The 57671-nt window shown below is 63.5% G+C and carries 52 protein-coding genes; 16 read left to right on the top strand and 36 right to left on the bottom strand.

The window, feature by feature from the left end:
* Nucleotides 1-75 precede the first annotated feature (75 nt).
* Nucleotides 76-666 (top strand): dihydrofolate reductase family protein, encoded by a 591-nt coding sequence (locus tag ACYP01_RS21850; RefSeq protein ID WP_459682393.1) that lies wholly within the window; start codon nt 76-78, stop codon nt 664-666.
* Nucleotides 667-1112: 446 nt separating this feature from the next.
* Here ACYP01_RS21850 and ACYP01_RS21845 read toward each other — a convergent pair whose 3' ends face one another.
* Complete coding sequence (locus ACYP01_RS21845; protein WP_459682390.1) at nt 1113-1895, bottom strand: alpha/beta hydrolase family protein; 783 nt, start codon at nt 1893-1895, stop codon at nt 1113-1115.
* Nucleotides 1896-2169: 274 nt separating this feature from the next.
* Here ACYP01_RS21845 and ccsB point away from each other — a divergent pair, with 274 nt between their 5' ends.
* The gene (ccsB, locus tag ACYP01_RS21840; protein ID WP_208690591.1) at nt 2170-3129 is read left to right on the top strand and encodes a c-type cytochrome biogenesis protein CcsB; all 960 of its coding nucleotides are present in this window, start codon (nt 2170-2172) and stop codon (nt 3127-3129) included.
* Between the two features lie 13 nt (nt 3130-3142).
* On the opposite strand, the gene ACYP01_RS21835 is transcribed toward ccsB, so the two are convergent.
* From ACYP01_RS21835 to ACYP01_RS21800, 8 genes are all read right to left on the bottom strand, one after another.
* The gene (locus tag ACYP01_RS21835) at nt 3143-3658 is read right to left on the bottom strand and encodes a DUF1990 family protein (RefSeq protein ID WP_003945015.1); all 516 of its coding nucleotides are present in this window, start codon (nt 3656-3658) and stop codon (nt 3143-3145) included.
* Nucleotides 3658-4017, bottom strand: a complete 360-nt coding sequence (locus tag ACYP01_RS21830) for a VOC family protein (RefSeq protein ID WP_047270531.1) — start codon at nt 4015-4017, stop codon at nt 3658-3660. Before ACYP01_RS21830 ends, ACYP01_RS21835 begins: the two co-directional genes overlap by 1 nt.
* Before the next feature lie 9 nt (nt 4018-4026).
* Complete coding sequence (locus ACYP01_RS21825) at nt 4027-4668, bottom strand: ScbR family autoregulator-binding transcription factor (RefSeq protein WP_019748499.1); 642 nt, start codon at nt 4666-4668, stop codon at nt 4027-4029.
* Nucleotides 4669-4827: 159 nt separating this feature from the next.
* On the bottom strand, nt 4828-5727 hold the full coding sequence (locus tag ACYP01_RS21820) for a HAMP domain-containing protein (protein WP_225320034.1): 900 nt from the start codon (nt 5725-5727) through the stop codon (nt 4828-4830).
* A 166-nt stretch (nt 5728-5893) separates the two neighbouring features.
* The gene (locus ACYP01_RS21815; RefSeq protein ID WP_459682384.1) at nt 5894-6640 is read right to left on the bottom strand and encodes a cobalt-precorrin-6A reductase; all 747 of its coding nucleotides are present in this window, start codon (nt 6638-6640) and stop codon (nt 5894-5896) included.
* 23 nt (nt 6641-6663) lie between these two features.
* Nucleotides 6664-7413 carry a precorrin-4 C(11)-methyltransferase gene (gene cobM / locus ACYP01_RS21810; RefSeq protein ID WP_459682381.1) on the bottom strand — a complete coding sequence of 250 codons (750 nt, stop codon included), beginning with the start codon at nt 7411-7413 and terminating at the stop codon, nt 6664-6666.
* Nucleotides 7410-8693 (bottom strand): precorrin-6y C5,15-methyltransferase (decarboxylating) subunit CbiE, encoded by a 1284-nt coding sequence (gene cbiE / locus ACYP01_RS21805; protein ID WP_459682378.1) that lies wholly within the window; start codon nt 8691-8693, stop codon nt 7410-7412. The genes cobM and cbiE overlap by 4 nt, the downstream gene beginning before the upstream one ends.
* Nucleotides 8690-9451, bottom strand: coding sequence for an SDR family NAD(P)-dependent oxidoreductase (locus ACYP01_RS21800; protein WP_459682375.1), 762 nt, complete (start codon nt 9449-9451; stop codon nt 8690-8692). The genes cbiE and ACYP01_RS21800 overlap by 4 nt, the downstream gene beginning before the upstream one ends.
* Nucleotides 9452-9481: 30 nt before the next feature.
* Between ACYP01_RS21800 and ACYP01_RS21795 the strand changes: the two genes are divergently transcribed.
* The gene (locus ACYP01_RS21795; RefSeq protein ID WP_459682373.1) at nt 9482-9907 is read left to right on the top strand and encodes a PPOX class F420-dependent oxidoreductase; all 426 of its coding nucleotides are present in this window, start codon (nt 9482-9484) and stop codon (nt 9905-9907) included.
* Here the strand turns inward: ACYP01_RS21795 and ACYP01_RS21790 are convergent, their stop codons facing one another.
* Nucleotides 9908-11044: a M24 family metallopeptidase gene (locus ACYP01_RS21790; protein WP_373936825.1), complete on the bottom strand. Its 1137-nt coding sequence runs from the start codon at nt 11042-11044 to the stop codon at nt 9908-9910.
* Nucleotides 11045-11081: 37 nt separating this feature from the next.
* Here ACYP01_RS21790 and ACYP01_RS21785 point away from each other — a divergent pair, with 37 nt between their 5' ends.
* Nucleotides 11082-12047, top strand: coding sequence for a 5'-3' exonuclease (locus ACYP01_RS21785; protein ID WP_459682370.1), 966 nt, complete (start codon nt 11082-11084; stop codon nt 12045-12047).
* A gap of 4 nt (nt 12048-12051) precedes the next feature.
* Here the strand turns inward: ACYP01_RS21785 and ACYP01_RS21780 are convergent, their stop codons facing one another.
* From ACYP01_RS21780 to pafA, 7 genes are all read right to left on the bottom strand, one after another.
* Nucleotides 12052-12876, bottom strand: coding sequence for a DUF4333 domain-containing protein (locus ACYP01_RS21780; protein WP_459682367.1), 825 nt, complete (start codon nt 12874-12876; stop codon nt 12052-12054).
* A 52-nt stretch (nt 12877-12928) separates the two neighbouring features.
* A complete protein-coding gene (locus ACYP01_RS21775) occupies nt 12929-15640 on the bottom strand; it encodes a DEAD/DEAH box helicase (protein ID WP_459682364.1) in 2712 nt (903 codons plus the stop codon).
* A 48-nt stretch (nt 15641-15688) separates the two neighbouring features.
* On the bottom strand, nt 15689-16717 hold the full coding sequence (gene tatC / locus ACYP01_RS21770) for a twin-arginine translocase subunit TatC (RefSeq protein WP_459682361.1): 1029 nt from the start codon (nt 16715-16717) through the stop codon (nt 15689-15691).
* 73 nt (nt 16718-16790) lie between these two features.
* Entirely contained in the window at nt 16791-17066 is a 276-nt protein-coding gene (tatA, locus tag ACYP01_RS21765) for a Sec-independent protein translocase subunit TatA (protein ID WP_003944836.1), read from the bottom strand.
* A gap of 134 nt (nt 17067-17200) precedes the next feature.
* Nucleotides 17201-18178 carry a helix-turn-helix transcriptional regulator gene (locus ACYP01_RS21760; RefSeq protein ID WP_459682357.1) on the bottom strand — a complete coding sequence of 326 codons (978 nt, stop codon included), beginning with the start codon at nt 18176-18178 and terminating at the stop codon, nt 17201-17203.
* Complete coding sequence (locus tag ACYP01_RS21755) at nt 18178-19188, bottom strand: helix-turn-helix transcriptional regulator (RefSeq protein WP_003944939.1); 1011 nt, start codon at nt 19186-19188, stop codon at nt 18178-18180. Before ACYP01_RS21755 ends, ACYP01_RS21760 begins: the two co-directional genes overlap by 1 nt.
* A gap of 110 nt (nt 19189-19298) precedes the next feature.
* A complete protein-coding gene (gene pafA, locus ACYP01_RS21750; RefSeq protein ID WP_007729869.1) occupies nt 19299-20657 on the bottom strand; it encodes a Pup--protein ligase in 1359 nt (452 codons plus the stop codon).
* 144 nt (nt 20658-20801) lie between these two features.
* On the opposite strand from pafA, the gene ACYP01_RS21745 reads away from it, so the two are divergent.
* On the top strand, nt 20802-22220 hold the full coding sequence (locus tag ACYP01_RS21745) for a phosphatase PAP2 family protein (protein ID WP_459683043.1): 1419 nt from the start codon (nt 20802-20804) through the stop codon (nt 22218-22220).
* A gap of 37 nt (nt 22221-22257) precedes the next feature.
* Here ACYP01_RS21745 and prcA read toward each other — a convergent pair whose 3' ends face one another.
* The 4 genes from prcA to dop form a co-directional block, all read right to left on the bottom strand.
* Nucleotides 22258-23025 (bottom strand): proteasome subunit alpha, encoded by a 768-nt coding sequence (gene prcA / locus ACYP01_RS21740; RefSeq protein WP_459682353.1) that lies wholly within the window; start codon nt 23023-23025, stop codon nt 22258-22260.
* A complete protein-coding gene (gene prcB / locus ACYP01_RS21735) occupies nt 23022-23900 on the bottom strand; it encodes a proteasome subunit beta (protein WP_459682351.1) in 879 nt (292 codons plus the stop codon). The genes prcA and prcB overlap by 4 nt, the downstream gene beginning before the upstream one ends.
* Nucleotides 23897-24091: a ubiquitin-like protein Pup gene (locus tag ACYP01_RS21730; protein ID WP_003944925.1), complete on the bottom strand. Its 195-nt coding sequence runs from the start codon at nt 24089-24091 to the stop codon at nt 23897-23899. The genes prcB and ACYP01_RS21730 overlap by 4 nt, the downstream gene beginning before the upstream one ends.
* 148 nt (nt 24092-24239) lie before the next feature.
* On the bottom strand, nt 24240-25739 hold the full coding sequence (gene dop / locus ACYP01_RS21725; protein WP_003944852.1) for a depupylase/deamidase Dop: 1500 nt from the start codon (nt 25737-25739) through the stop codon (nt 24240-24242).
* Between the two features lie 58 nt (nt 25740-25797).
* Between dop and ACYP01_RS21720 the strand changes: the two genes are divergently transcribed.
* Nucleotides 25798-26355, top strand: a complete 558-nt coding sequence (locus tag ACYP01_RS21720) for an NUDIX hydrolase (protein ID WP_054828098.1) — start codon at nt 25798-25800, stop codon at nt 26353-26355.
* 35 nt (nt 26356-26390) lie between these two features.
* Here ACYP01_RS21720 and ACYP01_RS21715 read toward each other — a convergent pair whose 3' ends face one another.
* Together ACYP01_RS21715 and arc are read right to left on the bottom strand one after the other, a co-directional pair.
* Nucleotides 26391-27068: a TIGR00266 family protein gene (locus ACYP01_RS21715; RefSeq protein WP_064444616.1), complete on the bottom strand. Its 678-nt coding sequence runs from the start codon at nt 27066-27068 to the stop codon at nt 26391-26393.
* A 118-nt stretch (nt 27069-27186) separates the two neighbouring features.
* On the bottom strand, nt 27187-28962 hold the full coding sequence (gene arc, locus ACYP01_RS21710; RefSeq protein ID WP_003944870.1) for a proteasome ATPase: 1776 nt from the start codon (nt 28960-28962) through the stop codon (nt 27187-27189).
* 195 nt (nt 28963-29157) lie between these two features.
* On the opposite strand from arc, the gene ACYP01_RS21705 reads away from it, so the two are divergent.
* Nucleotides 29158-29682, top strand: coding sequence for a WKL family lipoprotein (locus ACYP01_RS21705; protein WP_003944789.1), 525 nt, complete (start codon nt 29158-29160; stop codon nt 29680-29682).
* A gap of 64 nt (nt 29683-29746) precedes the next feature.
* Here the strand turns inward: ACYP01_RS21705 and ACYP01_RS21700 are convergent, their stop codons facing one another.
* Nucleotides 29747-30721, bottom strand: a complete 975-nt coding sequence (locus ACYP01_RS21700; RefSeq protein ID WP_218960111.1) for a tRNA (adenine-N1)-methyltransferase — start codon at nt 30719-30721, stop codon at nt 29747-29749.
* 87 nt (nt 30722-30808) lie between these two features.
* Between ACYP01_RS21700 and ACYP01_RS21695 the strand changes: the two genes are divergently transcribed.
* The gene (locus tag ACYP01_RS21695; RefSeq protein WP_370852750.1) at nt 30809-31699 is read left to right on the top strand and encodes a RecB family exonuclease; all 891 of its coding nucleotides are present in this window, start codon (nt 30809-30811) and stop codon (nt 31697-31699) included.
* A gap of 1 nt (nt 31700) precedes the next feature.
* A complete protein-coding gene (locus tag ACYP01_RS21690) occupies nt 31701-32510 on the top strand; it encodes a thioesterase family protein (protein WP_003944950.1) in 810 nt (269 codons plus the stop codon).
* A 46-nt stretch (nt 32511-32556) separates the two neighbouring features.
* Here ACYP01_RS21690 and hisG read toward each other — a convergent pair whose 3' ends face one another.
* From hisG to metH, 6 genes are all read right to left on the bottom strand, one after another.
* Nucleotides 32557-33408, bottom strand: coding sequence for an ATP phosphoribosyltransferase (gene hisG, locus ACYP01_RS21685; RefSeq protein WP_003944905.1), 852 nt, complete (start codon nt 33406-33408; stop codon nt 32557-32559).
* 97 nt (nt 33409-33505) lie between these two features.
* Entirely contained in the window at nt 33506-33769 is a 264-nt protein-coding gene (locus ACYP01_RS21680) for a phosphoribosyl-ATP diphosphatase (protein WP_003944933.1), read from the bottom strand.
* Nucleotides 33770-33828: 59 nt separating this feature from the next.
* Nucleotides 33829-34689 (bottom strand): pseudouridine synthase, encoded by an 861-nt coding sequence (locus ACYP01_RS21675; protein ID WP_459683042.1) that lies wholly within the window; start codon nt 34687-34689, stop codon nt 33829-33831.
* A gap of 57 nt (nt 34690-34746) precedes the next feature.
* On the bottom strand, nt 34747-35607 hold the full coding sequence (gene trhO / locus ACYP01_RS21670) for an oxygen-dependent tRNA uridine(34) hydroxylase TrhO (RefSeq protein WP_030536336.1): 861 nt from the start codon (nt 35605-35607) through the stop codon (nt 34747-34749).
* 12 nt (nt 35608-35619) lie between these two features.
* A complete protein-coding gene (locus tag ACYP01_RS21665) occupies nt 35620-36318 on the bottom strand; it encodes an HAD family hydrolase (RefSeq protein WP_007729900.1) in 699 nt (232 codons plus the stop codon).
* Nucleotides 36311-39880: a methionine synthase gene (gene metH, locus ACYP01_RS21660; protein ID WP_047270513.1), complete on the bottom strand. Its 3570-nt coding sequence runs from the start codon at nt 39878-39880 to the stop codon at nt 36311-36313. Before metH ends, ACYP01_RS21665 begins: the two co-directional genes overlap by 8 nt.
* Before the next feature lie 168 nt (nt 39881-40048).
* On the opposite strand from metH, the gene ACYP01_RS21655 reads away from it, so the two are divergent.
* The 6 genes from ACYP01_RS21655 (at nt 40049) to ACYP01_RS21630 (ending at nt 50442) form a co-directional block, all read left to right on the top strand.
* Nucleotides 40049-40903, top strand: a complete 855-nt coding sequence (locus ACYP01_RS21655) for a PAC2 family protein (protein ID WP_459683041.1) — start codon at nt 40049-40051, stop codon at nt 40901-40903.
* Nucleotides 40900-42060, top strand: coding sequence for an MFS transporter (locus tag ACYP01_RS21650; RefSeq protein ID WP_050655280.1), 1161 nt, complete (start codon nt 40900-40902; stop codon nt 42058-42060). Before ACYP01_RS21655 ends, ACYP01_RS21650 begins: the two co-directional genes overlap by 4 nt.
* A 146-nt stretch (nt 42061-42206) precedes the next feature.
* A complete protein-coding gene (locus ACYP01_RS21645) occupies nt 42207-43292 on the top strand; it encodes a helix-turn-helix domain-containing protein (RefSeq protein WP_019748530.1) in 1086 nt (361 codons plus the stop codon).
* Nucleotides 43293-43325: 33 nt separating this feature from the next.
* Nucleotides 43326-44831, top strand: coding sequence for a TIGR02677 family protein (locus ACYP01_RS21640; RefSeq protein ID WP_007733760.1), 1506 nt, complete (start codon nt 43326-43328; stop codon nt 44829-44831).
* Complete coding sequence (locus tag ACYP01_RS21635; protein ID WP_030537537.1) at nt 44828-46270, top strand: TIGR02678 family protein; 1443 nt, start codon at nt 44828-44830, stop codon at nt 46268-46270. The genes ACYP01_RS21640 and ACYP01_RS21635 overlap by 4 nt, the downstream gene beginning before the upstream one ends.
* Nucleotides 46267-50442, top strand: coding sequence for a TIGR02680 family protein (locus tag ACYP01_RS21630; protein WP_459682340.1), 4176 nt, complete (start codon nt 46267-46269; stop codon nt 50440-50442). The genes ACYP01_RS21635 and ACYP01_RS21630 overlap by 4 nt, the downstream gene beginning before the upstream one ends.
* A 57-nt stretch (nt 50443-50499) precedes the next feature.
* Here ACYP01_RS21630 and mshC read toward each other — a convergent pair whose 3' ends face one another.
* Entirely contained in the window at nt 50500-51741 is a 1242-nt protein-coding gene (gene mshC, locus ACYP01_RS21625) for a cysteine--1-D-myo-inosityl 2-amino-2-deoxy-alpha-D-glucopyranoside ligase (RefSeq protein WP_459682337.1), read from the bottom strand.
* A 10-nt stretch (nt 51742-51751) separates the two neighbouring features.
* Nucleotides 51752-53842, bottom strand: coding sequence for an MMPL family transporter (locus ACYP01_RS21620; RefSeq protein WP_459683040.1), 2091 nt, complete (start codon nt 53840-53842; stop codon nt 51752-51754).
* A gap of 127 nt (nt 53843-53969) precedes the next feature.
* Here ACYP01_RS21620 and ACYP01_RS21615 point away from each other — a divergent pair, with 127 nt between their 5' ends.
* Complete coding sequence (locus ACYP01_RS21615) at nt 53970-54431, top strand: MarR family winged helix-turn-helix transcriptional regulator (protein ID WP_003946187.1); 462 nt, start codon at nt 53970-53972, stop codon at nt 54429-54431.
* Here the strand turns inward: ACYP01_RS21615 and ACYP01_RS21610 are convergent.
* Genes ACYP01_RS21610 through ACYP01_RS21595 form a run of 4 tightly spaced genes read right to left on the bottom strand, consistent with a single transcriptional unit; the run spans nt 54428 to nt 57493 of the window.
* Nucleotides 54428-55234 (bottom strand): SCO1664 family protein, encoded by an 807-nt coding sequence (locus ACYP01_RS21610; RefSeq protein WP_459682334.1) that lies wholly within the window; start codon nt 55232-55234, stop codon nt 54428-54430. The genes ACYP01_RS21615 and ACYP01_RS21610 overlap by 4 nt on opposite strands.
* A 4-nt stretch (nt 55235-55238) precedes the next feature.
* On the bottom strand, nt 55239-55838 hold the full coding sequence (locus tag ACYP01_RS21605; protein WP_003946200.1) for a DUF3090 domain-containing protein: 600 nt from the start codon (nt 55836-55838) through the stop codon (nt 55239-55241).
* A 55-nt stretch (nt 55839-55893) separates the two neighbouring features.
* Nucleotides 55894-56589 carry a histidine phosphatase family protein gene (locus ACYP01_RS21600; protein ID WP_003946173.1) on the bottom strand — a complete coding sequence of 232 codons (696 nt, stop codon included), beginning with the start codon at nt 56587-56589 and terminating at the stop codon, nt 55894-55896.
* Nucleotides 56590-56647: 58 nt separating this feature from the next.
* On the bottom strand, nt 56648-57493 hold the full coding sequence (locus ACYP01_RS21595) for an undecaprenyl-diphosphate phosphatase (protein ID WP_030537531.1): 846 nt from the start codon (nt 57491-57493) through the stop codon (nt 56648-56650).
* Between the last annotated feature and the right edge of the window lie 178 nt (nt 57494-57671).

The raw sequence follows: 57671 nt of genomic DNA, 5'->3' as shown, positions 1-57671 counted from the left end.
TACACCGACGGCCCGGCAGTAGTCTGAGTACGGTCCGGTGCTGTCACTCTGCGCCTATCAGGGGAGAACAACGAGATGAGACCACTTCGATACTCGATCAACGTCACACTCGACGGCTGCTGCCATCACGAGGCGGGGCTCCCACCCGACGAGGAGTCGATGCGCTACTGGACCGCTCAGATGGAACGAGCCGATGCCTTGCTGTTCGGCCGGGTGACCTACGAGATGATGGAGTCGGCGTGGCGGAAGCCTGCAACGGGCGCGTGGCCTGACTGGATGGACGAGTGGGAGATCCCGTTCGCCGAGGCAATGGACCGGGCGAAGAAGTACGTCGTGTCGAACACGCTGAGCGGGGTCGATTGGAATGCCGAACTGGTGCTGGACGACTTGGGGCCAGCAGTTCAGCGACTCAAGGAGCAGCCCGGCGAAGGCCTGTGGGTTGGCGGCGTAACACTCCCCCTGGCATTGGCAGACCTGGGACTGATCGACGAGTACGAGTTCCTTGTGCAACCGGTCCTCGCCGGACACGGACCGACGTTGCTCGCCGGTCTGCGCAAGCGCATCCAACTCGAACTCGTCGATCGCCACGAGTTCCAGTCGGGTGTAGTCGCCGTGCGATATCGGCCCACTCAAATACCGCCCCCGGGTCAGGTATCGGACGGGTAGTCGACGCATGGCTGGACATGCGCGGTTGAAAGACATGTCGTCGCCTCAGTTCGGACGCGAGAAGAGTTCCCAGTCTTGTTCGGTGTTCGGTATTGACCGGACACTCGGCACAGCATGAACATTAGCCACCGAAGTCCTCCGGACAACCCTCGACGAGATCGAAGCATCGAACTGGATCACGAACAAGTTCATTCCGCCCGGCGGACCGTAAGGACATATGTCGCCATCGAGCGCCTCAGCAAAAATGGCCAAGCTGGACGGCTACTAGCGAGCGAAGGATCGAAATCGCCACCATCGTGAGCGCCACAAAAATGATCATCTGAAAAGCTTTGGTCAAATTGATGCAGGATACGTTGACGCCACTACTTCGGGTCTTGCTGAGAAACGAAACCTGGTCGAAATCGTATCGGCGTCCGACACAGGCCGGACGCCGATACGTGTTCACGTCAGCTCACAGGAGCGCCACCGCTCCCGCCGAGGTGGCGGGCGAAGAACCGAGCCGAACTGTCTCGCTCGTAGTCGGGCACCGGATAGTGCCTGCCCGAGTAGGCGTGCAGCGTCTTCTCCTTCGAGCCGAAGGCATCGAACAACGCCACCCCTGACGTGCGGTCGTAATCCTTGTCGTCCCAAGGGATCCGGTACTCGACCGGGACCGTGAGCTTTCGCGCTGCCTCGAGGAGGGAGCTGTCCACAAAAACTCCCCCGAAGCTCACGGCAGCGATCCTGGATTCGACCGGGGCCAACATGAGCCCGGTCACGACCCCTAGCGACACGCCGCCGAAGCCGATCGGAGCGTCGGCGTCGACGTCAGGCAGCGTTTGCAGAGCGTCGATGGTCGCCTGCCATTCCGGCACTGCACGCTCCGCCAGCGACCGGTTGTACTCGACGACGATCGGGGCGATCGGCTCGTGAGCCGCCCGGGCCTGGTGGATCGCCTCGACCCAGTGTTCGTCCTGCGCGTTGCGCGGCCGGTCGCCGTGTCCGGGCGCGTCGATCGCGGCGACTGTGAACCCGTGGGAGCTCACACTGTGGAGTGCGCTGGCAACCAGTCCCGGCGCCTTCTTGTGCATGCCGCCGGAGTGCCCGGACAGCAGAAGTGGTGATCCGACGGATCCGGATGGCGGTGACCAGAGCACGCCGGTGATGTCGTCTACAACGAAATGGCGTTCGATGACACCGTTCGACGTTGTCTCGGAGGTGAATTCGATGGTCTGAGAATTGGATTGCATGGTGTTACCTTTCGGGATTGCCTACTCGAGGCGCTCCCGGCGACACCTACGTCGATCGCCGATCCGTGAACACGAGTGGGAGCACCCACATGGTTACAGCGTTCATGGGTCTCACCTCCTGGCGTGTTGTCACGGTCTCGCACAAGCTATCAACCCGAACCGAAGCTCGTCCAATCATTTTCCGGACCACTGATCCGACAGACGGCCCTGCCGGTTCTACGATCGTGTGTAGTAGATTCCAAATGACAACCAACCGGTCGTTATGAGGAGCCTGATGTCGGTCGATCCAGTTCTCGCGCAGTACAGCGACTACGCCTTCGCGTCGTCTTTCGCGATTTACGTTCTCGCCCTGGTTCTTTCCGTCGTCGACTTCTCCAGCGCACCCCTCTCTGCCACAGTGCGACCGGCACTCGCACATGCCGGAAGTGCATCGAATCCTGCATTGCCCGGCCGGATCGCATTGCTGCCGAATCGAACCCGCGCCCATCGTGCGGGTCGCGCTGCCATGTCTCTCATCGTCGTCGCCCTGGTCCTCAACGTCACCGCGCTTGCACTTCGCGGCATCTCGACGCACCGATGGCCTCTCGGAAACCTCTACGAGTACGCGCTTTTCCTCAGCGCTGCATTGGTGGCATGCTGGCTGGTCATTCTGCGGCGGTACCCGATTCGATCGTTGACCATCTTCGTTCTGTCACCCACCGTGGTGCTTCTATTCGTCGCCGCCGCAAGCATGTATGCCGAGGCAGCGCCGGTCGTACCCGCTCTTCGTTCGTACTGGATCGGCGTGCACGTCACGATCATCGTCGCCGCCTCCGGCATCCTTACGTTCGCAAGTGCGGTCAGCGCACTTTTCATGATTGCCGAGGTGGGCCCGCAGTCGAAGAAACGCGCGTTGCGTTGGATTGCGGCACGACTGCCGTCATCCGAATTGCTTGACCGCGTGGCCTACCGAACAACGGTCGTCGGGTTCCCGTTGTTCAGCATCGGGGTGATCTGCGGGGCGATCTGGGCGGAGGCCGCGTGGGGACGTTTCTGGGGCTGGGACCCCAAGGAGACGGTCTCGTTCATCTCCTGGGTTCTCTATGCCGCGTACCTCCATGCGCGCGCTACCGCCGGGTTGAAGAACATGCGTGCGGCATGGATCAATGTTGCTGCGCTCGCCACCATGCTTTTCAACATGTTTGCGATCAACTACGTCGTGTCGGGATTGCATTCGTACGCTGGATTGAATTGACACCTAAAACGGGTCATACCCGCGATCGGGCGACGCTCTCGCGGACGGCACGGATGTAGCGGCGCGTGACAAACGCCTGTACTCGACGTCCGATCGGAGCACCGAGACGCACCCACCACGTTCCGGGCTTGGAGAACGCCACGATCTCGATGCGAACCTCATTGCTGCTCTCGTCGAACTGGACGACAAACAATTCCTCCCCGCATTCGGGGTGGCCCGCGCGGGTTCCGTACGCGAAGCCCTTGCGAGTGGGTTCGTCTACGACATAGACGATCCGAACGGGGATAGTTACCGGACCGAGTCCGAAGGTCGCATCTTGACCCGCCACGGCGGTCGGGGCTGCCGTCCGTACGGCCAGTCCGGCTCCGCGGTGCATTCCCCAATTCGCGACGGTTCGAGCGGCAACCTCGAAATCCTCCCGTCCGGATCCGACCGTCGCGCTCTCGTGAACGTGGTGATAGCCGGCGGGGAGAACGCCTGACGTTGCGCCCACCTCGAGGTACGTCAGCCCGCCCGGGCGGGACGCCATCATTGCTCGCGTCGGTGGCTGAGGATGTTGATCACGTGGCCGTCGGGGTCGGAAGCGAAGAACCTGCGGACCCCCCACGGCTCCTCGGTGACGGGATAGACGATGGTGTCGCCGCGCTGCACCGCGGCCTCGTACGCCGCGTCGAGATCATCCACCTCGACGGAGACGTCCGGTACTACGGGCGCATGAGCGTCGTGTGTCATGACGCTGATCTGCAATGACGGATCCGTCGGCGAAGCCAACGTCACGATCCACCCGTGATCCATGACAACTTCGAGGCCCAGCACTTCGGTGTAGAAGCGCTGCGCGGCCTCGAGCGAACTACTCGACAGATCCGAAACTATCCGCGTGACGGCCATGTCCGCAGGTTACGCCGCCGCCGGAGTCCACCGCGACTTGACGAGGCGCTCGATGTCACCGGAAAGTTCGTCGCTGACGATCCCCGGAAGCAGGATCTGCCACATCTCGTCGACACGATCCGGAAGATCCGAGCGTCGGGTGAGAACGTTCGAAACCAGCTGTACCCCCGTGAATGCCGAGGGCATGAACCTGCCGAACGATTCTGCGCTGACCGATTTTCGGATTTCACCTTCCGCCTGAGCTCTGGCGGTGAGATCGGTGATTGCCGAGATCCATTCGGCGTACGGTTCCACCGGCCCCTCGTACGTGCTCAGTTCCAGCGTGAGGCGAATGCCCGCGCGAACTATCGGCTCGTCGACAATCTGGCGTGCCATTTCGTGCGTGAGCATGATCATCTGTTCCAACGGGTCCTTGCCCGTCGCGGAAATCGCCTGCACCGACTCGATCGAGAGCCGATGCTGTTCGGCAATGATGAATTGCGCGAGCTCGTCCTTCGACGCGAAATGGAAATACAACGCGCCCTTGGTAGTACCGGCCCCCGAGACTATGTCGGCCATGCTGGTGCTGCCGTAACCAGTCTTCTCGAACTGCGCGGCCGCGCCGGCAACGATTTGCTGCCGAGTCAGCTCGGCGCGTGCTTGCTTGACCACTGAATCCCTCTCGTCCTCCAAAGGCCCCCGCCCAGCAAACCCCACGGTTCGCGCCACACTCCAGCTATACCCAAAAACTTCACAATTGCCCCACATTACCAGCGCTCCTTCCATTGCTTCAATTACGAATGCAACAAAGTCGCTGGTCAGACGTCCGATTTAGAGGGAATCTCCTCTCCCCAACGTGCTTTCGTCAACCCGCGCACGGTCCACCAACTCTCCGACGAGGAGCGTCAACTCCATCATCTGGTCGGTGATTTCCTCACGCAACTGCGTTGCATCCGCCTCGGAAATCGCGCCGGACTTGGTATCGAAAGACATCAACAACTCGATATTGGTGCGAAGTGCAGTCAAAGGAGCCAGAAGGTCCTGGCCCGCTTCGGTGATCAGACTTCTCTGGCGTGCCCGCGATTCCGACAACGTCCCGAGCATCCGATTGAAACTGACTGTCAACGACGCCAACTCGTCGTCACCGGTCACCGGGATCGGCGCAAGATCATCCGTTTCGGCGACCCGCCGCGTCGCCGCAGTAAGTCGCGCAATCGGCCGTAATCCTGTGCGTGCCACAGCATCTCCGGCCGCGTAAGCTAGGGCGATTCCGGCCGCCCCGAGTGCCGCCAACACCACTGCCAGTCGCTTGAGTACCGAACGCGTCGGCCCCAGGGATTGCGCGACAACCAAAGTCTGGCCCGCAACCGAGGGCTCGACAAGAATTCGATACGCATCGACGGTCGCGATTGTCTGCGACGAATTGCCGTCTGCGATCGACCTGATGGCGTCTGCGCTCGTGCTGAACGGCGGCAGACCGGGAGTCGCCGTCACCAAGGCGCCGTCGGCAGTGAGAAGCCCCACCGCCTGGATAACCGCTGTATCCGCACCGGCCGTCAATCCCAGAACCGGTGTGACACCGCCGAAATTGACGGTGTCGGTGATCGCGTCACTCGTGCGCTCGAGTTGCCGATCGACGTTGCCTTGCAAATACGCGTTGAACACTATGTACACCGCCGACGCCGACACGATCACCGCGATCGCCACCAGGCCTGCAGTCAGCAATTTCACGCGAGCATGGAGCGTCCGCACGTGAATTCCCGATGGTTTTCGACGGCTCATTCCGGGAACCGACACTCTCATGCGCGGTCCCGCAGTGCGGCGTCGAAAAATCCCAACATCCCTCCAGTATGGTCACGGAACCTTAGACGAACCTGAAGCGAACGCGATGTCGGCCTCACAGCGCCGTTCCACGACCGAAAGCCGTGAGCCAGTCCATCGCCTCGGCTTCGGTATCGAATGCCGGGACGGTCGCCGGGATCGGTGGTCGTTCGACGACGATCACCGGGATCGACAATTGCCTGGCTGCGGCGATCTTTGCGTAAGTCTGCTCGCCGCCACTGTTCTTGGTGATCACGACGTCGATGCTGTGAGTTCGCATCAGATCGACTTCCGCTTCGATGTCGAATGGACCACGTGCGAGCAGCAATTGCGCGTGAGGCGGCAATGTCCCCGAAGGCGGATCGATCGAGCGGACGAGAAACGAGACGCTCTTCACGCGGTCGAACGCCGAAACTCCTTGCCTCCCGATCGTCAGAAAAGCGCGTGAGCCGACCGTCGGCACCAACTCTGCGGCGTGATCGAGATCGTGTGCCGGAAGCCAAGTGTCACCGGGTTGCTCGCGCCAGGGCGGGCGTCGGTACATGGCGTACGGCACGGAATTCGCAAGGCACGCTTCGAACGCATTCTGGGTGATGCGAGCGGCAAACGGATGCGTGGCGTCGAGCACTGCACGAATATCATTGGCCGACAACCACTCCGACAGCCCTTCGGCTCCCCCGAACCCGCCGATACGCACTTCCCCCTCCGGCCATCGAGGATCACGAACCCGGCCGGCCAGCGATGTGACAACCTCGAGGTCGGCTGAACCGGCCAAGCGAGAAGCGATCACTCGACCTTCGCCTGTGCCGCCGAGCAGGAGCACGCGGCGACGAGTACCTGTCGAGGTCAGTGTGTGCTTCTCTCGCGCGCTGCCGAGTAGAGATAGCTGTCCGGAAACCCCTCCGCAGTCAACACTCGACCGACGATCACGACGGCCGTCTTCGTGATGCCGGCCGCATGAACAAGTTCGACGATCGTCTTCAAAGTGCTTCGAACAACGATCTCCTCGGGCCGTGAGGCGAAGGCGACCACCGCGACCGGGCAGTCCTCGCCGTAATTGTCGGCCAACTCGGATGCGATCTGTTCGATGCGATGAGCGCCGAGGTGAATCACCATCGTCGCGCCGCTGCGGCCGAGGGACCGCAGATCCTCGCCCTCCGGCATTGCCGTCGACAAGGTGGAGACTCGGGTGAGAACAATGGTCTGCGAGACGCCTGGGACAGTCAGCTCGCGCCCCAGCGCGGCTGCTGCCGCGGTAAATGCAGGAACACCGGGAATCATGTCGAAATCGACTCCTGCGGCGTCCAGGCGACGAGCTTGCTCTGCCACTGCACTGAAGATCGACGGATCACCGGAATGCAAACGCGCGACGTCCAGCCCAGCGGAATCCGCTTCGACAAGAATCGCGGTGATCTCGTCCAGGCTCAGCCGAGCAGTGTCCACGACCTGAGCTCCGACCGGGCACCACTCGAGCAACTCCGCTGGAACAAGGCTGCCTGCGTACAAGCACACAGGGCTCGCAGCGATGATCCGTTGCGCGCGGACAGTGATCAAATCTGCCGCACCGGGACCCGCACCGATGAAATGAACGGTCATTGTGTGGATTCCTCCGGCGTATCTGTGTCTGCGCCTGCAGACGGCTGACGTTTTGTGACGGACCATTGGACCACCGGAAGTTGCGGTCGCCAAACGTTGAACGTTCCCAACGGCTCGGCGCGCTGCACCTGAAAGCGTCGAAGCGTCCCACCATGGCGACTCATCCAGCCGAGCAGCAACGATTCGGACTCGGCGGTCACGGCGTTCGCGACCAGACGACCACCCACGCTCAACTGCTCCCAGCACGCTTCGAGCATTCCCGGTTGCGTGACGCCGCCGCCGACGAACACCGCATCGGGACGTCGGACTTCGTCCGCAAACGCCTCCGGCGCGGCCCCTTTCACGTTCAACGCGGGCACGCCGAGTTTGAGCGCGTTGGCACAGATCTGCGACACGCGGCTCGCCGCCTTCTCGAATGTTGTTGCAGTGCAACGTGGGTGAGTTCGCATCCACTCGATGGCGACGGTTCCCGACCCTCCGCCCACGTCCCAGAGGTGTTCTCCCGGCGCCGGGGCAAGCGCGCACAACGTCAACGCACGGATCTCCTGCTTGGTCATCTGACCGTCGCCGACAAAAGCAGCATCCGGTAGCCCCGGGATTCGAGTCAGCCGTAAGAGATGATCGGCCGCGATGCACTCGACGGCCAGAATGTTCAACGCGTCCACGTCCTCGTCCGCGTGATCCCACTCGTCTGCGACCGTGACGGTCCGCGATTCCCCGGCCCCGCCCAGCTGGGCCAGCACGGTCACGATCGATCGACCGAAGCCCGCGCCGGACAACAGACGTGCCACCTCCCCCGGTGTCGAGCGCCCGTTGCTCAACACCAGCAGTCGCGCACCGTCAGTCACGGAAGCCAATACTGTCGCCGAGTCTCGGTTTACCAGGCTTACGACGTCGACCTCGGCCGATGCCCATCCCATTCGCGCGCTCGCCAACGCCACCGACGACGGGTGGGAGATCACTCGCACGTTGTCCGCGCCGAGCAGCCTGACTAATGTGACACCGAGACCGTGGAACATCGGGTCACCGCTGGCGAGCACGCATACTCTGCGGTCCGCGTTCTCGGCGAACATCGACGGCAACGCCGGAATCATCGGAGACGGCCAGGTCAGTCTGGTGGGCGCACGCCGTGCCCCGAGATGTGTCGCCGGGACCAAGTCCAATTGGCGCGGCGACCCCATCAGGACCTCCGCGCCCAGGATTGCGCCCTTTGCGCTCTCGGACAGCCCATCCCAGCCGTCGGCGCCGATGCCGACGATCACCACCGGGTGTGTGGTCATCGCGGCATCCGTCGCCAGATCGTCTGAGGCAGAAGCCGCATGACGAAGAACACCGGCTGCAGAATTCGCGGTACCCACACACGCGTCGCCCCGGAGTTCAGTCCCCGCACGACGGCGTCCGCGACCTGCGACGGAGTGCTCGACATCGGGGCAGGCGACATTCCCTCGGTCATCTTGCCGATGACGAACCCGGGCCGTACCAGCATCAACTGCACGCCCGAACCATGCAGCGCGTCGCCCAGACCGCTGGCAAAACCCTCCAAGCCGGCCTTTGCGCTCCCGTAGACGTAGTTGGCGCGGCGAACCCGAACGCCGGCGACGGACGAGAACACCACGATCTTTCCGGTTCTCTGTCGGCGCATGATCTCCGCGAGGTGCGTGAGGATGCTGATCTGAGCCACGTAGTCGGTGTGCACCACCGCGACCGCATGCGCCGCGTCGGTTTCGGCACGCGCCTGATCGCCGAGAATTCCGAAGGCCAGCACTGCAACCGAAATCCGACCGTGCTCGGCGACGACGGCGCCCAGGAGCTCTCCGTGAGTGTCCACGGCGTCGGCGTCGAACTCGACGGTGGAGACGTCGACAGCGCCGGCGTTTTTGAGCATCTGCTCCTGCTCCGACAGCTTTCCGCTGCGTCTGGCAGCCAGAACGATGTTGCGGCCCGGCGCGAGCCTGACCGCGATCTCGAGGCCGATCTCACTTCGTCCGCCGAGGAGCAGTACCGTCTCGATGTCATTCACGTTCGCACCCGCAGTCACCGCTCCAGTGTCCTGGATTACCGTCGTGGCATGACGCTCACCCCCTCCACCACGCCATCGTCACAGCAGACTCTCACCGAAGACGGGCTGAAGTTCGTCGGTGAATACCACCTCGCGACACTCACGACGTTGCGTCCGAACGGCACCCCACACGTCGTTGCCGTCGGGTTCACCTGGGACCAGGAAGCCGGAAAGGCGCGCGTGATCACCAGCGGTGGCTCACAGAAGGCGATCAACGCAGCGCGTGGCGGATACGCCGCCGTCAGTTCGGTCGACGGTGGCCGCTGGCTCACGCTCGAGGGGCCGGCATGCGTGCTCACCGACGCGGACTCCGTGGCCGACGCCGTTCGGCGCTATGCCGAGCGGTACCGCCAGCCACGGGTCAATCCCGCGCGCGTGGTCATCGAAATCGACGTCACACGCATACTCGGGTCCGCTGCGTTCAAGGAAAGCTGATCAGGCGAGGACAGTCAGGCCGTGCGGACGGTTGTTGAACGACTCGCAACCGTCGGCGGTCACGACGACGATGTCCTCGATACGGGCACCCCAACTGCCGCGGAAGTAGATTCCCGGTTCGATGCTGAAGGCCATACCTTCGACGAGTTCGATGGTGTTGCCCTCGACGATGTACGGCTCCTCGTGCACGGACAGCCCGATACCGTGACCGGTGCGGTGAACGAATACCTCTGCAAGCCCTTGTGCGGCAAGCACTTCGCGGGCTGCAACGTCCACGGATTCTGCGGAGACTCCTGGCCGCACCGAATCGACCGCAGCCTGCTGCGCCGCCTCGAGTACCGCGAACTGTGCGGCAACCTCCGCGGACGGCTGCCCCATGCTGTACGTGCGAGTGGAGTCCGAGTTGTATCCGGGCTCGACCGGTCCGCCGATATCGATGACCACGATATCGCCCCTCTCGATCACCCGGTCCGAAACCTCGTGATGAGGATCGGCGCCGTGCGGGCCCGAACCAACAATCACGAACGCGGCCTCGGTATGCCCCTCTTCGAGAATCGCCGCCGAAATCGCTTCGCCTACTTCAGCTTCCGTACGTCCGACGATCAAGAACTCGGCCATGCGGGCGTGAACACGGTCAATCGCCGCACCGGCTCGCCGCAATGCCTCGATCTCGGCGCCGTCCTTGACCATCCGCAATTCGCGCAAGACGCCGGTGGCGAGAATCGGCAACGCGCCCAAGGTGTCTGCGAGCGGGATCAGATGCAGCGCAGGCATCGCATCCGTCACCGCCACCTTCGCGCCGGTCGGGAGTTGCGCCGCCACAATCGCATACGGGTCGACACCGTCGACCCAGTCGAGGACGGTCAACCCGAGATCGCCCACTGCCGATTCCTTCAGCGACGCCAACTCCAACCGAGGAAGTACGACGGACGCCTTCGCCGTGTCCGCGGCGATGACCAACGCGGTCAAGCGCTCGAACGAGTCAGCCCGAGAACCCGTCAGGTACCGCAGATCCGGACCGGGAGTCACCACCAGACCGTCGAGTCCTGCTGATCGAGCCAACTCCGCGGCGCGAGCGATACGTGCGCCGTACACGGCGCTGGAGAATCGGGAATCCTGTTCGGCTGGAGACGTCATGGCTTACAGGTTAGTGCCGACTGGCAGGATGGTGACCATGAGTGGGCCATTGCTTCTCCTCGACGGTGCCAGCCTGTGGTTTCGTGCGTTCTACGCGCTGCCCGAGTCATTCGTCGATCCCGACGGAAGACCTGTCAACGCGGTGCGCGGTTTCACCGACATGGTGGCGTCCCTGATCACCAAACACGAGCCGAGTCGTCTCGCCGTGTGCCTGGACTTGGACTGGCGACCGCAGTTCCGCGTCGATGCAGTCCCGACGTACAAAGCACATCGCGTCGAGGAAGGCTCTGACGGTGCGTCCGAAGAAGTTCCGGACACGTTGACGCCTCAGGTCGACATGATCATGGACGTGCTCGCTGCAGCGGGTATCGCGACGGCGGGTGCAGTCGGACTCGAAGCCGACGACGTACTGGGAACGCTTGCCGCCACCGAGCGCGAAGATCCCACCGTCGTCGTCAGCGGTGACCGCGACCTACTGCAGGTCGTCACCGACGAGTACGTGCCCGTCCGTGTCCTGTACGTGGGCCGTGGCCTGTCCAAGGCGGAACTCTTCGGACCGGTCGAGGTTGCGGAGAAGTACGGAGTACCCGGTGACCGTGCGGGCGAGGCTTACGCCGAACTCGCGGTACTGCGCGGAGACGCCTCCGACGGTCTACCCGGCATCAAGGGTGTCGGTGAGAAGACTGCGTCGACACTGATGCTCCGTTACGGCTCGTTGGCCGGACTTCGGGCGGCCGCAGCTGATCCTGAATCGGATATGGCCAAGGGGATTCGCGCAAAACTGACCTCACCTGAGGCAATGGCTTACCTTGATGCCGCGTTGCCGGTCGTACGAGTGGTTCGCGACGCGGACGTTCAGTTCTCGAAGGACGACCGACTCCCGGCGACCCCCGTCGATCCCGCACGCCTCGAGGAAGTGGCGGCCTCGCTGAACATCGAGCGCTCGGCCGGCCGGCTTGCCGCCGCGCTCGAGGCTGCGGCGGCAGGCCGTTCCGCCCAATAGGGCGTCAGCTCGGGCGGCTGACCTCGTACGTGCCGTTGTCGTCGACAAACGTCACGGTCACGTTCGACTTCACACCCGCGATCGAAAGCGTGCAGGTGAACTTGTTGCCTGACTTGACTTCCTGGTCCGCGGGGCACTGAACGTTGCTCACGTTCTTCGCCCCGTAGGACTCGGTGACGATCTTCTCGACGCCGGCCTGAGCCGCGCTCTGATCGAGTGTGTTCTTGCCGAAGACTCCGAACACCAGGGCCACCACGACAGCGGCAAGAACGACGAGAACGCCGATCGCACCGAAGATCAGGGGCTTCTTCGACTTACCCGACTGGTTTCCGGGCGCACCGGGACTCGGGAACGGCTGAGCCTGGTTCCACTGGTTCTGCTGTCCCGGAGTCTGCCCGGGGGCCGTGGCGCCCCACGCCTGCTGCGGTGCGGCAGCCGGAGGCTGACCCCACGCCTGGGTTGCGTCAGGTGCCTGCTGTTGCCCGGGCTGACCCCACGGCTGTGCGGGAGGTTGTTGCTGGGGTTGTCCCCACGGCTGTTGCTGGCCGGGTTGTCCTTGTCCAGGCTGCTGCGGCTGACCGTACGCAGGCTGACCACCCGGCTGGCCGTAGGCAGGTTGTCCCCACGGCTGTTGCTGGCCGGGCTGCTGACCGGGCTGCGGTGTTTGACCAGGCTGACCCCACGGCTGTTGCTGGCCGGGCTGCTGACCAGGCTGCTGTTGTCCGCCCGGCTGCTGAGGATTCTGCCCCCACTGCTGCTCGTTCGGCTGCTGCTGATCACCAGGACCCCATTGCCGATTCGGATCGTTCGGTCCGTAAGGCCCGCTCATGTTCGCCTCCCACTCGAAATACCAGTCTGCGAATCAAACCACATAGTTGCGGTCATGCTGCGTCGACAGCAACTACCCCGCGACGAATTGCAGCTACCGCCCGCGCCGCAGTCTTCGCGACGTCGGCGTCCGTCGAAGTCAGGCGGACCTGATCGAGGAGATCGATCACCTGACGACACCAACGTACAAAGTCACCCGCAGACAGCGCACGACCCTGCACTCCAGCCGCGATCAGTGCGTCGACAAGCGAGTTTTCGCTCGCCCAGTGATAAACGGCAGTGACGAATCCGAGATCCGGTTCCCGCGTCGGCGGCAGCTTGTGGCGAATCTCGTCCGACCGCAGTTCGCTCCACAATCGTTGAGTGTCGTTGAGGGCGTGACGAAGCGCCGCTGTCGGCACCCGATCGACGGTGTCCCCGTCCCGACGTGATTCGTAGACCACCGAGGACACGACGGCCGCCAACTCAGCCGGGCTGAGTCCTGTCCACGCCCCGGTCCGCAGGCATTCGGCGACCAGAAGGTCGCTTTCCGAGTAGATGCGGCTGAGTCGTCGTCCGGATTCGGTGACTTCGGGCGCTGCTTCGGCAGTCATGTACTCACGCTCTTTGAGTAGCGCAATGATGCGGTCGAACGTCCGCGCCAACGAGTTGGTGGTGGCCGCAGCCTTTTCCCTCATCGACTGCGTTTCCCTGGCCAGCCGGTTGTAGCGCTCACCGATCCGGCTCAGATGTTCACGATCGGGCCAGCTGTGGCACGGATGCGAGCGAATAGCACGTCGCAAAGTAGCGACCTCGGCATCTTCGGATGCGCCCGCCTTGTGGCGCTTCTTTCGCCGGGGGGCACTGATCCCGGTACTACGCAACGCCGAGGCCAGATCGCGCCGGATCCGGGCGGTGTGGTGATCGACATGCTTGGGCAGTCGCATCTTTCCCAGAACGTCGGCTGCTTCCGGGAAATCACCCGAGGAGAGTCGGCCGGCCCACTGATCGGCCGTCAGAACCAGCGGACGCGGGTCCTTCGGATCGTTGTCCGGGACGAGGACCACTGCCACCCCGGAATGACGACCGATGGGAATTGCGATCACGTCACCGCGGGCGAGTGCACGGAGGGACTCCACCGCATCTCCGCGTCGGTCTTCGCGGCCCTTACGTTCGAGCGCGCGCTCGCGCGCACTGAGCCGCTCACGCAACGACGCGTATTCGAAGTACTCACCGTCCGCACCGCCGAGTTTCTCCTGCAAACCCTTCAGTGCTTCTTCGTTCCGCTCGATGCCACGCACCAGGCCGACCACCGAGCGATCCGCTTGGAACTGCGCGAAGGAACGTTCGAGCAGCTTCCGTGAATCCGCCGCGCCCATGCGCTCGACGAGATTGATCGACATGTTGTACGAGGGGCGGAACGAACTGCGGAGCGGGAACGTCCGTGTCGACGCCAAGCCGGCGACATCCGTCGGCTCGACCCCGGGCTGCCACAGGACCACAGCGTGGCCTTCGACGTCGATGCCGCGTCGGCCGGCCCGACCCGTCAGCTGCGTGTACTCCCCCGGCGTCAGTTCGGCGTGCGATTCACCGTTGTACTTGACCAGACGTTCGAGCACCACCGTGCGTGCCGGCATGTTGATGCCGAGGGCCAGCGTCTCGGTCGCGAAGACCGCCCGCACGAGCCCCTTGACGAACAGTTCCTCGACTGTCTGGCGGAATGCCGGCAGCATGCCGGCATGGTGAGATGCCAGTCCGCGTCGTAGTGCCTTGCACCAGTCCCGATATCCGAGAACTTCGAGATCCTCTTCGGGTAGTTCCCCGGTGTGTTTCTCGATGATGGTGTCGATCTCGCGGACCTGCTCCGGCGAAGTGAGATCCAGTCTGGACCGCAGGCACTGTGCAAGAGCCGCATCACAACCGGCGCGGCTGAAGATGAAAGTGATGGCCGGGAGCAGTCCGGACTGATCGAGCTGAGCGATGACGTCAGGTCGTGGCAAGGGCCGGAAATCGTTGGAACTCTGGTAGCTGCCGCGTCGTCCGCGGCCACGCGGCTGCCAACTCTCGACGCGTTCGAGAGCCTGACGCTGCTTGACGTGGCGAACCAGATCCTGGTCGACGAGCACGGTCTTCGGCCCGGCAGCAGGATGACTACGACTGTCGAAGAGATCGAAGATTCGCCTACCGACCATGATGTGCTGCCACAGCGGGATCGGCCGAGTCTCGTCCACGACCACAGTGGTGTCGCCGCGGACGGTTTCCATCCAGGCACCGAATTCTTCGGCATTGCTCACGGTCGCCGACAAACTCACCAGGCGTACGTCCTCGGACAGGTGCAGGATCACTTCCTCCCACACCGCCCCACGGAACCGGTCGGCCAGGTAATGCACTTCGTCCATGACGACGTGCGAAAGCCCCCGCAGTGCCTCGGAGTTGGCGTAGAGCATGTTCCGCAGGACTTCGGTGGTCATGACGACCACCGGTGCGTCGGAGTTGATACTCGAATCACCCGTCAGCAGACCGACTTCGCCGGGGCCGTACCGCTCGACGAGTTCGGCGTACTTCTGATTGCTCAACGCTTTGATCGGCGTCGTGTAGAAACACTTGCGGCCCGCCGCCAGAGCCAGGTGGACAGCGAACTCGCCGACCACGGTCTTGCCTGCACCGGTCGGCGCGCAGACAAGGACGCCGTGGCCCGCTTCGAGCGCAACGCATGCCTTCACCTGGAATGGATCGAGTTCGAACTTCAGGCTGGACGCGAACGTGCTCAGGTCACTCTTGTTCATAACCACCTCGTCAGGGTTTCACACGCCGCCGACGTGGTGGCACGGCGCTCAGAGAGTGTCAGTGAAATCCTGGCCGGGCGCGTTGTCGCCGGCGGTGTCGGATTTCTCCGCGACCGGAGCCTTGGACTTGGACTTACGTCCGAACAATCCACTCGATTCGGCCTTGGGTTTGGTCGGATTGTCGAAAGCCTCGTTCAGATCGGACGGAGCCGAGATGGAGGAAGCTTCCTCGTCGGACAGTGCGCCCCAGTCTTCACCGGCTCGCTTGGCCTTACGTTTGTCGTTGAGGCGAGCGATCTGGACCGCGACCTCGAAGAGAAGCGTCAGAGCCAGCGCGAGCGCCAACATCGAGAACGGATCCGACCCTGGCGTGGCAACTGCAGCGAATACGAAGAGCCCGAAGATCAATCCTCGACGCCAGGCCTTCAAACGCTCGTACGTCAGAATGCCGGCAAAGTTCAACACGACGACGAGCAGTGGAATTTCGAAGCTGACGCCGAAGATGAGCAGCAGATTGATGATGAAGCCGAAGTACTCCGAACCACTGAGCGCGGTGATCTGGACGTTGTCACCGATGGTCAGGAGGAAGTGCAAAGCCTTCGCCACGACGAGGTACGCCAGGATTGCGCCGAGAATGAAGAGAGCGGCACCTGCGGTGACGAATCCGACCGCGTAGCGACGCTCTTTGGCGTAGAGGCCCGGGGTGATGAATGCCCACAATTGGTAAAGCCACACCGGGCAGGCAAGAACGATGCCGGCGGTGAGCGCCACTTTGAATCGCAGCATGAACTGCTCGAACGGCCCGGTCGCCAGCAATCGGCACGCGTCGTCGGTGCTGAGGTTGGCGCGACTCTCGGACGGAAGCTCACAGTACGGTCCGCGAAGCAGATCGCCCAGACTTTCGAGACCGAGTACCGAGTGTGAATACCAGAAGAAGCCGAACGCCGTGGTGATGATCACGCCGAGGAATGCGAACAACAAACGAGTCCGCAATTCGTACAGGTGGTCGACCAACGACATGGTGCCGTCTGGGTTGACCTTCCGCTTGCGGTTACGCGGGTCTAACGGAATACGCACTGTGCATCCTGGTCTTGGTCAGCAGACAACCGGGGTGAACGAATATTTCACCCCGGCTAGAACGCAGTGTGTACTAGAGCGGCTTGACTTCGGTCGGCTGCGCAACAGGTGCTGCTGCACCGTTTGCGACCACCGCGGTGTTGGCCGTCGGCAACTGTGCCGGAGCAGGCTGTGCGACCGGCGCGCTTGCGGGCGCCGCATCGTCGTTCTGCATTTCCTTGACTTCGCTCTTGAAGATGCGGAGGGAACGACCCAGACCGCGTGCTGCATCGGGAAGCTTCTTCGACCCGAACAGAATTACGACGACAACAGCGACAATCAGCCAATGCATCGGCTGCATTGCACCCATAACGACCTCCCATGATCAGATTCCTCGATGCTACCGGACACAACCGGCGCTCGGAGGTGCCAAAGCACTTACTTCAGCTACCTTTTACCTGTTTGTTTCCTGCGAACTCACTGAACGTGAAGTTTCCCGAAGTTTTACGAACCGATTACGTCATAGGCGTCGAGCGCCGCAACGGCTCGATCATGGACTTCGGAGACCAGTTCCGGCGGATGAAGGACCCGAACGCCCTCACCGAATCCCAACACCAGCCTTGCCATCCATTCAAGTGTTCCGAAACTCATCGTCGCCTCGACCGACCCGTCGTCGTTCACGTGCTCGACGTCCAACGGGTAGTAGTCGAGCATCCACACCCACTCTTTGGTGATGAACAACCGCGCTTCCGGAAGGGAACCGTCGCCGCTGAACAATTCGAGATTCGAATCCTCCTCGAGGGCCTGCGGCGGCGGGTCGGCGGGCTCGTCGAGTTGGACGGCGGCGTCGATCCGATCGAATCTGAACAACCGCACGCCCTCGGCTTGACGGCACCACGCCTGGAGGTAGCTGTAGTTGTCGACCAACACGATACGAACGGGGTCGACGATGCGCACGGAGACCGCGTCGCGCGAGGCGGAGTAATACGTCAATCGCAGGGCGGTCTTGTCTGCGAGCGCGGCTCTGACCGTCGCTGCTATCGGGTCTTCGGCGATGTCCGGCGCCGGCGATGTGTCCCGGTCCTGACCGATGGCTCGTGCCGCGGCCGAGCCTGCTGCGTCCTCGATCTTCGCGATGGCACGCTGCGCCGAGGACGGATCGACCATGCCGGGCATTTCCACCAAGGACCGCAGGGCGATCAGCAACGCCGTCGCCTCCGTCGAGGTGAGGCGCAACGGGCGATCGATCCCGGCCGAGAACGTGACCTCGATACTTTCCTCGGAGAAGGACAGGTCGATGAGATCACCGGGACCGTAACCGGGCAGTCCGCACACCCACAGTTGATTGAGGTCGGTCATCAGTTGAGTGGTGCTGACACCGAGCTCCTCGGCGGCCTCGGCGGGACTGATGCCAGGATTTGCGATGAAGTACGGCACGAGGTTGAGCAGCCGTGCCAACCGCGACGACAGTCGATTGCTCATCAGTGGTCCCCCTGTCCATTGCCGGTGATCGGGCTCGCCGCGGCGGCGCGCAGCTTCGCGACGACCTCAGCACGCAAATCCGGTGGGTCCAGCACCAATGCGTCCAACCCGTGACCGGCGATCAACCGAGCGGTCCATTCCCAGGATCGAACGGGGATGGCCAGTACGCTGCCGTCGCGATCGGTCAACCGCCGTTCGGACGACGACGTCGCAAGCCGCCGAAGCTCATGGGCGCGGCCGTCTGCGACCCACACCGTAGCCGTCCCGGTCACGACGCCCGAACCGGTCACGCGATCGACGACCTCGCGAAGGTCGACACCTTCAGGTTTGTGAACCGAACCGGCCGGGCCGAACTCCCTGACGTCGTCACCGATCCGTGAGAGCCGGAAGGTCCTCACCGCATCACGGTCGACGTCGTGCCCGACCAGGTACCACTTGCCGTTGTGCGTGACGACGCCCCACGGCTCGACGGTGCGTTCGGTGAACGGTTCGTTCAATGCGCCGCGGTGCTGAAAATGAACTGCTCGGCCGGCGTCGACCGCTGCAAGAAGCTTGCCGAGCGCGGGCTCCGAACCGCGAGTGCGTGCCGGAATCGCGGTGACCGGGGCGGCACTGACTTCTGAGTCGACCTGGACGCCGGCCGCTCGGAGTTTGAGTAGTGCACTCTGGGCTGCCGAAATCAGTTCCGGCGACTCCCACAACTGCACTGCGACGGCGACAGCAGCAGATTCCTCGCTGGTGAGGTCCACGTCCGGAAGCTCGTAGGCATTGCGATTGATCCGATACCCCTCGACGGTCGAGAAACGTCCTGCCAGACCGGTTTCCAACGGGACACCCAGGTCACGAAGTTCGTTCTTGTCGCGCTCGAACATGCGACTGAACGCTTCGTAGTTCGCGGAATCGTTGTACCCGGCCACACTGTCACGGATTTTCTCCGCCGTGAGGAACTGTCTGGTGGACAGCAATGCGATCACCAGGTTCATCAACCGCTCGATTTTTGATGTCGCCACGCCGAAATCCTAGTGGCTATCCGATAACCGAACGCGCGCCGGACACTTTCGTGCCCGGCGCGTCGCCGCAAAACAGACCTGCTGTGTTGTAAATCGTGAAATTGGGTGACCTACATCGAAGCGATCAAACGCTCGACACGCTCGTCGACGGAGCGGAACGGGTCCTTGCACAGCACCGTTCTCTGCGCCTGATCGTTGAGCTTGAGGTGAACCCAGTCGACTGTGAAGTCCCGGCCTGCTGCCTGGGCTGCGGTGATGAAGTCGCCCCGCAATTTGGCGCGCGTGGTCTGCGGCGGATTCTCGACGGCGTCGTCGATCGTCTCGTCCTCGGTGACCCGCTTGACCAAGCCCTTGCGCTGGAGAACGTCGAAGACGCCCCTGCCGCGTTTGATGTCGTGGTAAGCCAAGTCGAGCTGCGCGATCTTGGGATCGGACAGATCGAAACCGTGACGGTCCTGGTATCGCTGGAACAGCTTGCGCTTGATGACCCAGTCGATCTCCGTGTCGACCTTCGCAAAATCCTGAGCTTCGACGGCGTCGAGGGTGCGACCCCAGAGATCGACAACCTGCTCCACCTGCGGGTCCGGTTCGCGGTTACGCAGATGTTCGACCGCCTTGGCGTGGTACTCGCGCTGAATATCGAGAGCACTGGCCTGACGTCCACCAGCAAGGCGAACCGGCTTTTTACCGGTCACGTCGTGACTGACCTCGCGGATGGCACGAATCGGGTTGTCCAAAGCGAAATCGCGGAACGACACCCCGGCTTCGATCATCTCGAGCACCAGTGCGGCAGAACCGACCTTGAGCATCGTCGTCGTTTCGGCCATGTTCGAATCGCCGACGATCACGTGCAGGCGGCGGTACTTCTCGGCGTCGGCATGCGGTTCGTCGCGGGTGTTGATGATCGGACGCGAGCGAGTGGTAGCCGACGAGACGCCCTCCCAGATGTGTTCCGCGCGCTGCGAGAGGCAGAACGTCGCGGCCTTCGGAGTCTGCAGTACCTTTCCGGCGCCGCAGATCAACTGGCGCGTGACGAGGAACGGCAACAAGACATCCGAAATGCGGGAGAACTCACCGGCGCGCGCGACGAGAAAGTTCTCGTGGCAGCCGTACGAGTTTCCGGCCGAGTCGGTGTTGTTCTTGAAGAGATAGATGTCGCCACCAATACCCTCCTCGGCGAGTCTCGCCTCGGCGTCGATCAGCAGTTCTTCGAGCACACGCTCACCGGCACGGTCGTGATTGACCAGCTGGATGAGGCTGTCGCACTCGGCCGTCGCGTACTCCGGGTGCGAACCCACATCCAGGTACAAGCGGGCTCCGTTACGGAGGAAGACGTTGGAGCTGCGACCCCACGACACGACACGACGGAAGAGGTAACGAGCAACCTCGTCGGGGCTCAGTCTCCTGTGCCCGTGAAAGGTGCAGGTAACGCCGAATTCCGTCTCGATACCCATGATTCGTCTCTGCACGCTTCGACAGTACAACCAGAATGCGAGGTTCACCCGTGTACTTCGATCGCGTCGTAAGTCACGACTCGACAACGTCGGGCGGCAGCATAGTGTGACGGTGTGAGCCTTATTCGCCGAAAAGTTGTCCGAAGCGACGTCAAAGTCATGGAAAGCACTGGAGCACTGCGCCCTTCCGTGCTCGACCCGACCATGCGGTTTCTCTCCAGAGCCGCCGATCACGGCGTTTTGTGGATGGTTGTCGCCGCCTTGCTCGCGATGATCGGCGGGCGGCCCCGTAGGGCAGCAGCACGCGGGCTGCTCGCACTGGCCGGTTCCAGCGCGCTGGCCAACGGCATACTCAAGCCCCTCTTTCCCCGCCGACGCCCACCGGCACGCGTCTGGCTGAGTCCCAAGCGAGGAGTCGACATCCCGACCTCGTCCTCGTTCCCCTCCGGCCATTCGTCATCAGCAGCGGCATTCACTGCCGCAGTGGCCATGGAATCCCCGGTTGCTGGAGCTGCTCTGGCACCGCTCGCGGCAGCAGTGGCGTATTCACGCGTTCACAACGGAGTCCACTGGCCGTCCGACGTCTTCGCGGGCCTCGCGGTCGGCGGTGCTATCGCTGCCGGCACGCGGCGTTGGTGGGCGGTGCGCGACGAAGAACCCGCCGAACTCGGACCCGAGTGCGTGGTTCCCGCGCTCCCGCGCGGAGAAGGCTTGTTGGTCTTCACCAATCCTGGTTCAGGCTCCGAAGACGACGGGATCGTGGAATCGATTCGAGAACTACTACCGGAAGCGATCGTCTACGAGTTCGACGCGGACATCGACTTCGACATGCAGATCGATGCCAAGATCCCCGAGCTCTCGCCGAAAGCGTTGGGTGTATGCGGCGGCGACGGAACAGTGGTCACGGTCGCGACCGCGGCGACAAAGCACGAGCTACCACTTGCGGTTTTTCCCGGCGGAACATTGAACCATTTCGCCCGCGACGTCGGGGCGGTGAATGTCGAGGATACCGCACAGGCAGTCGAGTCCGGTCAGGCGGCATTCGTCGACCACGCGGTGGTGCGCACGGATTCCGGAGTGACTGCACGGTTTCTCAACACAGCCAGCCTCGGCGGATACCCGGATGCTGTGCGCCTGAGGGAAAAATGGGAACCGCGTTTCGGTAAGTGGCCGGCCGCAGGAGCCGCGATGATCCGGGTTCTCGCAGCGGCGGAGCCGATGACGGTCACCATCGACGGGAAGCGGACCACAATCTGGATGCTGTTCGTCGGAAACGGGCGATACTCCCCCGCCGATCAGGTGCCGATGTCGCGTCCGGAGATGAACCGTGGACTACTCGACGTCCGCTATCTGCGCGCGGACAAGAAATTCTCGCGCTCACGTCTGCTGTTTGCGGCTGCCACAGGAACATTGGGCAGCTCGCGGGTCTACGTTCGCGAACTCGTCTCGTCGATGTCGGTTCGAGTCGCCGATTCACCGGTAGCCATCGCCACCGACGGTGAAGTGGTGGCAGACGCGCGCCGGTTCGATTTCGACACCGAACCGGGCGCGGTGGCTGTCTACCGAGTCACTCAGTAACTCCAGACCTGCAGTAACTCCCAGACCTACGGAGTATCTACGAGGGTGCGTCGCCGTCTGCCGGCGGCGCATCCTCGACTGCTGCCGGAGCTGGAAGCATCTCTTCCAAAACCGTTCCAGCGATCCGTTTGAACGCACGGCGTGGACGATTGCTGTCGAGTACGGCAACCTCGAGTGCGCTCACATCGAGAGTTCGTGGTTCCGCCTCAGTGGTTCCGGCCGGTGCCGGGCCGCCCTTTTGGAGCGCCCCGACTGCAATCCGCACTGCGGATTCGAGGTCGAGGTCTCGCTGGTACGACTCGCGCATCGCAGTCACGATCGGTTCGGTCGTGCCGCCCATGACCACGAATTCCTGCTCGTCCGCGATGGATCCGTCGTACGTGATCCGGTAGAGCTGAGCCGGCGTACTGCTTCCGAAGCGACCGATCTCGGCAACACAGATCTCGACCTCGTACGGCTTGGGCTGCTCGGTGAAGATCGTGCCCAGGGTTTGTGCGTACGCATTGGCGAGCGAACGCCCGGTGACGTCCCGACGGTCGTACGAGTACCCACGCATGTCTGCGTGGACGATGCCCGCGCGGCGCAGATTCTCGAACTCGTTGTACTTGCCCACTGCCGCGAATCCGAGACGGTCGTACAGTTCGCTGACCTTGTGCAGAGCACGCGACGGGTTCTCGGCGACAAAGAGCACTCCGTCGCGGTAGGTGAGAACGACGACGCTGCGCCCGCGGGCAATTCCCTTGCGCGCCAATTCCGAACGATCGCGCATGATCTGTTCGGCTGATGCGTAATACGGCATCGTCATAGCGCAGACTCCCCTTCCGGACTCGCGGTCGCAGTGCGAGCCGCGACGATCTCCCTGGCGATCTCGGCAGCCCTGGTGGGCGACAACTCCACAGCGCCGGCCGAGGTGATGGTGACCGCCGTCGGATAGATCCCTCGTGTCAGATCAGGACCACCGGTAGCCGAATCGTCATCTGCCGCGTCGTAGAGCGCCTCGACGGCGAACCGAAGCGCGGTGTCCTCGTCGATTCCCGGTGAATACAGCTTCTTGAGCGCCGATTTCGCGAACAGGGAGCCGGATCCGACTGCGTGATAGCCCGCGCGCTCCTCGTATCGTCCACCGACGACGTCGTAGGAGACGATGCGACCGGCGGTGGACGGTTCGACCGCGTCCAGGTCGTAACCCACGAGCAGTGGCACAACCGCCAAACCTTGCATCGCTGCTCCGAGATTTCCTCGAACCATCGACGAAAGTCGATTGGCCTTGCCGTCGAACGTGAGTGGGACGCCTTCGATCTTCTCGTAATGTTCGAGCTCGACCGCGAAGAGCCGCACCAGTTCGATTGCGATCCCGGCCGTACCGGCAATACCCGCAGCCGAGTAGTCGTCCGTGACGTACACCTTCTGCACGTCACGGCTGGCGATGAGATTGCCCATCGTCGCTCGGCGATCACCCGCGAGCAGAACACCACCCGCATAGCTGATCGCGACGATGGTGGTGCCGTGCGGAGCTACGTCTCCCCCGCCCATGACAACACCTCCTGCGTCGGCGAAGCGGTTCTGCGGAAGATGCTCCGGTGCATGCACCCGAAGGTATTCCGAGAATGACGACAGATTCGAGCCGAAGCTCAACCGTGTGTCCCCGTCTGTGATCCGGGGCGCGCGATCCACCGTCACTGGCCGCCCTTCTGGACGTAGGCACGGACGAAGTCCTCGGCGTTCTCTTCCAACACGTCGTCGATCTCGTCGAGCAGGTCGTCGGTTTCTGCAGCGAGCTTCTCGCGACGTTCCTGGCCGGCACTGCCGTCGCCACCAGTGGTTTCGTCGTCTTCGCCGCCACCGGCACGCTGCGTCTGTTCTTGAGCCATCGCCGTCGACCTCCTTGTGTGAAGGGAGCTCTCGCGAGCATCCTGTTCGGCCCAGCAGAGTCGGTAACTGATCCCGCTCGGACCTTCACCCTACCGAGCGGCACCGTCAGGTGTGGAGAGACGCGACGGCGAGCCGCATCGGCTGATTTCAGTGAGTGAGCTGATCAACCAGTTCCGCGGCGCTGTCCACGGAGTCGAGCAACGCTCCGACGTGCGCTTTGGTACCTCGAAGCGGCTCGAGGGTGGGGATACGGATCAACGATTCACCGCCGAGATCGAAGATGACCGAATCCCAGCTCGCGGCCGCGATATCGGCCCCGAATCGGCGTAGGCACTCGCCCCGGAAGTATGCGCGAGTGTCGGTGGGAGGGTTCGTGACCGCGTCGAGAACCTGCTGTTCGGTGACAAGCCGCTCCATGGAGCCGCGAGCAACCAGGCGGTTGTACAGGCCCTTGTCGAGTCGCACGTCGGAGTACTGCAGATCCACCAGATGCAATCGCGGCGCCGACCACGCGAGTCCCTCACGATTGCGGAACCCTTCGAGCAGACGCAGTTTGGCCGGCCAGTCGAGGATGTTCGCGCACTCCATGGGATCGCGCTCGAGGAGATCGAGAACCATCGCCCACTTTGCGACGATATCGTCCGCTCGCGGATCACGATCGGTCTCACGGTCGAGGAACTTCGAGACACGTTCGAGGTAAATGCGTTGCAGCGCAAGCCCTGTCAGTTCACGTCCGTCGGCCAGCGCAACGGTCTTGCGCAGAGTGGGGTCGTGACTGATGTGGTGGACGGCCGTGACCGGACGCGCCAGTTGCAGATCGGTGAGGTCGACACCTGCCTCGATCAGGTCGAGTACCAGCGCCGTTGTTCCAACCTTGAGGTACGTCGACATCTCCGCGAGGTTCGCGTCACCGATGATGACGTGCAGGCGGCGATACTTGTCCGCATCCGCGTGCGGTTCGTCGCGGGTGTTGATGATTCCGCGCTTGAGAGTGGTCTCGAGGCCTACTTCGACCTCGATGTAGTCGGATCGCTGCGAAAGCTGGAATCCGGCCTCGTCGCCGGACTGACCGAGACCCACACGACCGGAACCGCAGATCACCTGCCGGGACGCGAAAAACGGCGTCAATCCTGTCACGATCGAGGCGAACGGGGTCTCACGTGAGCAGAGGTAGTTCTCGTGCGTGCCGTACGAGGCACCCTTGCCGTCGACGTTGTTCTTGTACAGCTGGAGCCGAGGCGCACCCGGCACGCTGGATGCGTGCCGCGCAGCCGCTTCCATGACGCGTTCGCCGGCCTTGTCCCAGATCACGGCGTCGAGCGGGTCGGCGACCTCGGGCGCCGAATACTCCGGATGGGCGTGATCGACGTACAACCGTGCCCCGTTGGTGAGAATCATGTTCGCGGCGCCGATCTCGTCCGCGTCGATCACCGGCGCGGGACCGCTCATTCGCCCCAGATCGAAGCCTCGGGCATCTCGCAGCGGGGATTCGACCTCGTAATCCCAGCGTGTGCGCTTGGCCCGTGGCACGCCCGCTGCGGCGGCGTAGGCAAGCACCGCCTGGGTTGAAGTGAGAATCGGATTCGCCGACGGCTCACTGGGTGAAGATATTCCGTATTCGACCTCGACACCGATGATCCGCTGCATGACACAAGAGCCTATGTGATTGCGGCGCGGCACCCACAGGCGTGGCACAGTTGGAGGAATGCACCAACCTCTCACCGCAGACCTGAATCCCGCGGACGAGGTAGTCGCCGTGTACGACCGGACGGGTAATCCGATCGGCCGAGCACCACGTTCGGTCGTCTACTCGGGTGGGCTCTGGCACGCGAGTGCGGGCGTCCTGGTTCGTACCGGGGACGGCTCCCGCATCTACGTCCATCGCCGAACCGACACGAAAGCGGTGTTCGGGGGCTATCACGACTGTCTGGCCGGAGGTGTCGTCGATCCAGGCGAGACGCCGCAGGAAACTGCGATCCGTGAAGTCGGTGAAGAACTCGGAATCTTCGGAACGGCAGACCAGCCACTCCAACTGACGGAGATCGCTCGAAAATCCTGGGACGGCGAGTGGAACAACTCTCCGTTGCGCTGTCACCTGTTTGCGTTCGAACTCAGATACGACGGGCCGATGGCACATCAGCCCAGCGAGATCGCCGAAGGTTGGTGGTGGACGCCGAAAGAACTCGGCGCCCACCTGCAGGACCCGTCGTGGCCGTTCGTTCCGGACTCACGCGCGCTGCTGGCCGACTATTGCTGGAGCTGAACACCGCTGGGACTGAACACTGGTGGGACCTGTGATCAGCCCGGGGTGATCGCCGAGAGCCAAGCAGCGAACGCGCTGGGGTTGCGGGTCTGCGCGAGAACGCGTCCTGGGCCGGTGAAGTCGAAGACAAATCCTTCACCGGACTTCATCGACTGAATGGTGCGCCCCTGAACGGCGCGCCGCATGTTGAAATTCATGCCGAGGTCGTAGGCGACCACGTGACCGGTATCGATCGTGACTGTCTCGCCTGGCTGCAAGTCGATGACGTCGATCGCGCCGTAGACGGCCAGCACTACTTCACCGTCGCCACTTGCCCGCAGGCCGAAGCCGCCCTCACCGCCGAAGAGGTTGGACATGCCGCCCCACTTGGACTCGACCGTCACACCGTAGGAGTTGGCCAACCAGGTTCCACGGTTGAGGAAGAACGGGCGATCAGAGGTGATGGTCAGCGGGATCAGATCTCCGGGAAGCACACCAGTCACGTCGACCCAACCACCTTGCTGCGGAGCGGTATACGTCGTGACGAAAAATGATTCGCCGCTCAGCATCGACCGCTTGAGTCCCTGCAGGACGCCGCCCTGCGCCTTCGCTTCGAGAACTACGCCGGCAGAATGCGCGAGCATCGCCCCGCTCTCCACGCGCAGCGGTTCGCCGGGCGCGAGGTAGCAGCGAGCGACTGTGGACGACGGATTGTGTCGAAGATGTATCTGCACGGCGGGACTCTAAACCAGCGCGACCGACCGGTCCAATCGCAACGAAGTCAACGGCAGCGACGCACAGATCGGGCCGACGACTCCCGTGGAGTGGCCGGCCCGATCGGTGTTGGTTTCGCTACAGGTACTGGCCCGTGTTCGACTCTGTGTCGATCGCGCGGCTGGCACTGGCGTTCTTGCCGGTGACGAGAGTGCGGATGTAGACGATCCGCTCACCCTTCTTGCCCGAAATACGTGCCCAGTCATCAGGATTGGTGGTGTTGGGCAGATCCTCGTTCTCGGCGAACTCGTCGACGATGGAATCGAAGAGGTGCTGCACACGCAAGCCCGGAGCACCGGTGTCGAGTACCGACTTGATCGCGTACTTCTTGGCGCGGTCGACGATGTTCTGGATCATCGCACCCGAGTTGAAGTCCTTGAAGAACAGAACTTCCTTGTCGCCGTTGGCGTAGGTGACCTCGAGAAAACGATTCTCTTCGCTCTCCGCGTACATGCGATCGACGACGCGAACGATCATCGCCTTCAAGCAGGCGGTGCGATCGCCACCGAACTCGGCGAGGTCGTCCGCATTGATCGGCAGACCGTCCACCAGGTACTTCGAGAAGATGTCCTGAGCGGATTCCGCGTCGGGGCGCTCGATCTTGATCTTCACGTCCAGTCGGCCCGGACGCAGGATGGCCGGGTCGATCATGTCCTCACGGTTGGAAGCGCCGATGACGATGACGTTCTCGAGCCCTTCCACACCGTCGATCTCGCTGAGCAGCTGCGGAACGACCGTTGTCTCCACGTCGGAAGAGACTCCCGAACCACGGGTACGGAAGATCGAGTCCATCTCGTCGAAGAAGACGATCACCGGAGTGCCCTCGGACGCCTTCTCACGAGCACGCTGGAAGATCATCCGGATGTGACGCTCGGTTTCGCCGACGAACTTGTTCAGAAGTTCCGGGCCCTTGATGTTCAGGAAGTAGGACTTGGCGTCCTTGCTGTCCTGACCGCGGGCTTCGGCGATCTTCTTGGCCAACGAGTTGGCGACGGCCTTGGCGATGAGCGTCTTGCCGCAACCAGGCGGACCGTAGAGCAGTACACCCTTCGGCGGCCTCAGCGAGTACTCGTGGAACAGATCCTTGTGGAGGAACGGGAGTTCGACGGCATCACGGATCTGCTCGATCTGACGCCCGAGACCACCGATGTCGTCGTAGTGAACGTCCGGAACTTCCTCGAGAACCAGATCTTCGACCTCGGCCTTCGGGATGCGCTCGAAGGCGTACCCGGCCTTGGTGTCGACGAGCAACGAGTCACCCGGACGCAGTTTCCTGGTCGGAGAATCGGCGTCGTACGCGATGATGTCGGCTTCGGGGTCGGCGAAGACTGCCGCCAACGGTGCTGCGAGCCAGACGATGCGCTCTTCGTCGGCATGGCCGACCACCAGTGCGCGCAAGCCGTCGTCGAGTACCTCACGGAGCGTGCTGATCTCACCGACCTGCTCGTAGGTGCCGGCCTCGACGATGGTGAGTGCCTCGTTGAGGCGAACCGTCTGCCCGAGGGCGAGGGTGTCCGTGTCGATGTTCGGTGAGCACGTCAACCGCATCTTGCGACCCGACGTGAACACGTCGACGGTCTTGTCCTCGTGTACCGAGAGAAGGACTCCGTAACCGCTCGGCGGTTGACCGAGTCTGTCGACTTCTTCACGAAGCGCGATGAGCTGCTGACGGGCCTCTTTGAGGGTGTCCATCAACTTGCTGTTTCGGATGGACAACGAGTCCACCTTCGACTCCAGCTCACGCACCTGCTCCGGCGATTGTGCAAGTTGTCGGCGCAGTACTTGTGCTTCCACTCGTAGCGCGTGGAGTTCTTCTGCTGCCGCAACCGAATCCGGGTTCTCTGTCGAGCTCATGTGCGTCTCCTCCCAGTGCGATCCATCAACGCTACCGGCATAAGGCCCCAACTGTCGCCAGACACGGTGCGCGAGTGCGAATTCACACCTGCGCGCGGACCGTGCCGACTGGTCTCGAGCCAGAATTTGGTCATGTTAGCCTTGCCTACAAGATGGAGACAGCGCCTGTCTCTCTTTACAACGAAAGGTAACGCTGTGATCATCCGCAAGACTCTCATCAGCGCTTGTGCTGTCGCTGCCGTCCTGACCATGGGTGCATGCAGCTCGGACGACAACAAGGATTCGACGGCTGCAAGTTCGACTTCCGCCGCCGCCTCGAGCACCACGGCCAAGGCCTCGGCTTCCGCCACGACGTCAGCTGCCGCTGCCGCAGCGGCTCCGACGGCCGAGGAGCTCAACGCTTCGCTCGTCGCTCTGATCGATCCGGCCAAGCCGATCGAGGAGAAGACCGCTCTGGTGGTCGACGGAACCAAGCGTCAGGCCAACATCGAGACGATGAGTGCTGCGCTGGGCGGTAACCCTGCCTACGCGATCACGTTCAACGTGGACAACGTCAAGGTCGACGGTCAGACCGCAACCGCAGACGTCGCCGTCGTCAGCCCGCACGGCGCCGCCCCGGCCACCCCGTGGACCTGGGAGCTCGAAGACGGCTCCTGGAAGCTGTCCGACACCTCGGCATGCGTGCTCCTGGAAATGGGCCGCGCTTCCTGCACCGCATAACTTCCAGCTACTACAAGAGCGGCGATCCGGATACCGGATCGCCGTTCTTGTTGTTTTCGTGTGACTACTTGGCCGCGGTGTTCGAGCCCTTGCCCGCACGCCGCTGCGGCTTCGGGGTGACAGTTCCTTCGGCGAGACGACGAGCGCTCACGAGGAACGCGGTGTGGCCTTGCATCCGATGTTCGGGGCGCACCGCCAATCCGACGACGTGCCAACCGCGCACGATCGATTCCCACGAGCGGGGCTCGGTCCAGCATTCTTGCTCCCGCATCGCCTCGACGACCTTCGAGAGCTGAGTAACGGTCGCGACGTAGACGATCAACACGCCGCCCGGCACGAGTGCCTTCGAGACGGCGGGCAGGACGTCCCACGGGGCCAGCATGTCGAGGACGACGCGATCGACCTTGCCTCCGTGCGCTTCCGGATCGAACTCGGCGAGATCGGCGATGGTCAGTTCCCAGTTCGGCGGACGTTCCCCGAAGAAGGTCTCGACGTTGCGAACCGCATGTTCGGCATGATCGTCGCGGACCTCGTAGGAGATGACCTTGCCCTCGGGTCCGACGGCACGCAGCAGCGAACATGTCAGTGCGCCGGAGCCGGCTCCGGCCTCGAGCACGCGTGCTCCGGGGAACACGTCGCCTTCGTGGACGATCTGAGCTGCGTCCTTCGGGTAGATGACCTGGGCACCGCGCGGCATGGACAGCACGTAGTCCACCAGCAGGGGGCGCAGTGCGAGATAGGGCGTGCCGTTGACCGACTTGACGACGCTGCCCTCGTCGGCACCGATCAGATCGTTGTGAACGATTCCGCCCTTGTGGGTGTGGTATTCGCGGTTCGCCTCGAGAACGATCGTGTAGTGGCGTCCCTTGCCGTCGGTCAGCTGTACTCGGTCGCCGACGCGGAACGGACCTGACGGCCGCTTGCCCGGCGCAGTGAGATCAGCTTCTGGAAGCTCTTGTTCGGGAATCTCGGCGACAGCGGACTGCGCAACCTCATCCACTTCGGTCGTGCCTTCTTCTGGTTGCAGCTCGTTCGCCATGCGCAGATGATCCCTGTTCGCTTGTTTCCGGTGTCCTCGCCACCGGCTCCGACGGAGTTGTCGGACCAACCGCATAGCCTGCCAGGTGTGAGCTCTGTCGAATTGCCAACCCCCACTCCAACGGGTGCAACATCACACGAGCGCCCGCGTAGTCGGCCGGCGCTCTCTCCGTCTCGGGCGGGTGACTACAAACAATGCCCCCTGCTCTATCGCTTCCGAGCAGTCGACAGAATTCCGGAAACGCCAACCAGAGCCCAGGTCAGAGGCACCGTCGTACACGCGGCACTGGAAGCACTGTTTGCACTCCCGACCGGTCACCGGGTTCCCGATCGCGCAGCCGAACTCGTCCGTCCCGCGTGGGAACGTGTCAGTGCCGAGTCTCCCGAGGCCGCTGACCTTGTTCCGGAGGGCGAGCTGGATTCGTTCCTCGACGAAGTCGGCAAGCTCGTCGCGACGTACTACACGCTCGAAGATCCCACTCGATTCGATGCCGAGGCGTGCGAGGTCTACGTCGAGACCGAATTGGAGAACGGCGTTCGACTCCGCGGCTTCGTCGACCGGATAGACGTTGCACCGACGGGTGAGGTGCGGGTGGTCGACTACAAGACCGGAAAAGCGCCTCGCGAGTTCACCGAATCCAAGGCGCTCTTCCAGATGAAGTTCTACGCGCTCGTACTGCTGCGCACTCGCGGAATCGTTCCCGCACAACTGCGCCTGATCTATCTGGCCTCCGGCTCGATTCTCACGTACGCCCCGGATCACGACGAGCTCATCCGATTCGAGCGAACCCTCTCCGCCATCTGGAAAGCGATCCTCGCAGCAGGTGCGACCGGAGACTTCAGACCCAAGCCTGGCAAACTGTGCGACTGGTGCGATCACAAGTCACTGTGCCCCTCGTTCGGCGGAACACCTCCGCCCTATCCAGGTTGGCCGGACCTGCTGAGCACCGAACCTGTTGCCGCAAAGGAGAATTCATAACATGACGGACAGTTCGTACTACCGCTACCTCGGAACGACGGAGGAAGGGCACGAGCGGTTCGCGAGCACGCAGGCAACTGTCAGCATCTGGGGCCCGACACTGCAGCACGGCGCTCCCCCGTCGGCGCTGTTGGTACGAGCCCTCGAGCGGTGCGGTGCGCGCGACGAAACCCGTCTGACGCGCGTCGTCGTCGAGATTCTCGGACCGATTCCGATTGCCGACCTCGAAGTCCGGTCCTGGATCGAACGACCCGGTCGCCGAATCGAATTGATCGTCGCCGAACTGTGGGCAACCACCGCCGACGGATCTGCACGCGCGGTTGCGCGCGGTACGGCGTGGCGGATGGAGACGGTGGATACCGGCGACGTCGTCCACGTAGTCGATCCCCCGCTCGAACCCCGCGACAGCGGCACCCCGGGCGTTCTCGAGGGTCTGTGGAGCGTCGGCTATCTCAAGACCCTCGACTGGTCCTGGATTGCTCCGATCGGGTGCGTGGGAACCGGCAAGGTATGGGCGCGCCCCAAGCCAGAGCTGGTCGAGGGTGAGAAGATGTCTGCTCTCGAGCGTTTGTTCGCGGTGGCCGACATCTCAAACGGGGTCGGCGCCAAGCTCGACCCGGAGCACTGGACGTTCCTCAACACCGATCTCACGGTGCATATCTTCCGTGTGCCCGAGGGAGAGTGGGTCGGTGTCGCCGCCGAAACCACAACGGGTCCGGACGGCGTCGGCATGTGTGCGGGCGTGCTCTACGACGAGCAGGGTGCCGTGGGCCGTATCGCCCAGACTTTGCAGATTCGCGCCCGTTCCTGATTTCCAGGAACGGGCGCGAATGCGCGTAAATCTATTCAGGCAGTGATCAGAAAGCGCGTACCGAGCGGATGTTCGACGCGAGGATGGCCTTGGCACCGAGTTCGGCCAAGGCATCCATCACCTGGTTGTGTCCCTTGATCGGGACCATCGCGCGAACCGCGACCCAGTCGGGATCGGCCAACGGTGAGAGGGTCGGCGATTCCATACCGGGAGTCATCTTGATGGCGTCGTCGAGGATGGTGCGCGGGCAGTCGTAGTCGATCATCAGATTCTGCTGCGCGAAGACAATTCCGCGTACGCGTTCGATGAGCTGGTTGCGGGCGGGATCGTCCTGCGGAGCGCCGGTGCGCTCGATCAGGACACCTTCGGAATCGCAGAGCGATTCACCGAAAGCCACGAGGTTGTGTTGGCGGAGAGTACGACCCGATCCGACCACGTCGGCGATCGCGTCGGCGACGCCGAGCTGAATCGAGATTTCCACTGCTCCGTCGAGACGGATGACGGTGGCGTCGAGTCCGCGATCTGTGAGGTCCTTACGGACCAGGTTCGGGTACGACGTTGCAATGCGCAGGCCGGACAGATCCTCGACGGCCCAGTCCTTGCCGGCAGGTGCTGCGTAACGGAACGACGAACGGCCGAAGCCCAGTGACAGACGCTCGGATACGGGAGCACCCGAGTCGCCGGCGAGATCACGACCGGTGATGCCGAGATCCAGCTCACCGGAGCCGACGTAGATCGCAATGTCCTTGGGGCGCAAGAAGAAGAACTCGACCTGATTGGCCGGATCGAGGACTGTCAGATCACGGGAATCGGTGCGTCGACGGTAGCCGGCCTCGCTGAGAATCTCGGCGGCGGACTCGGACAGTGAGCCTTTGTTGGGAACTGCTACGCGCAGCATGGTGGATGTCCTTTCGGAAGGTGTGGGTGACGTGAGACGACATGAATCGGAAGCCCTGGACGAGCGAGACGGAGTACATCTCGCTGGTCAGCTCCGATCACAGATGTCGGTACACGTCCTCGAGGGTCAGTCCGCGACCGACCATCAACACCTGCGTCCAGTACAGCAGCTGGGAAATTTCCTCGGCTAGCTGCTCATCGCTCTGGTATTCCGCAGCGATCCACACTTCACCGGCTTCCTCGATGACCTTTTTGCCCTGAGCATGCACACCGGCGTCGAGGGCGGCGACAGTGCCGGACCCCTCGGGGCGAGTAGCAGCGCGCTCGGTCAATTCGGCGAACAAGGATTCGAAGGTCTTCACGGGTAGCTATTCTTTCACGAGGACGGAAGCGGTTTTCACACGCCCACGAACAGCGGTGTTCACAGGCCTGCGTCGAGGCTGCGCGAACTCACGAACCTGCGGGTCTGCCCGGTGATCGGATCCGGGTACTCCAACGCTCGCGCCAACAATCGCAACGGAGTCGAGAAGTCACCGGGCACTGCGGGCAGATACTCCGGATAGTAGTTGTCACCGACGATCGGGACGCCCAGCGAGTTGAGGTGCAGCCGAAGCTGATGGGTCCGGCCGGTCCGTGGGAGCAACCTGTATCGCCCGAGCGTCCGGCCGGCCGAGTCGGTGATCACCTCGATCAGTTCGATCGACGTCTCACTGTTCGGCTCGCCCGCGATTTCGGTAGCCGTCATCTCGCCGTGAACTTTGTTGATGCGGCTGCGCACCGTGCGAGGGAAAGTCAGTTCCGGATCGAAGCCCGCAATCGCCTCGTACTCCTTGACGATCCGCTGCTCGGCAAAAAGTTCCTGGTACGGCCGTCGTAGGTCCGGTGTCACGGTGAACACGATGACACCCGCCGTCATCCGGTCGAGGCGGTGAACTGGCGCAAGATCCGGAAGGCCCAGGTCACGACGCAGGCGCACGACTGCGCTTTCGACGATGTGCGCTCCCCGTGGAATGGTCGCCAGGAAGTGCGGTTTGTCGATCACGAGAATCGAGTCGTCGCGGTACAAGATCTCGATCTCGTGCGGAACCGGAATCTCGGGGGCCGGCTCGCGGTAGAAGTACACGAACCGGGTCGGCTGATAGGGCGTTCGGCTCGTGATCTTCCGCCCGTGCTCGTCGACGACGTCCCCGGCGCTGACGAGGTCCGCCCACAGGTCCCGCTCCCCGGGATGCTCGCCGACCAGGTGCTCGAGGACGGTCCGCGCCGACGACTCCGCCGGCATCCGCAGCCGGTCAGGTCCGAGACCGTTTCGGATCGGCAACGGAGCCTTGGGCACAGCTCAGTCCTGCTCGAGGTCTGGTGAACAACTCTCACAGAGCAATTCGAGGGTTCGGCCGTCGCCGTCGATCCGGTTGCGGTACCGCGGGGTCGGAGTACCACAATCGACACACACGCCGAGTGTCTTGGCTTCGGATGAGAACTCGATGTTCATCCGCTTGTCGAACACGTACAGGGAACCGTCCCAGAGGCCGCGGTCGCCGAAAGTCTCGCCGTAACGGACGATTCCGCCGTCCAACTGATAGACCTCGTCGAAGCCACGTGAGCGCATCAGCGAAGACAACACCTCACAGCGCACTCCGCCGGTGCAGTACGTGACCACGGCTTTGCCCTTGAGATGGTCGTATTTGCCACTGTCGAGTTCGTTGACGAAATCCCGAGTGGTGGCGACGTCCGGAACTATCGCATCTCGGAAACGGCCGATCTCGGCTTCGAAGGCATTGCGCCCGTCGAAGAACACGACGTCGTCACCGCGAGTGTCGACGAGTTCGTGTAGTTCCTTGGGCACCAGGTGAACTCCTCCGCCGACCACACCGTTCTCGTCGACTTTCAGCTCGTCGGGGGCACCGAACGTCACGATCTCCGAGCGTGCCTTGACACTCAGACGAGGGAAATCGTCCCCGAGGCCGTCCGACCACTTGATGTCAGCGGTACGGAAGGGTTCGTAACCACGCGTACCACGGACATATCGCTTGACATCCTCGATGTCTCCGCCGACCGTCGCGTTGATCCCGTGCGGCGAGACGATGATCCGGCCCGTCAGGTTGTTGGACTCGGCCAGGCTGTGCTGCCACAGCTTGATCGCTTCCGGGTCCGCCAACGGCGTGAACTGGTAGAAGAGAACAATTTTCGGAATAGCCACAGCAAATCCAGCCTAACGTGCCGCGCTCGAGTGAACGTCGTGAAGATCGTGAATGGACAAGTCCAACAGGGACTCTCGAAACACGCGTCCAGGGCCGGCGGGGACGTCGACCTCACACGGAACGACGAGCACCGCGCAACCCGCAGCGCTGGCCGACGCCGTGCCGGTCGGCGAGTCCTCGATCGCGAGGCACTGCGCCGGCTCGAGTCCGAGCAGATGCGCGCCGCGCAGGTACGGATCCGCTGCCGGTTTCCCGTTGGGGACCTCGTCGCCACACACCGAATGGTCGAAGAACTCACGGCCGAGCATGCCGAGTGCCCGATCGACCAGAACTCGCTCGGTGTTGGTGACCAGTGCAGAACGCAGACCACCGTCACGCACGGTCGACAGTGCGTCGCGAGCACCCGGCCGCCAGGTCACGCCGTCCTCGAAAAGATCGCCGACGCGGGTGTACATCCAGTCCTTCGCCTCGGCGATGGCATCGGGATGCTTCTCCAGGCCGAGAGCGTCGAACACCGTCGCAAGGGCGAAGGGGCTCGACGCACCGATGACGGCAACGCGTGTCGCTTCCGTCATCGGTCCGCCCAGGCGTAGGGACAGCTCACGAAGCGCGATGTCCCACAGCTTCTCCGAATCGAGCAGGGTGCCGTCCATGTCCCACAGGACACCACCGAGCGTTGATTCGGATACTTCGGTCAACAACTCAGACATTGAAATACTTTGCTTCCGGGTGGTGCAGGACAAAAGCGTCCGTGGACTGCTCGGGATGCAGCTGCAGCTCCTCGGACAATTCGACGCCGATTCGTTCGGGTTCGAGCAACGCAACCAACTTGGCTCGATCCTCGAGATCCGGGCACGCGCCGTATCCGAACGAATAACGAGCGCCGCGGTACTCGAGATCGAAGTAACCGGCAACCTCGGTGGGATCCTGCTCCGCGACGGTGTGACCCTCGGGAAGCACTAGCTCTTCACGGACGCGTCGATGCCAGTACTCGGCCAGAGACTCCGTGAGCTGGACACCGATTCCGTGAACCTCGAGGTAATCGCGGTACGAGTTCGATGCGAACAACTCGTTGGCGAAGTCCGCGATCGGCTGACCCATCGTCACCAACTGGAACGGAAGAACGTCGACCTGCCCGGTGGCCTCGGCGTCCTTGCGCGAGCGAACGAAGTCCGCGATGCACAGGAAGCGGTCGCGGTGCTGGCGCGGGTAGGTGAACCGGAACCTTTCGGGTGCATCCGGTTTCGGCTCGGTGAGCACGATGACGTCGTCGCCCTCCGAGATCGCCGGGAAGTACCCGTACACGACCGCGGCATGCGCGAGGATGCCCTCGGACGTCAACCGATCGAGCCAGTACCGAAGTCGCGGACGGCCTTCCGACTCGACCAGTTCCTCGTACGTCGGACCGTCGCCCTTGCGCTGACCGCGAAGGCCCCACTGGCCGAGGAAAAGAGCGCGCTCGTCGAGCAGCCCCGAGTACTCGGACAGTGAGATTCCCTTGACGATGCGCGAGCCCCAGAAGGGAGGTGTCGGCACCGCGATGTCGGTTGCGACATCGGAACGCTCCGGCAGGACCACGGGAACCGCTGCAGCCTTACGCTTTTCGGCGATGCGCTTGGAACGCTCGTGACGTGCCTTACGCTCGGCAGCCTTCTCGCGAGCAGCGATGGCCTCCGGGCTGTCCGGCGCCGGGCCGCCACCACGCTTGGTCGTCATGATCTGGTCCATCAAGTTCAGACCCTCGAAGGCGTCGCGGGCATAGCTGACGTCGCCCTCGTACACCTCCTGCAGGTCGTTCTCGACGTAGGAGCGCGTGAGCGCCGCACCACCGAGCAGAACCGGGAACTTCTCGGCGACTCCGCGTGCGTTGAGTTCCTGGAGGTTTTCCTTCATCACGACAGTGGACTTCACGAGCAGTCCGGACATGCCGATCACGTCGGCTTTCTTGTCCAACGCGACGTCGAGGATGGTCGCGATCGGCTGCTTGATACCGATGTTGACGACCTCGTAGCCGTTGTTGCTCAAGATGATGTCGACCAGGTTCTTGCCGATGTCGTGAACGTCGCCCTTGACGGTCGCGATCACGATGCGACCCTTGCCGTCCTCGTCGCTCGCTTCCATGTGCGGTTCGAGGAATGCCACGGCAGCCTTCATGACCTCGGCCGACTGCAACACGAACGGCAACTGCATCTGTCCGGAGCCGAACAGCTCGCCGACGGTCTTCATGCCCGAGAGCAAGGTCTCGTTGATGATGGCCAGCGGAGGCTTGATCGTCATCGCCTCGGTGAGGTCGTCGTCGAGGCCGTTGCGCTCGCCGTCGACGATGCGGCGTTCGAGCCGGTCGAACAACGGAAGTCCCGCCAGTTCCTGCGCACGGGACTCACGCGCCGACGCTGCCGAAACGCCCTCGAACAGAGCCATCAGCTTCTGCAGCGGGTCGTACCCCTCGCTACGACGGTCGTAGACGAGGTCGAGTGCGGTTTCACGCTGCTCGTCAGGAATTCGGGCCATCGGCAGAATCTTGGACGCATGAACGATCGCCGTGTCCAGACCTGCCTCGGTGCACTCGTGCAGGAACACCGAGTTGAGGACCTGACGAGCTGCCGGGTTCAAACCGAACGAGATGTTCGAGATACCAAGGGTGAAGTGCAGTTCCGGGTACGCAGCCTTGAGCTGACGGATGGCTTCGATGGTCTCGATGCCGTCGCGTCGTACCTCTTCCTGACCGGTGGAGATGGGGAAGGTCAAGGCGTCGACGATGATGTCGGACTCGGCGAGTCCCCAGTTTCCCTTGATGTCCTCGATCAGACGCTTGGCGATGGCAACCTTCGTCTCGGCGGTGCGAGCCTGGCCCTCTTCGTCGATGGTCAGGGCGACGACTGCCGCGCCGTGCTCCTTGACCAGAGTCATGATCTTGTGGAAACGCGATTCGGGGCCGGCGCCGTCTTCGTAGTTGACGGAGTTGACGGCGCAGCGGCCACCGAGGTGCTCGAGGCCGGCCTGCAGCACGGCAGGCTCGGTGGAGTCGAGCATGATCGGCAGCGTCGAGGACGTCGCCAGGCGGCTGGCAAGTTCCGACATGTCGGCGGCACCGTCGCGGCCCACGTAGTCGACGTTGAGGTCGAGCATGTGTGCGCCGTCGCGGGTCTGGTCCTTGGCGATGTCCAGGCACTTCTGGTAGTCCGCGGAGAGCATTGCCTCGCGGAAAGCCTTGGAGCCGTTGGAGTTCGTGCGTTCGCCGATCATCAGGATGCTGGCGTCCTGCTCGAACGGCACCGCCGAGTACAGCGAAGAGGTGCTCGGCTCGTGGATCGGCGTGCGCTGGGCCTTCTCGACCTGACGGACCGCGTCGGCGACCGCGCTGATGTGCTCGGGCGTCGTACCGCAGCAGCCACCGACGAGGCCGAGTCCGAACTCGGAGACGAAACCACTGAGGGCTTCGGCCAATTCGTCGGCAGTCAGCGGATACTCGGCGCCCTTGGGACCGAGCTGCGGCAGGCCGGCATTGGGCATGACCGACACCGGCAGCGTGGAGTACTTGGACAGATGACGGAGATGTTCACTCATCTCGGCCGGCCCGGTGGCGCAGTTCAGACCGATCATGTCGATACCGAGTGGCTCGAGTGCCGTCAGCGCCGCACCGATCTCACTGCCGAGGAGCATCGTTCCGGTTGTCTCGACCGTCACGTGAGTGATGATCGGCAACCGCAGTCCGAGTTGCTCCATCGCACGCTGGCTGCCGAGGATTGCAGCTTTCACCTGAAGCAGGTCCTGGCAGGTTTCGACGAGGATGGCGTCGGCGCCACCGTCGATCATGCCGAGCGCAGCTTCGGTGTACGCGTCACGCAGGACTGCGTACGGTGCGTGTCCCAGGCTGGGGAGCTTGGTTCCCGGTCCCATCGAGCCGAGTACGAATCGGGCCATGCCGTCGCGGCCTGGTCCCATCTCGTCCGCTACTTCACGGGCGAGAGCAGTGCCTTTTTCCGCGAGTTCGCGGATCCGGTGAGAGATGTCGTAGTCGGCGAGGTTGGGCAGGTTGCAACCGAAGGTGTTGGTCTCGACGGCATCGGCACCAGCGGCGAAGTACGCACGGTGGATGTCTTTGAGCACGTCGGGACGGGTGTCGTTGAGGATCTCATTGCACCCCTCGAGGCCGAGGAAGTCGTCCAGGGTGAGGTCCGCGGCCTGCAACATGGTGCCCATCGCTCCGTCGCCGATGACAACGCGCTGTTTCAGCGCATCAAGCAGGGCAGAGTTAAATGGGGCAGACATGCCGTCCAGAGTAGTGGGCGCACCGACAAGCTCTGGCCGTAGGCTGGGTGGGTGAGTCCAAGTGAGTTCCCCGTCACTCCCGACGGCCCGGTCGATTTCGATGATTCCGCGGCCTTCGAGAGCCCTGACGGCTTTGCCGTCGACAGCAGCGACCGCCTCGAGGGCGACATCCCTGTCCTACGTGATCCCATCCTCGTTGCAGCTTTCGAGGGCTGGAACGACGCCGGTGACGCAGCCAGCGGTGCGGTCGAACATCTCGAGCTGGTCTGGGATGCCCAGCCGCTCGCCGAACTCGATTCAGAGGACTACTACGACTATCAGGTCAACCGCCCCACAGTCCGGCAGGTCGACGGTGTCACTCGCGAAATCGTTTGGCCGGCAACACGTTTGTCGGTCTGTTCGCCTCCTGGCAGCGAGAGCGACATCGTCCTGCTTCGCGGGATCGAGCCCAACATGCGGTGGCGCAGTTTCTGCGAGGATCTGCTCGAGCTGATCGACCAACTGAACGTCAAGACGGTCGTCATCCTCGGCGCCCTGCTCGCCGATACTCCGCACACCCGACCGGTCCCGGTGACGGGCACGGCCTACAGCAGTGAATCCGCCGCCCGATTCAACCTGGAACAGACGCGGTACGAAGGCCCGACGGGCATCACCGGGGTTCTTCAGGACGAGTGCGTTCGTGCTGGTGTACCCGCTATTTCGTTCTGGGCGGCGGTTCCGCACTACGTTTCGCAGCCACCCAACCCGAAGGCCACAGTGGCCCTCCTTCAACGAGTCGAGGATGTTCTCGACATCGAGGTCCCACTCGGGGAGCTCCCGGCTCAGTCGGAGGATTGGGAGGAAGCGGTCAACGAAATGACCGCGGACGATGAGGAAATCGGCGAATACGTGCGCACCCTGGAAGAACGGGGAGACGCCGAAACCGACATCAGCGAAGCAATCTCCAAGATCGACGGCGATGCCATCGCCGCGGAATTCGAGCGCTACCTCAGACGGCGAGGCCCCGGCAGCTTCGGACTGTGAGCAAGAACACTCCAGAAGAAGGCGGAAGTACACAGCGCCCACTGCGCCTCCGGCTTCAGCTGATCGCGCTGTACGCCGGCGGGTTCCTCGGCCCGTTCGGCGGCGGCGTGGTTGCTTCGATCCTTCCAGAGATCGGTGACGATCTAGGGGTCGGTCCGTCGGCGGCCGCCTCTTCCCTCACCGCGTACCTGCTCCCCTTCGCCGCTCTGATGTTGGTGTCGGGGACACTCGGGACGCGGTGGGGCAAGGTTCGGACGGTGCGCATCGCTTACGGCGTCTACGTCCTCGCGTCGTTGGCATGCTTCCTCGCCCCGACACTCGAGATCTTCCTTGCCGCCCGGGTACTGCAGGGCTCCGCGAACGCATTCACCACGCCGCTACTGCTTGCCTCGTTGGCGGCCGCAACACCGCAGGCACGGCTGGGTCGAGCCCTCGGAGCCTTCGGCGCTTTCCAGGCCGCAGGGCAGTCGTCGGCTCCGTTGATCGGCGGACTGGCGGCCGAATTCGACTGGCGTCTGGCCTTTCTCGTCATCGCAGTGGTCGCGGGCATTCTGGGAGCCGTCGGACTTCCGAAGTCCGAAGCACCGGCAGCGACCACTCCCGCCCGTCTCCGCGATGCATTACGCCCCGAAGTGCTCCGCATCGGTATCGCTGCATTGCTCGGCTGGGGCGCCCTCGGTGGACTGAGCTTCCTGCTCGCCTTCCGCTTCGAAGACGAGTTCGGGCTGTCCCCCACCGTCCGCGGCCTACTGCTCACCGTCTTCGGCGTGGCCGGCATCCTCTCGGCCCGGCGCATCGGAATCCTCATCGATCGCATCGGCGCACGCTCCTCCGTGATGATCGGCGCCCTGGGCGGAGCAGTTCTGGTCTCCGTCGTCGGCCTTGCCGGCTTGGTGCCGGTAATCGCGATCGCATGGTTTGTCGCAGGCGTCGCGAGCCAGTTCGTGCTGGTCGGCGTCAACGCGGCGGTCCTCGGATCCGCGGGGCCGAACCGTGGCGGCGCCGTGTCCGTCGTCCAAGCGATGCGCTTCGGCGGCGCCGCTCTTGCTCCCCTGGCCCTGACACCGATTTACGACTCTTCGCCTGCCGCGAGCTTCCTGATCCCCGCACTACTGCTCGCCGTCGTCGCTCCCCTGATCATGCCGAAGCAACGCTGATCGGTCTCGGCAATTTCGAATTTGAAGTGGTGTAGGTAGTGAGTTTCTCGGCGCAAGCGACCACCGTTGTCGCGAGGCTGTCAGGGCGAATATTATTCGGAAAATCTTGTGTTTCCGTCGTCGACAGATATTGATACCATTGGAACATGAGCGAATCTGAGTCGGAACCGGAACGGCCGATCGACATTTTTCGGCGATCGGTTGCCGTCATCGAAGAAAATTTGCCTCCTACCTGGTCTTTGTCGACGCAGCGCTCCCCCGACCTGTCCGAGGCGCCACTCCGACTCGACCTCCGCTCCCCTGACGGCGCGGTGGCCAAATTCGGCGTCTACGCCGCTCACGGTGTCCTGAGCAGCGACGTTCCCGGTATCGCCGATCGCTTCCCCACCGGTCAACCCGGCTTCGTGTGCGCAAAATATCTCTCCGAGCCGGTCCGCCGGCAGCTCGATTCCCACGCGATCTCGTACGCAGACGCCACGGGCAATGTGTCGTTGACCGCTGATCGACCCGCCGTCTGGGTGCGTGGACGCGGAGCCGACGCCGATCCGTGGCGGGGGCCCGGACGTCCTTCCGGACAGTTGACGGGCGATCCGTCAGCTCGCGTCGTGCGTGCGCTTGCCGATTTCGCGGCGCCACTGGCGATCACTGCCTTGGTGCGCCTGGCCGGTGCGTCGACGGGAGCAACCTATCGGGTGGTTCAGACACTGTCGGATCGTGAACTGGTGACCAGGCTCCCCCGCGGTGGGATCGGTGACGTCCGCTGGCCGAAGATGCTTCGTGAATGGGCGGCCGAAGCCGGCGCCAAAGCGCCGACGCCTCACGGCTTTCACGCGCCGGACGGGTTGGAAGCACTCTTCGATCAACTGCGTCAGCTCAGCGGTCACATCTACGCCGGTACTGCATCGGTAGCGGCGGCACCCTTTGCTCGGTACGCGCCCACTCGACGTGCCCACTTCCATGCCGACAACGTCGATCAGTTCGCCGACGCTCTCGGACTACGGCGGGTGGAATCCGGCGGTGACGTATGGATCACCGCTCCCCTCTCACCGTCTGCCTTCGACCGATTGCTCACCCGCGACGGCATCCGCATCGTCGCCCCCAGCCAAGCGTTCGCCGATCTGCTGGTCGGCCCGGACTCCGACGAGGCGGCGGCCGAGCACCTGCTCACATGGATGATCGAGAACGAATCGCAGTGGCGACGCGCCGCATCCCCTGCCACGGATCGCCCGTAGGAAAAAGAGGGGGCGTCTCTCGCCTACCCTGTCATGGTGGAAGAAACGAGTGCGCCCGATTACGCCGCGTACGCCGACACCAATCGACTGAAGCTGTTTTCGTTCACGATCGCGGAAAAACGGGCCGAGTACCTCTGGGTACTTCGTGCCTTCGACCATGCTCGCGCCAACTACACCGTCCTGCTGCATGCCGGAGCCGTCGCGCACATCCTCGAGAAGATCGGTGGATCGGATCCGGCGGCCGATCTGTCGGCAGCAGAGGTCACTCCCCTGTTGGATCAGCTCCATGTGTGGGAGATCCTCGAGCGCAGCTACGACGGCACCCGCGCGGCCACGCTGGCCGAGTACCGCAATCGCCACTTCGTCTACCAGTTCGGTCAGGCCGGATACCAGGTCTATCGATCAGTCGAAGACGTTCTCGCCGCACGCCTGGACTCGGCGTCGCTCTCGCGTCTCGCTCTGCCGGACCTGCTCGCAGACATGTCCGAACTCGCCGAGGCCAACCGAAGCTCCGACGGCGATCTGATCTTCCGCAAGCTCAAGCGCCTCGACTCGACACTCTCCGACATGGCTGATCGAGCCGCGCACTTCTATCTGACCCTCGGGGACCTCGTACGGACCACGGAGATCACTCCGCAGGCTTTCCTCACGCACAAGGACGCTCTGCTCACGCACATGCGGGAGTTCAGCTCCGATCTGGCTCGCTACGCCCCCAAGCTCAAGGAAGCGATCGAGCACGTCGAATCCACCGGGGTCGATCGCATGATCCGCCTCGCCGCCGCCAGTGACGAACGGGTGTTCGTCCCGATCACCGAACGCGAAGACGACTGGGCTGCGCGTTGGCGAGGATTGACCGCCTGGTTCGTCTCCGCGGAATCGGGGATCAGCGAGTCCGAGCGTCTACGTGAGGGCACGATGAGCGCGATCGCCGCGGTTCTGGCGCTCCTTCGCCGCGTCACGGAAACCCGTCGCGGCGGCGTCAGCCGTGAGAGCCAGCTCCGGCACCTCGCCGGCTGGTTCGCCGCCACGCCGTCCGAAGACGCAGCTCATGCTCTGTTCCAGGCAGTGTTCGACCTCGGTCGTCCACGCCATCTCTCGATGGTGCATCCGGACGCCGACATCATTTCGCACTCACGCTCGTGGTGGGAGGCACCGCCGGTCGAGATCGCGCGAACACTCGCCGAAACCGGCCGCCCGCCCTCACCCGGCTTGCCGAGCAAGGTCGCCCGCAACGACGGCAGCATCCGCCGCCTGCGCGAAGAGCAGTTGGCGGCGCAACGTACGCGCAGTGCCGCGGCGCAATCCCTCGCGTCGAACGGTGTTTATCAGCGCGAACTCAACGAGCAGGAGACCGAAGTTTTGCTGAGTCTGCTCAATGCAGCACTGACCGCGCGCGTTCCGGTGGTGGGACGCGTCAAGAGCTCCACCGGTAGCGAGAACGGGGTGAAGCTGACACTCAGTCCCTCGGACGGTTCGACCACCATCAAGACTGCTCGCGGACGAATGCATCTCGACGGCATCGAGGTCAGTGTTCGATGAGAGCTCGCGAGATCACGCCCCTTGCCCTCGACTCGTATCAACGCGCGGCGCGAGTGATCCTGTCCAACCACCTGATCACCTCGACGTACCCGGATCGAATTGCGTTGCCGCTCTTGCGCCGTTGGGCCACCGAACTGCGTGACGACCTTCTCGAACTGTTCGGCTACCGCCTCGAGGTGACGGAGACCACCGCGCGCCTGTTCACGGTGTCGGATCGGCTCAACCCGTCGGCACCGGCCAGAACTGCCTCCGAGCGAACCTTCGATCGCACGCGCTACGCGTACCTGGCGTTGTGCCTGGCCGCATTGGGCCGCGCCGGAAACCAGATCACGTTGTCGGAGTTGGCCGATCACGTCGCGGCTGACGCAGGGCAGGTCGACGGCGTGGAACTCTCCACCGATCGTGCGTCCGACCGCGACGCCTTCGTCGACGCAGTGGGCTGGCTCGGAGTCAGAGGCGCCATCGCCCTCGCCGACGGTGACGCAAACGGCTGGGCGTCCAATCCCGAAGCGGGAGAAGCGCTCTACGACATCGACCGTTCCGTCGTCGTAGCGCTGTTCCGTCCACCGCGCGCCCTGCAACACCTACACTCCATCCGCGGACTCCTGGCCGTCGAGACCTCGAGCGCCTCCGAGGACGACGGAATTCCCGTGGACGCGAAAGAGATCGGACGCCGAGTACGTCGGGCACTCGTCGAGCGCCCGGTCGTACTGGCCGGTGAACTCGATCAGCACGAATTGATCGCGTTGGCGCAGCCCAAGACCGCGTCGGAAGTCGAACTACTGACGGGGTTGGTGGCCGAGCGCCGCGCCGAGGGAATCGCGATGATCGATCCCACCGGTCGCCTCTCCGACGTCCGCTTCCCGAGCACCGGAACGATCGCTCAGGTGGCACTTCTCCTGGCCGGCGAGATTGCCGACCGCGTACTCGACGTCGACGCTCCTGAACTGCCGAAACTTCCGATCCCGCACGTGTCGGACGATCATCTGATCGAACAACTCGATGCCGCCATCCCCGAGGCCGGGATCTTCGAGGACCTCGCCGACGAGGACGACGACTTCGTGCTGCCCGCCGGCGAACCGGCCGAGCCACCGCCACCCGTCACGTACCCGAAAATCGACGACGACTGGCTCGCTGACAAGGTCACCGAGTTGGTGGACCAGTTCGGGCGAACTTTCGCGGCGCAGTGGCAGGCCGATCACAACGGGCTGCGCAAGCAGGCGCTCGGGTTGCTGCAACGTCTGCGCCTGACGCATGCGGTCGACGGCGGCGTACTGGTGTTGCCCGTCCTTGCCCGGTACCGCGACGTAGTGGTCTCCGTGCGCGAACGCGATCCTCAGATCGACTTCGCGGTGGACAACTCCGCACCGGATCCGGTCGACGAATTCGGCCCCGAACCTTCCCCCAACGGCGAACTATCAGAGGTAGAGAACGTATGAGCAACGCCCGCTTCCGACCTACTCGGGCTGGAATCATCAACCTCTGGGATTACCGAGACCAAGAGTTCTCGTTCGCCGACGGTCGACTGGTTCTGCGGGGACCCAACGGATCCGGCAAGACCAAGGCCCTCGAGGTCCTGTTCCCGTTCGTCTTCGACGGCCGCATCGAACCGCGGCGCCTCAACCCGTTCGCCGGTGAAGAGCGCACGATGAAGTCCAACCTGCTCTACCGGGGCCAGGACAGCGCGCACTCCTACGTGTGGATGGAGTTCTGCCGCGGCTCCCTCGAAGATCCCGAGTCGGTGACCGTGGGTATCGGCATGCGGGCAACCCGAACCAACGACAAGGTCACCCGCTGGTACTTCGTCGCCGACGGCCGCGTCGGAGTCGACTTCTCGCTGATCGGCAACGACGATCGTCCTCTCACCAAGAAGCAGTTGGCCGAACAACTCGGCAGCGATTCCATCACCGACCGTCCCCTCGACTACCGCACAGCCATCGACGCGCGAATGTTCGGTCTCGGAGTGCAGCGCTACGACCAGCTGATCAATCTCATTCTCACGCTTCGCCGTCCCCAGCTCGCGAAGAACCTCGACCCGAAGGGCCTTTCGCAGGCACTCACCGACGGTCTCCGTCCACTCGACGATCAGTTGGTCCTCGAAGCTGCGCGTTCGTTCAGCGACATGGAGGAAGTCGGCCGCGCGCTCGAGGGGCTCGCGGCCGCCGATCAGGCAGCCCAGAGTTTCATCGGGGTCTACACCAAGTACCTGCGTCAGCAGTCTCGCGGAGAGATCGAACAGGTCAGCACCCGCCTCGCAGCGGTCACCAGAGGTGTTGCCGCCATGGACGAGTCGTCGCTCGCCCAGACCCGCAGCCGTGAGGCGCGGGCAGCAGCCGAGGAGCGCTTCAACCAGGCCGAGCAGGCACTCGAGAACGCGCGCGCCAATGTCGAAGCACTGCAACGCTCGAGCGCGTACGAAGGCAAACAGCAACTCGACGACCTCGCCCAGGCCGTCGCGACGCTCAAGCTCTCGACCGAGCAGCAGGCAGACAAGTCCCGGAAAGCGCAGGCCGCACTCGCTCAACGCGGCGACGAAGCCGACAAGGCTGCATCGTCGGTCAAGCGTGCGGCCGAAGCACTCTCGCGCGCCGAGGACGAACTGCAGGCGGCCGCTGAGGACGCCGGCATCGTCTGGACTCCCCTGCCCGACGGCTCACGCAGTGACCAGATCACGGCAGCAGTCCGTGGCCATGCCGAGGAGCGTGACGGTGACGTACGCGTCGTCCGCACCGCACTGGCGACCGTCGAGAAGGCGGCGACCGAACGAACCCGGGCCGAAAACAGCTCTCGCCGTGGACAAGAGCTGCTCGAAGCGTCCAAGGCGGCTGTACTCGAGGGCGAAGCTGCCGTGGAACTCGCACGCAGTCAGTGCGCCAGCGGGCTGCGCGCGTGGTGGACCGATCACTCCTCCCTGTTTTCGGCTGTCGGCGCCGACACGTCGCTGTTCGAAGCTCTCGACGCGGCGCTCGCCGAAGTCGGCGACGAAGACGCTCCGGCGCTGTCCGCAGTTCTCGCCGAGCACACCGAAGCCGGCACCGAGACGCTGCGCGAGCGTCGACGTGAGGCCGAAGCTGAAATATCTGCCTCACACGCCTCCATCGCGGCTCTCAAATCCGAGCGCAAGGCCGTCTCGGCGGAACACGACGACGCTCCGCCTGCCTTCCACGCACGCACCGACAACCGCAGTGAACTGGGTGGTGCACCGCTGTGGCAGTTGGTGCGCTTCGCCGACTCCGTCGAACCAGACGTGGCCACGGGAATCGAATCCGCACTCCAGGCGGCAAATCTGCTCGACGGCTGGGTCTGCCCGGACGAGAAGATTCCCGAGCACGTCAGCGAGCAGTTCCTGACGGCTCTGCCCGTCAAGCAGCGTCCGAAGGGACGAACGCTGGCGGACGTCCTCGAGGTCGAAGGCAATGCCGACGTACCCGACGCTCGGGTACAGGACATTCTCGCGTCGATCAGTCTCGTCGAGGCACCGGGAGACTCCGATGCAAGCGTCGCGATCGGCGTCGACGGCCGCTTCTGGCAGGGCGTCGCGCGTGGCCGGCACGTCAAGGCCGACGCCGAGTACATCGGCACCACAGCACGGGCGCGTCGACGCGAGGCTCGGATCACCGAGATCGACGCGGCTCTGGAAGAACTTGCCGCGGCAGTCGATACGGCCAAGGCACTGGTGGCGCAGACCAACGAGCAACTGAGCCGGATCAACTCTGCGGCAAAGGAATTGCCGAAGACAGGTTCGATCCTGCGCGCACTCAAGACGGTCACCGAATCCGCCGGCGCACTCCGTACTCGCTCGGAGGCCACGGAAACGGCACAACGCGAACTCGATGCGGCGATCGCTGATCTCGCGGCGAAGGAAAAGCAACTCCGAGCGACGGCGTCGCAGCACCGGACGCCGCATATCGGCCGTGAACTCGACTCCCTCGCGGCGGCGATCCGCCATTTCGAGAAGCAGGGCGAACTGGCGCTGCGCTGCCGACGGGAGCATGCCAAGGAAGTCGAACTCGAACGCGAGTCTCGCGACCGTCTCGACGAATCACGCGCCAATGCGGAGGAATTCGCCGAGGAAGCCGCCATCGCCGAGGAGAGTCTGCTCCAGCAGGTGCAGCGTCTCGAGACGCTGCGCGACACCCTCGGTGCCAGCGCCGAGCAGATCGACCTGGACCTGGCAAAAGCCCGCGCGAAGATCGAAGAATGCAAGGTCGAACAGCGTGCGGCGCGAAAGGCGTACGACGCCGCCGTCCTCCAGATCGGCACGGCGGAGGGTGCGTACAACACCGCCGTGGAGACCTTGCGTCACACCCTGACCGAAACCCGCAGTGATGCAGAGCGACTCGCACCCTACGCGCGCCCGGACCTTCTCGAGTTGTTGGGCGTCAAGGAACATCTGAGCTGGCCGGCAAGTTCAGCGGCGTGGATGAGCCCCGATCAGTTGGTCTACCGCATCCAGAACGAAGATCGCAGCGAGGACGCAGCCCACCCGCCCGTCCTCCCCGAAGACGTCGACAGGTTGTACCGAGCGCTCGAGGCTGCGACCTCGGCAGTCCGAGTCACCGACGGCGCCCGAAAGGCAACCCGCACGGCACTGACCTCGGCGCTGCAGGACTTCGACGCGCAACTCGCAGCAGCCGGACAGGACTACCGTCTGCAGTGGGATGCACCGGATGGGCTGACCGTCGTACGAGTCCAGGACGATCAGGGCTATTCGTCGATCGGCGAGTTCGCAACACGGATCCACGACGCTCGCGGCGATCAGGAGCAGTTGCTCACCGAGTCCGAGCGTCGCATTCTCGAAGATGCCCTGTTGACCGGATTGGCTCAGCAGATCCACGAGCGCACGGTCGACGCACGCGAGTTGATCGCACAGATGGGCACCGAGATGCGTGAGCGTCGGATGTCCTCAGGCAATACCATCGGCGTTCACTGGGTGCTCGCCGACAACCTCGACGACAGCTCGCGGGCGATCTCCAAGCTGCTGGATCGAGACGCATCGGCCCTCGGCGTCGATGAACTGGCAACTCTGCGAGCACATTTCGCGACGCAGATCCGTACCGCCCGCGCGGCGCACCCCGAACGCTCGTACCCGGAGATTCTGTCCTCGGCGCTCGACTACCGTCAATGGCGCGTGTTCTCGTTCACCCTCATCAGCGGTGAGGGCAAGGAAGACCGTCTTACCGTCGCGCGGCACAGCGCGCTGTCCGGTGGCGAGCAGTCCGTCTCGCTGCACCTTCCTTTGTTCGCCGCGGCGCACGTCATGTTGGACTCGGCCGACCCGCACGCCCCGCGTCTGCTGGCACTCGACGAGGCTTTCGCCGGTGTCGACGACAACGGTCGCAGCGAGCTTCTCGGCTTGAGCGTTCAGTTCGACCTGGACCTCTTCATGACCGGCTACGACCTGTGGATCACATACGCAGACGTCCCCGGCTGTGCGCACTACGACCTCGCGCACTCCACGGCCGAACAGGCTGTCAGCGCCGCGCTGCTGGTCTGGTCGAACGGTGAGCTGCTTGCCGAGCACGACGGAACGGATCTGGCGAGGGCATTGGGCTCGCCGCTACGGCGCCGGGTACCGACACCAGCCGAAGGTGCGTTGGACTACGCCTAGAAACTGCTGTGCGCCTTTATTAACCGCGGGCGGTTAATAAAGGCGCACAGCAGGGGTTCAGCGAAGCGAAATACCCAGTAGGGCGTCGACGGCATCGGCGAACTCGCCGGGTGCCTGCGTGTCGGATCCGCCGCCCTCGATGGCGCGGCGGGCCCAACCGTCGAGCGCGTCGAGCGCCTTCGGGGTGTCGAGATCGTCGGCCAGGTGCTGACGCAAACGCGCAACAGTGTCGGTGGCAGACGGCGCAGAACCGACAGCAGCGGCCTCGCGCCACACCTTCAGGCGCGACTGAGCATCCGCGAGGACCTGATCGGTCCACGCGCGATCCTGGCGGTAGTGGCCGGACAGCAGTCCGAGACGGATTGCCGCTGGGTCCACCCCCTCGCCGCGCAGCTTGGAGACGAAGACCAGGTTTCCCCGACTCTTCGACATCTTTTCGCCGTCGAGACCGATCATGCCGGTGTGCACATAGTGCCGCGCGAATCGGCGATCACCCGTTGCCGATTCGGCATGCGCAGCCGAGAACTCGTGGTGCGGGAAGATCAGATCGCTGCCACCGCCCTGGACGTCGAAGCCGGAGCCGATGCGGTTGAGTGCAATCGCCGCGCATTCGATGTGCCAGCCGGGGCGACCCGGCCCGAAGGGTGAGGGCCACGAGGGCTCGCCCGGACGCTCCGCACGCCAGACAAGTGCGTCGAGCGGATTGCGCTTTCCGACGCGATCGGGATCTCCGCCGCGTTCGGCAAAAAACTTCTCCATCGTCGCGCGGTCGTAGCCCGACTCGTAGCCGAACTGCTCGGTCGCGTCGGCACGGAAGTAGACGTCGGGGAACTCCGCGTCGTCGACGATGTACGCGGCGCCGGACGCCACGAACTTCTCCACCAACTCGACTACTTCGTTCACCGATTCGACGGCGCCGATGTAGTCCTTCGGCGGAAGCACACGCAGCGCTTCCATGTCCTCGCGGAAGAGTGCCGTCTCACGCATGCCGAGGACGATCCAGTCCTCGCCGTCGCGATTGGCTCGCTCGAACAGCGGGTCGTCCACGTCGGTCACGTTCTGGACGTAGTGGACATCGTGTCCGGCGTCGCGCCAGATGCGGTTCACGAGGTCGAACGTGAGGTACGTGGCCGCGTGGCCGAGGTGGGTGGCGTCGTACGGGGTGATGCCGCAGACGTACATCGTCGCCTTCTTGCCCGGGGTGACGGGGCGAACCTGACGGTCGGCTGTGTCGTACAGCCGCAACGGCGGCCCCTGACCGGGAACGGACGGGAGTGCGGTATCGGACCAAGACTGCATGCTGCCGAGCCTAGTGGAGACTGCTCTGAGGCTGGGAAGGTGCTGGCTGATCCTGCTCCGGTTCGGGCGTCGACGCGAGCTTGCTCGGCCACCAGATCTTCTGACCGATGTCGTAGGTCAGGGCCGGGACCAGCAAGGATCGGACGATCAGAGCGTCGAGCAGGACACCGAACGCCACGATGAACGCGATCTGCGCGAGGAACAACAGCGGGATCACCGCCAACGCCGAGAAGGTTGCTGCCAGAACAACTCCGGCAGAGGTGATCACCCCGCCGGTCACGGTGAGTCCCCGCAGCGCACCCGCCCGAGTGCCGATCTTCAGCGCTTCCTCACGCACCCTCGTCATGAGGAAGATGTTGTAGTCGATTCCCAGGGCCACGAGGAACACGAACGCAAACAGCGGGACCACCGGATCCGCGCCGGGGAACCCGAAGACGTGGTCGAACACCAGCGACGAAATGCCCAGTGTCGCAGCAAACGAGAGCACAACGGTGCCCATGAGAAGCAGCGGTGCGAGAAGCGAACGCAGCAACAAGGAGAGAATCACGAACACCACGATGATCACCACGGGAATGATGAGTGTCCGGTCCCGTGTCGAGGTGGTCTTCGTGTCGAGGTCGGTCGCAGTGACGCCACCGACCAATGCGTCGGCGCCCTCCACTGAGTGAACTGCATCACGTAGCCGCACGATGGTGTCTTCGGCCTCGAGTGAGTCGGCAGCGTCAGTCAAGGTCGCCTGCAGGGAGACTCGTCCGTCGACAACCAGTGGGGCTCCCCCGTTCTGCACGACGCTCACGTCGCTGACGCCCTCCACGCGACTGGCTGCCGCAACGGCGTCCACCTGATCCGCATTCGCGATGACCACGGCCGGTGAACCCGAACCCGCGTCGAAGTGCTCGCCGAGAATCTCCTGGCCTGCAACCGAATCGACGTCGAGCAAGAAGATGTCGGACGAAGAGACACCGCTGGCTTTGAACTGCGGCATCATCAGCGCGAAGATCACAAGCACCAGCGTCGACGCCACCCAGAAGCGGCGCGGGTGCCGTCCGATTCGAGCAGCGAGCCCGGCCCAGAACCGGTGATCGTTCGCCTCGTCGTGGTGCTCGCGGTCGGCATCGAACTTCGGCTTGGTCGGCCAGTACGCCGTCCTCCCGAACAGAACCAGGACAGCAGGTAGGAAGGTCATCGATGCGAGGAAGGACGCGGCGATACCGATGGCGGCCACCGGACCGAGTCCGCGGTTCGAGTTCAGGTCGGAGAGCAACAGGCACAGAACGCCCGCGATGACCGTTCCCGCAGACGCTGCGACAGGTTCGAGCGTCGCGCGCCACGCAGTGCGCATTGCTGCGTACTTGTCCTTCTCGATCCGCAACTCTTCCCGATAGCGAGAGACCAGAAGCAGCGCGTAGTCGGTGGCGGCACCGAACACGAGGATGAACAGGATGCCCTGGCTCTGACCGTTCAGTGCGATGACGTCCGCGTCCGCGAGCAGATACACGAGCAAGCTCGACAATCCGAGTGCGAAGATCGCCGAAAAGATCACCACGAACGGCAGGATCGGGCTCCGGTAGACGATGATCAGGATCACGATCACGACGGATCCGGCTACCAACAACAGCAATCCGTCGATACCGGCGAATGCTGCCGACAGGTCCGCAACCTGCCCAGCGGGGCCGGTCACCTTGACCGTCAGTCCGTCCGGGCTCGACTCCAGCGCCGCGCGCAGCGCTTTCACGCTGTCCTTGACCTCGAGGGTGCTGTCGACCGGCAGGAACATCTGCAACGCCTGGCCGTCGGCCGACGGGATCGGCGGCGATGAGGCGTCGCCGAATCCCTCGGTACCGACAAACGAATCGACGGTCTGGGAAAGCAAGGTGGAGTCGGCGGGCTCGAGGCCACCCGGTCGTTCCGCCACGATGATGGCCGGCACGAAGCGCGTGTCCGTGAAGCTCTCTTGAAGCTTTGCCACCTCGGTCGCTTCGGCCGACGCGGGCAGGAACGACGTGTTGTCGTTCTGCTGCACCGTGCTGAGCTTTCCGGCGAACGGACCGCCGAATCCTCCGATTGCCAGCCAGCCGATCACGAGGAGAGCTGGCACAATCCATCGAAGGCGACGAACAGGACGATTTTGTACTGGTGTGCTCACTGGGTCTCCAGGGATCGGCAGCAGAGGACTTGCCGACTATTTTGTTCAGCATGCTGAGTAATTGCAAACGGAAGGCAGAAAAATGAGCAGCGACGGCCTGGACGACTGGCCCACCGGCCGGCTGTTGTCCACCGCTGCACGCCTGGTGGAGCACTCGTGGGAGAAGGTCTTGCGGTCTCAGGACATGACGCACGCGGGCCTGATCGTGCTCCACTCGATCGCCGGTGGGGCGGCGTCTCAACGCGACATCGCGAAGAACGCCCGAGTCACCGATCAGACGATGAGCCGCACGATCGACCGTCTCGAACGAGCGGGTTACGTCACTCGTGACACCGATCCGAGGGACGAGCGTCGGCGCGTGATCGCGATAACCGACGCCGGAAGACTGACGTACGAGCGACTACTGACGCTCGAGAAGGAAGATGCGGCGTTGACCGTCGGCGTCGGGGACGTCGCCGCGCTGCGCGAACAACTACTGCGATTGGTTCGCTCACCCGGATTGAAGACGGCAACTCGCGAACAGCAGGAAACGTCTCGCGACTAGAAGGCCGGCCAGGGAATCGTTCGATGGCCGTTCGGTTCGGGCATCACGGCCGACTCTGCGAACTGCATCGCCCGCACCGCCAAAGCCACGATCTCTTCCTCGGTGATCAGGACGGACAACTCGTCGCCGAGATCCCCGTCGAGAGTTGTCGCGAATTCGGCGACGTCGGCAATCAAGGCACCGGGTACGGGCTGCCCGGCCCACCCCCACAACACGGTCCGCAGCTTGTTCTCCGAGTGAAGACAGATTCCGTGATCAACGCCGTACACCGAGCCGTCGACGCCCTCGAGGGCGTGACCACCTTTACGGTCGGCGTTGTTGATGAGGACGTCCAGAACGGCCATTCGCTGCAGCCGTGGATCGTCCGCATGGATCAGGGAGACGGGTTCACCCTCCGAGTCGAAGGCCTGCAGGACCTCGAACCACCCCGGCGGAACGTTGCCGGGACTGCACAGGTCCACCATCTCGAGTCCGCCAGATCCATCCGCACGGCGATCGACGGTGTCGATCCATCGCTGCACCATGCCTGGACCGAAAGGACCGTCCCGCAACACTGTTCGCGGAATCACTCCCCAACCCAGCGCCTCGGACACGCGGTACGACGCGACCTCACGCCCCGCCAGAGTGCCGTCCGGGAAATCCCACAGTGGGCGTTCACCCCGGACCGGCTTGTAGACCACGCGGGTGGACTTCTCCCCCAGAGTCGACTCACATACCAGCGTGGCGTTGCTCGCCGTGGTGATCTGACCGATCAGAGTCAGATCACCCTCGAGCAGAACGTCCGGCACACCAGGTTCGGACACGACGTCAGACCTCGTCGTCGTCTGCGTCGTCGATCGCGAAACCGAAGGACTCCCCGCGTCGGTACCCATTGGTGCGGATGCAGACGTGCCCCTCGGGCGCCAACGGTTCACCACACAGCGGGCACGGCGCGCGTCCGGCCGCGATGACGCGTTCGGACCGCAGCGAAAACTCGCGCGCTTGCTCCGGGGTCAGGAACACACGGACCGCGTCCGGACCGTCGTCGGCGTCGTCGAGGACAACCGATTCGTCGAACTCCGTCTCGCTGACGGCAAGCAGCTCCACGACGACCGCCCCGGCATCGGCGTCCCAACCGAGCCCCATCGTGCCGACCCGAAACTCCGCGTCGAGCGGTGTGACCAGCGGGCTGAGGTCGGAGACGTCGTCGGCTTGTGGCGGAACCTCGGTTCCGAAGCGTCGATGTACCTCTTCGAGGAGTAAGCCCATGCGATCGGCGAGGACCTGAACCTGCTGCTTCTCGAGCAGCACACTCACCACCCGTGATTCGTGCACGGCCTGGAGATAGAAAGACCTGTCACCGGGTTCGCCCACCGTTCCTGCGACAAATCGGTCAGGAGTGCGAAATACGTGAATCGCGCGCGACATTGCACCTCCTCGAGTTCGAGCAGAACATCACTGAATACCCATTATCCGTCACAGCTCACGCACCGACCTCTCCGCCGGGGACGGACTCCTGCGCGGGAGCCGAACCGTTGGTCGCGGCCTTCGCCGCACCGATCGCGGCGAGTACGTCTCCGGTGTCGTTGACGCGAAGAACGAACGGCAGTGTCGCCGTGTAGCGAATCACACTGACCGAGGCGGGCTCGGCGACGATGCGCTGGAACGAATCGAGGTGCATCGCAAACGCGTCGGCGAGAACCGATTTGATGACGTCACCGTGCGTGCACGCGATCCAGACGACGTCCTTGCCGTGTTCTTCGGCCAGCCGTGCGTCGTGCTCTCGGATCGCGGCAACGGCTCGCGCCTGTACCTGGGCCAGCCCTTCACCGCCGGGAAACACTGCACCGGAAGCGTGGCGCTGCACCACTTTCCAGAGCGGTTCTTCCAAGAGTTCCTTGAGCGGGCGACCCGTCCAGTCGCCGTAATCGACCTCGATGAGGCGATCCTCGACCACCGGCGTCAGACCACGGTCGACGGCAATGGGGCCGACCGTCTGCTCACACCGCAACAGCGGCGAGCGGACGATCTCCGCGATGTCCAGACCGACCAGCCGATCGACGACGCCTTCGGCCTGTTTCCGGCCGTGGTCGTCGAGTTCCACACCCGGCGTTCGACCGGCCAGGGTATGGGCAGTGTTGGACGTCGACCGCCCGTGCCGCAGTAGGACAACTGTCATTCCACAACCCTAATGGGGCGGTGGCCGCACGGACGGGTGGTCGACGTCGAAACGGGCCCTATGTCGCAGACACGACCCCTGTGGCCAGCAACGCAAGGACGACTACGCCGAGAGCGATTCTGTATCCGACGAACCAGTACATGGAGTGATCGACAACAAATCGAAGCAGCCACGCGATCGCTGCGTAACCGACCGCGAAGGCGATGACGGTTGCCACCAGCAACTGCGGACCGCTCGCGTTCAGACCCTCACCGGCCGGCTCGAAGGCATCCGGGAGGCTGAACAAACCGGAGGCGAGAACTGCCGGAATCGCCAACAGGAACGAGTAACGGGCTGCGGCCTCACGGGTGAGTCCGAGGAAAAGGCCGGCACTGATCGTGCCACCCGAACGTGAGACACCCGGGATGAGCGCGAGCGCCTGAGCCGAACCCATGATGATGCCGTCGCGCGCTGTGAGCGATTCGATCGGGCGCGTCTTGCGTCCGTAGTACTCGGCAGCAGCGATGACGAGCGCGAACACGATCAGCATCGTGGCAATCAGCCACAGATTGCGTGCGCCGGTACGGATCTGGTCTTTGAAGAAGAACCCGAGGATGCCGACCGGGATGGTGCCGATGATGACGTACCAGCCCATCCGGTAATCGAGATCGCCCCGGTGCTCGGCATTGAACACACCTCGGAACCAGGCAGTGATGATCCTCACGATGTCGCGTGCGAAGTAGATCAGGACCGCCAACTCGGTGCCGAGCTGCGTCACCGCGGTGAACGACGCGCCGGCGTCACTGCCGAAGAATATCTCCGACACGATTCGCAAATGTCCGGAAGACGAGATGGGCAGGAACTCGGTCAAGCCCTGCACGAGGCCCAGGATCACGGCCTGGAGCCAGGTCATCGCTTCGCCCATCACTCACCGATCCCGGCTGATTCGAATGGGGTTACTGCACACAGGTTTCGTGTGTCGGGTTCACGTTTCACCGGCGCCACGCTACCGGGGCCCACGGCGCCGCGCCGCGCCCGGCACGTCCGTGTCCGAATACCCCGACTCGAGGCGAGCGCCTACTAGTCTGCACGTGGTGAGATCT

The organism is Rhodococcus sp. no. 34 (assembly GCF_054589475.1).
The sequence above is the reverse complement of the archived record's forward strand: the minus strand, read 5'-3'. Positions and strand labels throughout refer to the sequence as shown.

Excerpts from the sequence above, each read along its gene's own strand:
- ACYP01_RS21850 (WP_459682393.1), top strand. The coding sequence starts at position 76 with ATGAGACCACTTCGATACTCGATCAACGTCACACTCGACGGCTGCTGC.
- ACYP01_RS21845 (WP_459682390.1), bottom strand. The coding sequence starts at position 1,895 with ATGCAATCCAATTCTCAGACCATCGAATTCACCTCCGAGACAACGTCG.
- ccsB (WP_208690591.1), top strand. The coding sequence starts at position 2,170 with ATGTCGGTCGATCCAGTTCTCGCGCAGTACAGCGACTACGCCTTCGCG.
- ACYP01_RS21835 (WP_003945015.1), bottom strand. The coding sequence starts at position 3,658 with ATGGCGTCCCGCCCGGGCGGGCTGACGTACCTCGAGGTGGGCGCAACG.
- ACYP01_RS21830 (WP_047270531.1), bottom strand. The coding sequence starts at position 4,017 with ATGGCCGTCACGCGGATAGTTTCGGATCTGTCGAGTAGTTCGCTCGAG.
- cobM (WP_459682381.1), bottom strand. The coding sequence starts at position 7,413 with ATGACCGTTCATTTCATCGGTGCGGGTCCCGGTGCGGCAGATTTGATC.
- cbiE (WP_459682378.1), bottom strand. The coding sequence starts at position 8,693 with ATGACCACACACCCGGTGGTGATCGTCGGCATCGGCGCCGACGGCTGG.
- ACYP01_RS21795 (WP_459682373.1), top strand. The coding sequence starts at position 9,482 with ATGACGCTCACCCCCTCCACCACGCCATCGTCACAGCAGACTCTCACC.
- ACYP01_RS21790 (WP_373936825.1), bottom strand. The coding sequence starts at position 11,044 with ATGACGTCTCCAGCCGAACAGGATTCCCGATTCTCCAGCGCCGTGTAC.
- ACYP01_RS21785 (WP_459682370.1), top strand. The coding sequence starts at position 11,082 with ATGAGTGGGCCATTGCTTCTCCTCGACGGTGCCAGCCTGTGGTTTCGT.
- ACYP01_RS21780 (WP_459682367.1), bottom strand. The coding sequence starts at position 12,876 with ATGAGCGGGCCTTACGGACCGAACGATCCGAATCGGCAATGGGGTCCT.
- ACYP01_RS21775 (WP_459682364.1), bottom strand. The coding sequence starts at position 15,640 with ATGAACAAGAGTGACCTGAGCACGTTCGCGTCCAGCCTGAAGTTCGAA.
- tatA (WP_003944836.1), bottom strand. The coding sequence starts at position 17,066 with ATGGGTGCAATGCAGCCGATGCATTGGCTGATTGTCGCTGTTGTCGTC.
- ACYP01_RS21760 (WP_459682357.1), bottom strand. The coding sequence starts at position 18,178 with ATGAGCAATCGACTGTCGTCGCGGTTGGCACGGCTGCTCAACCTCGTG.
- ACYP01_RS21745 (WP_459683043.1), top strand. The coding sequence starts at position 20,802 with ATGGAAAGCACTGGAGCACTGCGCCCTTCCGTGCTCGACCCGACCATG.
- prcA (WP_459682353.1), bottom strand. The coding sequence starts at position 23,025 with ATGACGATGCCGTATTACGCATCAGCCGAACAGATCATGCGCGATCGT.
- ACYP01_RS21730 (WP_003944925.1), bottom strand. The coding sequence starts at position 24,091 with ATGGCTCAAGAACAGACGCAGCGTGCCGGTGGCGGCGAAGACGACGAA.
- dop (WP_003944852.1), bottom strand. The coding sequence starts at position 25,739 with ATGCAGCGGATCATCGGTGTCGAGGTCGAATACGGAATATCTTCACCC.
- ACYP01_RS21720 (WP_054828098.1), top strand. The coding sequence starts at position 25,798 with ATGCACCAACCTCTCACCGCAGACCTGAATCCCGCGGACGAGGTAGTC.
- arc (WP_003944870.1), bottom strand. The coding sequence starts at position 28,962 with ATGAGCTCGACAGAGAACCCGGATTCGGTTGCGGCAGCAGAAGAACTC.
- ACYP01_RS21700 (WP_218960111.1), bottom strand. The coding sequence starts at position 30,721 with ATGGCGAACGAGCTGCAACCAGAAGAAGGCACGACCGAAGTGGATGAG.
- ACYP01_RS21690 (WP_003944950.1), top strand. The coding sequence starts at position 31,701 with ATGACGGACAGTTCGTACTACCGCTACCTCGGAACGACGGAGGAAGGG.
- hisG (WP_003944905.1), bottom strand. The coding sequence starts at position 33,408 with ATGCTGCGCGTAGCAGTTCCCAACAAAGGCTCACTGTCCGAGTCCGCC.
- ACYP01_RS21675 (WP_459683042.1), bottom strand. The coding sequence starts at position 34,689 with ATGCCGGCGGAGTCGTCGGCGCGGACCGTCCTCGAGCACCTGGTCGGC.
- ACYP01_RS21665 (WP_007729900.1), bottom strand. The coding sequence starts at position 36,318 with ATGTCTGAGTTGTTGACCGAAGTATCCGAATCAACGCTCGGTGGTGTC.
- metH (WP_047270513.1), bottom strand. The coding sequence starts at position 39,880 with ATGTCTGCCCCATTTAACTCTGCCCTGCTTGATGCGCTGAAACAGCGC.
- ACYP01_RS21645 (WP_019748530.1), top strand. The coding sequence starts at position 42,207 with ATGAGCGAATCTGAGTCGGAACCGGAACGGCCGATCGACATTTTTCGG.
- ACYP01_RS21640 (WP_007733760.1), top strand. The coding sequence starts at position 43,326 with ATGGTGGAAGAAACGAGTGCGCCCGATTACGCCGCGTACGCCGACACC.
- ACYP01_RS21635 (WP_030537537.1), top strand. The coding sequence starts at position 44,828 with ATGAGAGCTCGCGAGATCACGCCCCTTGCCCTCGACTCGTATCAACGC.
- ACYP01_RS21630 (WP_459682340.1), top strand. The coding sequence starts at position 46,267 with ATGAGCAACGCCCGCTTCCGACCTACTCGGGCTGGAATCATCAACCTC.
- mshC (WP_459682337.1), bottom strand. The coding sequence starts at position 51,741 with ATGCAGTCTTGGTCCGATACCGCACTCCCGTCCGTTCCCGGTCAGGGG.
- ACYP01_RS21615 (WP_003946187.1), top strand. The coding sequence starts at position 53,970 with ATGAGCAGCGACGGCCTGGACGACTGGCCCACCGGCCGGCTGTTGTCC.
- ACYP01_RS21605 (WP_003946200.1), bottom strand. The coding sequence starts at position 55,838 with ATGTCGCGCGCGATTCACGTATTTCGCACTCCTGACCGATTTGTCGCA.
- ACYP01_RS21600 (WP_003946173.1), bottom strand. The coding sequence starts at position 56,589 with ATGACAGTTGTCCTACTGCGGCACGGGCGGTCGACGTCCAACACTGCC.
- ACYP01_RS21595 (WP_030537531.1), bottom strand. The coding sequence starts at position 57,493 with ATGGGCGAAGCGATGACCTGGCTCCAGGCCGTGATCCTGGGCCTCGTG.